At 58.8% G+C, this 55,941-nt stretch carries 55 protein-coding genes, 2 tRNA genes and 4 pseudogenes (1 of these 61 only partly in view); 26 read left to right on the top strand and 35 right to left on the bottom strand.

All coding sequences use genetic code 11. From position 1 onward, the window contains the following. The 7 genes from VNV36_RS15540 to recX all read left to right on the top strand — a co-directional run. Positions 1-369, top strand: the 3' portion of a protein-coding gene (locus VNV36_RS15540) for a carbohydrate-binding protein CenC (protein ID WP_325718528.1). Its footprint begins 834 nt before the window's first position; the window shows 369 of its 1,203 coding nt (coding positions 835-1,203); its start codon lies beyond the left edge, outside the window; the stop codon is at positions 367-369. A gap of 11 nt (positions 370-380) precedes the next feature. Beyond that, on the top strand, positions 381-599 hold the full coding sequence (locus VNV36_RS15535; protein ID WP_325718527.1) for a hypothetical protein: 219 nt from the start codon (positions 381-383) through the stop codon (positions 597-599). Between the two features lie 36 nt (positions 600-635). After that, positions 636-1,202 carry a glycoside hydrolase family 19 protein gene (locus VNV36_RS15530; protein ID WP_325718526.1) on the top strand — a complete coding sequence of 189 codons (567 nt, stop codon included), beginning with the start codon at positions 636-638 and terminating at the stop codon, positions 1,200-1,202. Continuing rightward, positions 1,181-1,699, top strand: coding sequence for a lysis system spanin subunit (locus VNV36_RS15525; RefSeq protein ID WP_325718525.1), 519 nt, complete (start codon positions 1,181-1,183; stop codon positions 1,697-1,699). Before VNV36_RS15530 ends, VNV36_RS15525 begins: the two co-directional genes overlap by 22 nt. Positions 1,700-1,766: 67 nt before the next feature. After that, positions 1,767-2,267, top strand: a complete 501-nt coding sequence (locus tag VNV36_RS15520; RefSeq protein ID WP_325718524.1) for a CinA family protein — start codon at positions 1,767-1,769, stop codon at positions 2,265-2,267. Between the two features lie 83 nt (positions 2,268-2,350). Next, entirely contained in the window at positions 2,351-3,409 is a 1,059-nt protein-coding gene (gene recA, locus VNV36_RS15515) for a recombinase RecA (protein WP_024011876.1), read from the top strand. An 8-nt stretch (positions 3,410-3,417) separates the two neighbouring features. Beyond that, the gene (gene recX, locus VNV36_RS15510) at positions 3,418-3,888 is read left to right on the top strand and encodes a recombination regulator RecX (protein ID WP_325718523.1); all 471 of its coding nucleotides are present in this window, start codon (positions 3,418-3,420) and stop codon (positions 3,886-3,888) included. Between the two features lie 56 nt (positions 3,889-3,944). On the opposite strand, the gene VNV36_RS15505 is transcribed toward recX, so the two are convergent. Then, positions 3,945-5,063 (bottom strand): LOG family protein, encoded by a 1,119-nt coding sequence (locus VNV36_RS15505; protein ID WP_325718522.1) that lies wholly within the window; start codon positions 5,061-5,063, stop codon positions 3,945-3,947. Positions 5,064-5,382: 319 nt separating this feature from the next. Between VNV36_RS15505 and VNV36_RS15500 the strand changes: the two genes are divergently transcribed. After that, entirely contained in the window at positions 5,383-5,580 is a 198-nt protein-coding gene (locus VNV36_RS15500; protein ID WP_325718521.1) for a hypothetical protein, read from the top strand. Here VNV36_RS15500 and VNV36_RS15495 read toward each other — a convergent pair whose 3' ends face one another. Next, the gene (locus tag VNV36_RS15495) at positions 5,581-6,006 is read right to left on the bottom strand and encodes a PA3611 family quorum-sensing-regulated virulence factor (protein ID WP_305441713.1); all 426 of its coding nucleotides are present in this window, start codon (positions 6,004-6,006) and stop codon (positions 5,581-5,583) included. 190 nt (positions 6,007-6,196) lie between these two features. Here VNV36_RS15495 and VNV36_RS15490 point away from each other — a divergent pair, with 190 nt between their 5' ends. From VNV36_RS15490 to VNV36_RS15480, 3 genes are all read left to right on the top strand, one after another. Further along, positions 6,197-6,943: a tRNA-uridine aminocarboxypropyltransferase gene (locus tag VNV36_RS15490; protein WP_325718520.1), complete on the top strand. Its 747-nt coding sequence runs from the start codon at positions 6,197-6,199 to the stop codon at positions 6,941-6,943. A 223-nt stretch (positions 6,944-7,166) separates the two neighbouring features. Further along, positions 7,167-7,817, top strand: a complete 651-nt coding sequence (erdR, locus tag VNV36_RS15485) for a response regulator transcription factor ErdR (protein ID WP_016771412.1) — start codon at positions 7,167-7,169, stop codon at positions 7,815-7,817. 74 nt (positions 7,818-7,891) lie between these two features. Next, positions 7,892-8,254, top strand: coding sequence for a diacylglycerol kinase (locus tag VNV36_RS15480; RefSeq protein WP_042607041.1), 363 nt, complete (start codon positions 7,892-7,894; stop codon positions 8,252-8,254). Here VNV36_RS15480 and VNV36_RS15475 read toward each other — a convergent pair. Further along, on the bottom strand, positions 8,251-9,177 hold the full coding sequence (locus tag VNV36_RS15475) for a LysR family transcriptional regulator (RefSeq protein ID WP_325718519.1): 927 nt from the start codon (positions 9,175-9,177) through the stop codon (positions 8,251-8,253). The two genes, VNV36_RS15480 and VNV36_RS15475, sit on opposite strands and share 4 nt — an antisense overlap. Positions 9,178-9,310: 133 nt before the next feature. Between VNV36_RS15475 and fpr the strand changes: the two genes are divergently transcribed. Beyond that, on the top strand, positions 9,311-10,090 hold the full coding sequence (fpr, locus tag VNV36_RS15470) for a ferredoxin-NADP reductase (protein WP_007908723.1): 780 nt from the start codon (positions 9,311-9,313) through the stop codon (positions 10,088-10,090). Positions 10,091-10,273: 183 nt separating this feature from the next. Here the strand turns inward: fpr and tsaA are convergent, their stop codons facing one another. From tsaA to rimO, 5 genes are all read right to left on the bottom strand, one after another. Beyond that, positions 10,274-10,972: a tRNA (N6-threonylcarbamoyladenosine(37)-N6)-methyltransferase TrmO gene (gene tsaA / locus VNV36_RS15465; protein WP_325718518.1), complete on the bottom strand. Its 699-nt coding sequence runs from the start codon at positions 10,970-10,972 to the stop codon at positions 10,274-10,276. 72 nt (positions 10,973-11,044) lie between these two features. Next, positions 11,045-11,512, bottom strand: a complete 468-nt coding sequence (locus VNV36_RS15460) for a YehS family protein (RefSeq protein WP_325718517.1) — start codon at positions 11,510-11,512, stop codon at positions 11,045-11,047. Between the two features lie 70 nt (positions 11,513-11,582). Further along, positions 11,583-12,293, bottom strand: a complete 711-nt coding sequence (locus tag VNV36_RS15455; RefSeq protein ID WP_325718516.1) for an rRNA pseudouridine synthase — start codon at positions 12,291-12,293, stop codon at positions 11,583-11,585. Between the two features lie 191 nt (positions 12,294-12,484). Further along, positions 12,485-12,958, bottom strand: coding sequence for a GNAT family N-acetyltransferase (locus VNV36_RS15450; protein ID WP_325718515.1), 474 nt, complete (start codon positions 12,956-12,958; stop codon positions 12,485-12,487). Between the two features lie 192 nt (positions 12,959-13,150). Continuing rightward, positions 13,151-14,488, bottom strand: coding sequence for a 30S ribosomal protein S12 methylthiotransferase RimO (gene rimO / locus VNV36_RS15445; RefSeq protein WP_325718514.1), 1,338 nt, complete (start codon positions 14,486-14,488; stop codon positions 13,151-13,153). A 349-nt stretch (positions 14,489-14,837) separates the two neighbouring features. On the opposite strand from rimO, the gene VNV36_RS15440 reads away from it, so the two are divergent. Continuing rightward, a complete protein-coding gene (locus tag VNV36_RS15440; protein WP_414705523.1) occupies positions 14,838-16,679 on the top strand; it encodes a potassium transporter Kup in 1,842 nt (613 codons plus the stop codon). 351 nt (positions 16,680-17,030) lie between these two features. Here VNV36_RS15440 and VNV36_RS15435 read toward each other — a convergent pair whose 3' ends face one another. The 4 genes from VNV36_RS15435 to VNV36_RS15420 form a co-directional block, all read right to left on the bottom strand. Next, positions 17,031-18,326: a virulence factor family protein gene (locus VNV36_RS15435; RefSeq protein WP_325718512.1), complete on the bottom strand. Its 1,296-nt coding sequence runs from the start codon at positions 18,324-18,326 to the stop codon at positions 17,031-17,033. After that, positions 18,326-20,965, bottom strand: a complete 2,640-nt coding sequence (mprF, locus tag VNV36_RS15430; protein WP_325718511.1) for a bifunctional lysylphosphatidylglycerol flippase/synthetase MprF — start codon at positions 20,963-20,965, stop codon at positions 18,326-18,328. Before mprF ends, VNV36_RS15435 begins: the two co-directional genes overlap by 1 nt. A 279-nt stretch (positions 20,966-21,244) precedes the next feature. Further along, positions 21,245-21,321 (bottom strand) — tRNA-Met (locus VNV36_RS15425). 218 nt (positions 21,322-21,539) lie between these two features. Then, positions 21,540-21,616: transfer RNA gene (locus VNV36_RS15420), tRNA-Met, on the bottom strand. Between the two features lie 278 nt (positions 21,617-21,894). Between VNV36_RS15420 and dinB the strand changes: the two genes are divergently transcribed. Further along, entirely contained in the window at positions 21,895-22,956 is a 1,062-nt protein-coding gene (gene dinB / locus VNV36_RS15415; RefSeq protein ID WP_325718510.1) for a DNA polymerase IV, read from the top strand. Positions 22,957-23,048: 92 nt separating this feature from the next. On the opposite strand, the gene VNV36_RS15410 is transcribed toward dinB, so the two are convergent. The 4 genes from VNV36_RS15410 to VNV36_RS15395 form a co-directional block, all read right to left on the bottom strand. Further along, positions 23,049-24,002 (bottom strand): hypothetical protein, encoded by a 954-nt coding sequence (locus VNV36_RS15410; protein WP_325718509.1) that lies wholly within the window; start codon positions 24,000-24,002, stop codon positions 23,049-23,051. A 17-nt stretch (positions 24,003-24,019) separates the two neighbouring features. Beyond that, a complete protein-coding gene (locus tag VNV36_RS15405; RefSeq protein ID WP_325718508.1) occupies positions 24,020-25,735 on the bottom strand; it encodes a proline--tRNA ligase in 1,716 nt (571 codons plus the stop codon). A gap of 129 nt (positions 25,736-25,864) precedes the next feature. Then, complete coding sequence (locus VNV36_RS15400) at positions 25,865-27,424, bottom strand: AmpG family muropeptide MFS transporter (protein ID WP_325718507.1); 1,560 nt, start codon at positions 27,422-27,424, stop codon at positions 25,865-25,867. A 43-nt stretch (positions 27,425-27,467) separates the two neighbouring features. Beyond that, positions 27,468-27,821: an MGMT family protein gene (locus tag VNV36_RS15395; protein ID WP_325718506.1), complete on the bottom strand. Its 354-nt coding sequence runs from the start codon at positions 27,819-27,821 to the stop codon at positions 27,468-27,470. A 164-nt stretch (positions 27,822-27,985) separates the two neighbouring features. Between VNV36_RS15395 and VNV36_RS15390 the strand changes: the two genes are divergently transcribed. Then, on the top strand, positions 27,986-28,993 hold the full coding sequence (locus VNV36_RS15390; RefSeq protein ID WP_325718505.1) for a DUF481 domain-containing protein: 1,008 nt from the start codon (positions 27,986-27,988) through the stop codon (positions 28,991-28,993). A 158-nt stretch (positions 28,994-29,151) separates the two neighbouring features. On the opposite strand, the gene VNV36_RS15385 is transcribed toward VNV36_RS15390, so the two are convergent. Then, entirely contained in the window at positions 29,152-29,361 is a 210-nt protein-coding gene (locus tag VNV36_RS15385) for a cold-shock protein (RefSeq protein ID WP_002554837.1), read from the bottom strand. Positions 29,362-29,716: 355 nt separating this feature from the next. Here VNV36_RS15385 and dcd point away from each other — a divergent pair, with 355 nt between their 5' ends. Continuing rightward, a complete protein-coding gene (gene dcd / locus VNV36_RS15380) occupies positions 29,717-30,283 on the top strand; it encodes a dCTP deaminase (protein ID WP_007940589.1) in 567 nt (188 codons plus the stop codon). Positions 30,284-30,389: 106 nt separating this feature from the next. Beyond that, positions 30,390-30,599 (top strand): hypothetical protein, encoded by a 210-nt coding sequence (locus tag VNV36_RS15375; RefSeq protein ID WP_325718504.1) that lies wholly within the window; start codon positions 30,390-30,392, stop codon positions 30,597-30,599. Positions 30,600-30,624: 25 nt separating this feature from the next. Here VNV36_RS15375 and pdeM read toward each other — a convergent pair whose 3' ends face one another. The 10 genes from pdeM to VNV36_RS15325 form a co-directional block, all read right to left on the bottom strand. Beyond that, positions 30,625-31,281, bottom strand: a complete 657-nt coding sequence (gene pdeM, locus VNV36_RS15370; RefSeq protein ID WP_325718503.1) for a ligase-associated DNA damage response endonuclease PdeM — start codon at positions 31,279-31,281, stop codon at positions 30,625-30,627. Further along, positions 31,278-33,767 (bottom strand): ligase-associated DNA damage response DEXH box helicase, encoded by a 2,490-nt coding sequence (locus tag VNV36_RS15365; protein WP_325718502.1) that lies wholly within the window; start codon positions 33,765-33,767, stop codon positions 31,278-31,280. The genes pdeM and VNV36_RS15365 overlap by 4 nt, the downstream gene beginning before the upstream one ends. 190 nt (positions 33,768-33,957) lie before the next feature. Then, positions 33,958-34,722, bottom strand: coding sequence for an ABC transporter ATP-binding protein (locus tag VNV36_RS15360; RefSeq protein WP_325718501.1), 765 nt, complete (start codon positions 34,720-34,722; stop codon positions 33,958-33,960). Between the two features lie 13 nt (positions 34,723-34,735). Continuing rightward, complete coding sequence (locus tag VNV36_RS15355) at positions 34,736-35,854, bottom strand: succinylglutamate desuccinylase/aspartoacylase family protein (protein WP_325718500.1); 1,119 nt, start codon at positions 35,852-35,854, stop codon at positions 34,736-34,738. 12 nt (positions 35,855-35,866) lie between these two features. Beyond that, the gene (locus tag VNV36_RS15350; protein WP_325718499.1) at positions 35,867-36,577 is read right to left on the bottom strand and encodes an ABC transporter permease; all 711 of its coding nucleotides are present in this window, start codon (positions 36,575-36,577) and stop codon (positions 35,867-35,869) included. After that, positions 36,574-37,302, bottom strand: coding sequence for an ABC transporter permease (locus VNV36_RS15345; RefSeq protein ID WP_325718498.1), 729 nt, complete (start codon positions 37,300-37,302; stop codon positions 36,574-36,576). The genes VNV36_RS15350 and VNV36_RS15345 overlap by 4 nt, the downstream gene beginning before the upstream one ends. 56 nt (positions 37,303-37,358) lie before the next feature. Next, entirely contained in the window at positions 37,359-38,141 is a 783-nt protein-coding gene (locus VNV36_RS15340; RefSeq protein ID WP_325718497.1) for a transporter substrate-binding domain-containing protein, read from the bottom strand. A gap of 342 nt (positions 38,142-38,483) precedes the next feature. After that, positions 38,484-40,172 (bottom strand): ATP-dependent DNA ligase, encoded by a 1,689-nt coding sequence (locus VNV36_RS15335; protein ID WP_325718496.1) that lies wholly within the window; start codon positions 40,170-40,172, stop codon positions 38,484-38,486. Next, the gene (locus VNV36_RS15330; RefSeq protein ID WP_325718495.1) at positions 40,169-41,203 is read right to left on the bottom strand and encodes a ligase-associated DNA damage response exonuclease; all 1,035 of its coding nucleotides are present in this window, start codon (positions 41,201-41,203) and stop codon (positions 40,169-40,171) included. The genes VNV36_RS15335 and VNV36_RS15330 overlap by 4 nt, the downstream gene beginning before the upstream one ends. A 190-nt stretch (positions 41,204-41,393) precedes the next feature. Continuing rightward, positions 41,394-43,844: a penicillin acylase family protein gene (locus tag VNV36_RS15325; protein WP_325718494.1), complete on the bottom strand. Its 2,451-nt coding sequence runs from the start codon at positions 43,842-43,844 to the stop codon at positions 41,394-41,396. Positions 43,845-44,122: 278 nt separating this feature from the next. On the opposite strand from VNV36_RS15325, the pseudogene VNV36_RS15320 reads away from it, so the two are divergent. Beyond that, positions 44,123-44,209: pseudogene (locus VNV36_RS15320) on the top strand (cysteine hydrolase); the annotation flags it as partial. Between the two features lie 133 nt (positions 44,210-44,342). Here the strand turns inward: VNV36_RS15320 and VNV36_RS15315 are convergent. The 3 genes from VNV36_RS15315 to VNV36_RS15305 all read right to left on the bottom strand — a co-directional run bounded on the left by VNV36_RS15315 (position 44,343) and on the right by VNV36_RS15305 (position 45,640). After that, complete coding sequence (locus tag VNV36_RS15315; RefSeq protein WP_018607772.1) at positions 44,343-44,552, bottom strand: SEC-C metal-binding domain-containing protein; 210 nt, start codon at positions 44,550-44,552, stop codon at positions 44,343-44,345. Between the two features lie 5 nt (positions 44,553-44,557). Further along, positions 44,558-45,043, bottom strand: a complete 486-nt coding sequence (locus VNV36_RS15310; RefSeq protein WP_325718493.1) for an LEA/WHy family protein — start codon at positions 45,041-45,043, stop codon at positions 44,558-44,560. A 120-nt stretch (positions 45,044-45,163) separates the two neighbouring features. Continuing rightward, positions 45,164-45,640: a YchJ family protein gene (locus tag VNV36_RS15305; protein ID WP_325718492.1), complete on the bottom strand. Its 477-nt coding sequence runs from the start codon at positions 45,638-45,640 to the stop codon at positions 45,164-45,166. 345 nt (positions 45,641-45,985) lie between these two features. On the opposite strand from VNV36_RS15305, the pseudogene VNV36_RS15300 reads away from it, so the two are divergent. Then, positions 45,986-46,147, top strand: a pseudogene (locus VNV36_RS15300) (IS66 family transposase); the annotation flags it as partial. Position 46,148: 1 nt separating this feature from the next. On the opposite strand, the pseudogene VNV36_RS15295 reads toward VNV36_RS15300, so the two are convergent. The 3 genes and pseudogenes from VNV36_RS15295 to VNV36_RS15285 all read right to left on the bottom strand — a co-directional run. Further along, positions 46,149-46,972, bottom strand: a pseudogene (locus VNV36_RS15295) (transposase); the annotation flags it as partial. 153 nt (positions 46,973-47,125) lie between these two features. Further along, a pseudogene (locus tag VNV36_RS15290) lies at positions 47,126-47,491 on the bottom strand (zinc-binding dehydrogenase); the annotation flags it as partial. A gap of 106 nt (positions 47,492-47,597) precedes the next feature. Then, positions 47,598-48,050 carry a hypothetical protein gene (locus VNV36_RS15285; RefSeq protein WP_325718491.1) on the bottom strand — a complete coding sequence of 151 codons (453 nt, stop codon included), beginning with the start codon at positions 48,048-48,050 and terminating at the stop codon, positions 47,598-47,600. 85 nt (positions 48,051-48,135) lie between these two features. Here VNV36_RS15285 and VNV36_RS15280 point away from each other — a divergent pair, with 85 nt between their 5' ends. From VNV36_RS15280 to VNV36_RS15260, 6 genes are all read left to right on the top strand, one after another. Beyond that, positions 48,136-48,420 carry a helix-turn-helix domain-containing protein gene (locus VNV36_RS15280; protein WP_325718490.1) on the top strand — a complete coding sequence of 95 codons (285 nt, stop codon included), beginning with the start codon at positions 48,136-48,138 and terminating at the stop codon, positions 48,418-48,420. Between the two features lie 276 nt (positions 48,421-48,696). Then, on the top strand, positions 48,697-48,963 hold the full coding sequence (locus VNV36_RS25825; protein WP_414705521.1) for an antitoxin Xre/MbcA/ParS toxin-binding domain-containing protein: 267 nt from the start codon (positions 48,697-48,699) through the stop codon (positions 48,961-48,963). 58 nt (positions 48,964-49,021) lie between these two features. Beyond that, positions 49,022-49,627 carry a DUF6088 family protein gene (locus tag VNV36_RS15275; protein ID WP_325718489.1) on the top strand — a complete coding sequence of 202 codons (606 nt, stop codon included), beginning with the start codon at positions 49,022-49,024 and terminating at the stop codon, positions 49,625-49,627. A gap of 319 nt (positions 49,628-49,946) precedes the next feature. Then, on the top strand, positions 49,947-50,204 hold the full coding sequence (locus VNV36_RS15270) for a PD-(D/E)XK nuclease family protein (protein ID WP_325718488.1): 258 nt from the start codon (positions 49,947-49,949) through the stop codon (positions 50,202-50,204). A 413-nt stretch (positions 50,205-50,617) separates the two neighbouring features. Further along, the gene (locus VNV36_RS15265) at positions 50,618-50,983 is read left to right on the top strand and encodes a helix-turn-helix transcriptional regulator (protein WP_325718487.1); all 366 of its coding nucleotides are present in this window, start codon (positions 50,618-50,620) and stop codon (positions 50,981-50,983) included. Then, complete coding sequence (locus VNV36_RS15260) at positions 50,977-52,299, top strand: type II toxin-antitoxin system HipA family toxin (protein WP_414705520.1); 1,323 nt, start codon at positions 50,977-50,979, stop codon at positions 52,297-52,299. Before VNV36_RS15265 ends, VNV36_RS15260 begins: the two co-directional genes overlap by 7 nt. A gap of 210 nt (positions 52,300-52,509) precedes the next feature. Here VNV36_RS15260 and VNV36_RS15255 read toward each other — a convergent pair whose 3' ends face one another. Further along, positions 52,510-53,052 (bottom strand): SOS response-associated peptidase family protein, encoded by a 543-nt coding sequence (locus tag VNV36_RS15255; protein WP_325718486.1) that lies wholly within the window; start codon positions 53,050-53,052, stop codon positions 52,510-52,512. Between the two features lie 137 nt (positions 53,053-53,189). Continuing rightward, entirely contained in the window at positions 53,190-53,684 is a 495-nt protein-coding gene (locus tag VNV36_RS15250) for a hypothetical protein (RefSeq protein ID WP_325718485.1), read from the bottom strand. A 2,051-nt stretch (positions 53,685-55,735) separates the two neighbouring features. On the opposite strand from VNV36_RS15250, the gene VNV36_RS15245 reads away from it, so the two are divergent. Then, a partial coding sequence (locus VNV36_RS15245) for a hypothetical protein (RefSeq protein ID WP_325718484.1) occupies positions 55,736-55,941 on the top strand: 206 nt, incomplete at its 3' end.

Genomic DNA, 55,941 nt, shown 5'->3' with positions numbered 1-55,941 from the left:
CTCGCCGAAGAACTGATGCTGTGTCAGCGCTACTACGAAAAGTCTTTTGCGAGCGGAATACCGGTCAAGGCAAACAACGGAACCAACACCTGTATTTCGACATTCACCCAAGTACCGGCAGGCAACACGGGCCAATACGGTATGACCATCGGTTTGTTGGTGCAGAAAAGGGTTCAGCCCACCGTGACCGCGTATTGCCCGGCCGACAGCAGTAATCAAGTCTGGAATCAAACAATCGGCAAGGCCTGTACGGGTACTACTTTGCAGGGTGTAACCGATCGCAGTATCTCGTTTGCAACTGTCACGCCCGTAGGAAGTGCTCCTGGGCAGACCTTGCAGTTGGAATGGACTGCAGACGCGGAAATTTAGGAGCGACGTTAATGACATATCAACTGACCGCTTGCGGTGTACTGCGCACGGGCGATTCAGCGTTCATTCCAGCTGATCCGACCAATCGCGACTGGCTTGAATATCAGCAGTGGCTTTTATCGGGCGGTCAAGTGCAATCCCTCGAAGGAGCCCTTGGAGAAGCCCTAGCGCAGAGCCCCCTGAAAACTCTGGCAAATAAATGGCTGGCAAGCATCAGCCGTCAGCCGTGATTCAATCGGGGCAACATCCAGGGAGGATCAAGCAGCATGCAAATAACTGAAAAACACCTTAACGACATCATGCCCAACGCCCGCTCCCAAGCGGGCGTTTTTGTTTCGGTACTCAACGCCGCCATGTCGAGGCATCGGATCGATACGCCTAAACGTATCGCTGCTTTTCTGGCACAGGTCGGTCACGAGTCGGGCCAATTGCGTTACGTGCGCGAATTGGGCGACAACCAGTACCTGAGCAAATACGACACCGGCACTCTGGCGCTACGTTTGGGCAATACGCCCGAGGCGGACGGCGACGGGCAAAAATATCGGGGGCGAGGACTTATACAAATCACCGGTCGCGCCAACTACCGCCAATGCAGCCTCGGCCTGTTTGGCGATGAGCGTTTGCTGTCGTTGCCTGAATTGCTCGAGCAACCGCAATGGGCGGCCGAATCGGCGGCGTGGTTCTGGGCGCAGAAGGTCCTGAATGAGCTGGCCGACGCGGACCAGTTCAACACCATCACCCGTCGAATCAACGGCGGGTTGAACGGCTTGCAGGATCGCCTGGATATCTGGGCGCGGGCGAGGGCGGTGCTATGTCCGGCTCCTGGCGAGTGATTGGCCTGTTACTGCTGGTCGCCGGGGCTTTTGCCGCGGCGTGGCAGTTGCAGGACTGGCGCTACGGCCGGCAACTGGCCGAGCAGGCCCGGTTAAACGCCGAGACGCAAAATCAAATCACGCAGAGCGCCGCCAGCGCACAACAGGCCGAGCAGGATAAACGCCTGGCGCTGGAGCAGCGGCTTGCGGCCAGTGAACAAACCCATTACCGAGCGCTCAGCGATGCCCAACGTGATCAGGATCGCCTGCGCGATCGTCTTGCTACTGCCGATGTGCGCCTGTCAGTCCTTCTCGACGCCGGCGACCTTGCCCACGGCTGTGCGGTGCCAGCCCCCGCCAGCACCGGCGGCGTGGATTCTGCAACCGTACGCGCCCGACTTGACCCGGCGCATGCTCAACGAATTATCGCCATCACCGACACCGGCGACCGTGGACTGATTGCTTTGCAGGCCTGTCAGGCCTATGTCAGAGCACTGGCGCCCGAACATTTTGAATGATTCTGTGTATTGAAAGCGCGTCCGGCTCGTGTACGGTGAAGGCATTCCACACGATCCGGAGCCCGCCGTGAAAGAGACCACCCAACTGGCCGCAGACCTGGGCCGACGTCTGCAAGTGCTAAATGCCCACGTCACTACCGCCGAATCCTGCACCGGCGGCGGGATTGCTGAGGCGATCACGCGTATTCCGGGCAGTTCGGCCTGGTTCGAGGCCGGTTATGTGACTTACTCCAACCGACAGAAAACCCGGCAGCTGAATGTGCCGGGCGATTTGTTCGAGACGGTGGGCGCGGTCAGTCGCGAAGTGGTCGAGGCCATGGTGCGCGGCGCGCAGCAGCACAGCCTGGCGCATTTTGCCGTGGCAGTCAGTGGTGTAGCGGGTCCGGACGGTGGCACGCCGAACAAACCGGTGGGTACTGTGTGGCTGGCCTGGGGCGTAGGCGACGACGTTTACAGCGAGGTTCAACACTTCCCTGGCAACCGCGATGAAGTCCGCCGACAAACGGTGAAGGCCGCGCTAGAGGGGCTTGTGCGACTAGCGGCAAGAGAAATCGAAAATCAGGGGTAGGCGATCTTCGAACGCTGTGGAATAATACTGGCTACTTATACAGGTGTTGGCCGTCAGGCCTTATTGATTACGTGAGGACTTTAATGGACGACAACAAGAAGAAAGCCTTGGCTGCGGCCCTGGGTCAGATCGAACGTCAATTCGGCAAGGGTGCCGTAATGCGTATGGGCGATCAGGACCGTCAGGCGATCCCCGCCATTTCCACTGGCTCTCTGGGTCTGGACATCGCACTCGGCATCGGCGGTCTGCCAAAAGGCCGTATTGTTGAAATCTACGGTCCTGAATCCTCCGGTAAAACCACACTGACCTTGTCCGTGATCGCCCAGGCGCAAAAAGCCGGCGCGACCTGCGCGTTCGTCGACGCCGAGCACGCGCTTGATCCAGAGTACGCCGGCAAGCTGGGCGTCAACGTCGATGACCTGCTGGTCTCCCAGCCGGACACTGGCGAACAGGCACTGGAAATCACCGATATGCTGGTGCGCTCCAACGCTGTTGACGTGATCATCGTCGACTCCGTGGCAGCTCTGGTACCGAAGGCGGAAATCGAAGGTGAAATGGGCGACATGCACGTCGGCCTGCAAGCACGTCTGATGTCTCAGGCGCTGCGTAAAATCACCGGTAACATCAAGAATGCCAACTGCCTGGTGATCTTCATCAACCAGATCCGTATGAAGATCGGCGTGATGTTCGGCAGCCCGGAAACCACCACTGGTGGTAACGCGCTGAAGTTCTACGCCTCGGTTCGTCTCGACATCCGCCGTACCGGCGCGGTGAAGGAAGGCGACGAAGTGGTCGGCAGCGAAACCCGCGTCAAGGTTGTGAAGAACAAGGTGGCTTCGCCGTTCCGTCAGGCCGAGTTCCAGATTCTTTACGGCAAGGGCATCTACCTCAACGGCGAGATGATCGACCTGGGTGTGCTGCACGGTTTCGTCGAGAAGTCCGGTGCCTGGTATGCCTACGAAGGCACCAAAATCGGTCAGGGCAAGGCCAACTCGGCCAAGTTCCTGGCGGACAACCCGGAAATCGCCGCGAAGCTTGAGAAGCAACTGCGTGACAAGCTGCTGTCGCCAGCGGTGATCGCGGACTCCAAGGCCTCTGCGGTCAAAGAGACCGAAGATGACCTGGCCGACGCTGACCTCTGATTGCAGCGATGACCATCGCCGTACTGGATACCCTCGTCGCGGTGCGGCGAACTGCCATGGACCTGCTCGCACGCCGCGAGCATGGTCGAGTCGAGCTGACGCGTAAACTGCGTCAGCGCGGCGCCGAGGCGGAGCTGATCGAAACAGCTCTCGACCGTCTGACGGAAGAAGGCCTGCTTTCCGAAGCCCGTTACCTTGAAAGCTTTGTCTCCTATCGCGCCCGCTCCGGCTATGGGCCTCTGCGAATTCGCGAGGAACTCAGCCAGCGGGGCTTGCAACGCAGCGACATCGAAATCGCCCTGCGCGAAAGCGGTATCAATTGGCAGGCGCAACTTCAGGACACATGGCAGCGCAAGTTCTCCGGGCATTTACCGATTGATGCCAAAGAGCGGGCCAGGCAAGGCCGGTTTCTGGCGTATCGGGGTTTCTCGATGGAGATGATCAACCGCTTGTTCAGCGGTCGGAATATGGACGATTAAACCGACTCAATAAAACGGCCCGCTATTGTGAAAATAGCGGGCCGTTTTTTTTGCCTTCAAATCACGTTTGAAGGCGCTCGCGAGCGTTGTGCGGTAGGCGGTTTCGAATCGGACCAGTTTTCAGGAAGGTTGATGTAGTCCACCAACTCTCTCAGGCGACCATGAGTGCGGCCATTGAAGGCAAACGCCAAGCGCGCCAGATGGCTGAACTGGGGATCGTCCTGTTCCTCGCCACCGTAGGCGTGTTGATGAAACCCGTCGCTCAGGCACAGATCAGCGAACGCTTCCTGCATCTGCGCCAGCGCCTGCTCACTGAGTTTGTGGTGCATGCGGATCACGAACTGCCGTTTGAGCCAGCGGCTGGAGTGGAAATTGCGGTAGAACTGGTTGATCTGATCCACCGCTTCTTCAACGCTGTAGACCAGTCGCATCAGCTTCATATCGGTCGGCAGGATGTAACGGTTGTCTTCCAGCTGATTGCGAATGAAATCCAGCGCGCCTTGCCAGAAGGTGCCGCCCGGAACATCCAGCAGTACCACGGGCACCAATGGACTTTTACCGGTCTGAATCAGCGTCAGCACTTCCAGAGCTTCATCCAGGGTGCCAAACCCGCCCGGGCACAGCACCAGCGCGTCGGCTTCCTTGACGAAAAACAGTTTGCGGGTGAAGAAAAAGTGAAACGGCAACAGATTGCCAGTGCCATCGACGGTGGGGTTGGCGTGTTGCTCGAAGGGCAGGGTGATGTTGAAGCCCAGGCTATGGTCACGCCCGGCCCCTTCATGGGCGGCGGCCATGATGCCGCCACCGGCACCGGTGATGACCATCATGTCCGCACGCGTGAGGGCGGCGCCGAGTTCACGGGCCATCGCGTACAACGGATGCTCCATGGGCGTACGCGCCGAGCCGAAAACGGTGACTTTGCGGCGACCCCTGAATTGCTCAAGCACGCGGAACGCCTGCTCCAGCTCACGCAGGGCTTGCAAGGTAATCTTGGCGTTCCAGCGGTTGTGGTCTTCCTGGGCCATGCGCAGCACGGTCAGGATCATGTCGCGGTAGATGGGGAGGTTCGGGCTGTTGGGGGACACCCGGTGGAGCTGGGCTTCGACCTGGCTGATGAGGTCGGGGCCGCTCTCCTGAAAATGACGGCTCAAGAGGTCATTCGGTTGGTAAGGCATTCAACGTCTCCTTCTGCACAGAGCGGGTGGCCCTGATGAACGACGTCAGGGCCGCGCTGCAAGAACACACACAGGCGGCAGTTCCATTTCTGCCGTTACGAGTGATCGGAATATTCTGAATCTAGACCCTCGCACGCATTCGCGCTGACTTGAACAGTGCGCTGGAACGTTTTGCCTGGCAACCGCTTGTTGATTTGCTACCCATGCGTCGCCGCTCGTCTGAACGCGCTCCGAAGCGCATGCCCTCTGATTTACTGAAAGACAGATGTCGCAAGACAAGGCAATTCAAGGATTCGCAGGTGGCAAGGAGGCGGGATGCATGGCCAGATTGATTCTGGAGATCGATACGCAGCTGTATCGAATGTTGCAAGAGTCAGCCGAGGCGAACCAATTGAGTCTCGAAGAGGAGTGCTGCCGACGATTGGCCGGCGGCGAGCGTCGCTCGCGCTATCTCCAGGCTCTGGTGGCAGAATTGCGCGCCGAGGATGAACAGCGGCGCGCTAACACTTCGCGCTGATTACTTCTTCTTCGCTGGTGCGGCTTTCGGGCAATCGGATTCCTGATAGCTGGCCGAGCCGATCGCTTTATTGGTTTTAACTTCGGTGAAGTCGTAACGCATGACCGCGCCCTTGGCCATCAGCTTGCGGTACGACGGGTTGTTGCACACCGAGGCGCCCAGCTGGAAATACACGGCTTTCGGATCAGCGCGCATTTTGTCGGCGTGGCTCTTCTGCACGCTCAGATGGTTGATCAGTTGCGTGCCTTCGACGGTGTAGCCTTGATCAAGAATGTCTTCATTGATCGCCCGTGGCGTGCCGACGCTGCTTTGGGCGGCGACGTTGCGCAGCTCTCTGTTCAGATTCTGCTCACTCAGGGAGGCAGCCTGAGCGGTAAAGGACGACGCCAGCAGAATGGCAGCGGTGGGAACGATAAGGCGCAGCATGAAACTCTCCTGATTCGGTGACTGGTTGGTTCGACCCGTCACGGGGCGGTGCGTTCAGTGGCGGCGAATTATAGGGGAGCGGGTCTGGACGGTACAGGCTTGTAGTCGCCGCTCTGGTAAACTGCCGGCCTTTATTGCCCTGCCGAGTGTTATTCGTGTCGAATTTCCCTGTCTGCCGGCGTTGCCTGCGATGAATCATGCCCCCAACGCCGTGGCCCGCTTGCGCGATCAGCGCGAGGACGAAGGCATCAAGCCGATTCAGGCGCGTGGCTTTCGTTCCGAGCGTTGCCGCGATTGCCGGGTAATCATCAGCCACTGCCTGTGCGCTTGGCGGCCAAGCGTGGAAACCCGTTCCGGCGTGTGCCTGATCATGACCGGCAAGGAAGTGTTCAAGCCGAGCAACACCGGTTGGCTGATCGCTGATGTGGTGCGGGACAACCATGCCTTCATCTGGTCACGAACCGAGCCCGATCCAAAGATGCTGGCGCTGCTCAACGATCCGCAATGGCAGCCATATCTGGTATTTCCGGGCGAATATGTCGAGCCCTCGCGCGTGACCAATACAGTGACCGTCGATAGCAGCAAGCGCCCGCTGTTCATCCTGCTCGATGCCACCTGGACCGAAGCGCGCAAGATCTTCCGCAAGAGCCCGTATTTCGACAGGTTGCCGATTCTCAGCCTGCTGCCCGACAAACTCTCGCGTTATCGCTTGCGCCGTTCGACCCGCAGCGAGCATTTGTGCACGGCTGAAGTCGCCGCGTTGTGTCTGGAACAGGCCGGCGATAGCGATGCCGCTTCGGCGCTGGATGCTTACTTCGACGTGTTCAGCCAGCATTACCTCGGCGCCAAGCAGCAACTGGACATGAATGAATCGACCCAGGCTCATGCAGAGTTGTTGCCCTATATACGAAAGCCGCAGCCGGAGTTGGCCCAATAGTGGCCCATACTGTCGACAGCGCTGGCCGTGTCGCTTGACCACCCCGGCTTCGCTGGGCATGCTTGGCGCCGTTCAGGGTGCGGCCAAGGTTTGAAACGCCGGGTTTGCTGTTGATTGGCGTTGAACGTGCCCCTGTGGATAGCGCTTCGAGGCGCTGTCTCGAGTTGCTTTGGCCAGACCGGAATGCACCGAGTCTGCCATCAAAAACAGGATCATTTGAAAAATGGCCACATACGACATCCTGATTGCCGATGATCACCCCCTGTTTCGCAGCGCCCTGCATCAAGCGGTGACGCTCGGACTTGGCCCGGATGTGCGGCTGGTGGAAGTGGCGAGCATTGCCGAACTGGAAGCCCGCCTGACCGAAAAGGCCGACTGGGATCTGGTTCTGCTCGATCTGAACATGCCCGGCGCCTACGGGTTTTCCGGGCTGGTGCTGTTGCGCGGGCAATACCCGCAGATTCCGGTGGTGATGGTCTCGGCCCAGGAAGAAGCCTCGGTGATGGTCAAGTCCCGCGAGTTCGGCGCCAGCGGGTTCATACCCAAATCCAGCGATCTGAGCGTGATTCAGGAAGCCGTGCGCAAAGTGCTCGATGGCGATGTGTTCTGGCCACCGCAGGCGTTCGAGGCGGTGAGCGTGTCGGATGAGGCCAAAGCGGCCAGCGATGGGCTGGCCAGCCTGACGCCGCAACAGTTCCGCGTGTTGACCATGGTCTGCGAAGGCCTGCTGAACAAACAGATCGCCTATGAGTTGAGCGTGTCCGAAGCGACCATCAAGGCCCACGTCACGGCAATCTTTCGCAAATTGAATGTGCGCACCCGTACGCAAGCGGCATTGCTGCTGCAACAACTTGAGTCAATTCCGAGCCAGTAATGGCTGGCTGTTTCACGCTTTTTTGACTTTCGTTGATCTAGCTTCCCCACTCCTTTTTGGTTGGTTTTCTCCTTATGTCACCTTTCAAGGGCCAGACCGGCCTGAAACGCATCCTCAACGCATCCGGCTATTCGCTCGATGGTCTGCGCGCCGCCTTCACCGGCGAAGCAGCGTTCCGCCAATTGGTGCTGCTCAATGTCGTACTGATTCCGCTGACATTCTTCCTCAATGTCAGCCGTGTCGAACAGGCCGTATTGATTGCTGTGTGTCTGCTGGCGCTGATCGTCGAGCTGCTGAACTCGGCGGTGGAAGCGGCCATCGACCGTATCTCGCTGGAACTGCACCCGCTGTCGAAAAACGCCAAGGACATGGGCAGCGCCGCGCAGTTCGTGGCGCTGAGCATGATCGCCCTGGTGTGGGCAGTGATTCTGCTTTAAGCGATGCTCGGCAGGACGATCTCGTCGCTGCGCTGCACCCCGGCGGTGAACGCGCGGCACAGATCGAGAAACTCGCGCATGGCCGAGGTCTGGTACTTCTGTTTGTGCCAGATGAAATAGAACTGCCGGGCCAGGTCCAGATCCGGCGTCTCCACCGGCACCAGGCTACCGCGGCGGAAGGCATCGCGCAGTGCCAGCCGCGAAATGCAGCCAATCCCCAAGCCTGATTCCACCGCGCGTTTGATCGCTTCGGTGTGTTCCAGCTCCAGCCGAATGTTCAGCGCACTGCGATGGTGGCGCATGGCTTGATCGAAGGTCAGGCGCGTCCCGGAACCCTGTTCGCGCAGAATCCACGCTTCGTGAGTCAACTCTTCCATCGTGGCGCTGCCGCGCTTTGCCAACGGATGCTGCGGCGCGCAGAACACCACCAGCTCGTCTTCGACCCAGCTCTGCACTTCGATGTCGGGGTGGCTGCAATCGCCTTCAATCAGACCCAGATCAATTTCGTAGTGGGCGACTTGTTGCACGATATTGGCAGTGTTCTGCACGTGCAGCTTCACCTGGCTTTCCGGGTGGCGCTGCATGAAGCTGCCGATCAGCAGGGTCGCCAGATAATTGCCGATGGTCAGCGTTGCACCGACCGACAATGAGCCGAAACCGGATTTGCCGTTGAGCAGGTCTTCGATCTCCTTGGCCTGATCGAGCAGGGCCACCGCTTGAGGCAACAGTTGTTTGCCAAGGGCGTTGAGGCTAAGGCGTTTGCCGGCGCGGTCGAACAGCTGACAGCTGGACTGGCGCTCAAGCTCGGTGATCGAAGTGCTCGCCGCCGATTGCGAGAGGTTGAGCAGACCCGCAGCACGGGATACGCTTTCCTGCTGGGCGACGGCGACGAATACTTGCAGCTGACGGAGAGTAAATCGCATATCGATATAACCGATAACCCTTATCTTAATAATCCAGTTAACAGATATTGTCGTCGCTATTAGAATGCGATGCAATTGCGCACGTTAAGCCTCGACGGGCCGCGCAGACCCAATCTCCAGGAGTCAAACGTACATGAGCAACATGAACCACGAGCGTGTCCTCAGTGTTCATCACTGGAACGACACTCTGTTCAGCTTCAAGTGCACCCGCGATCCGGGTCTGCGCTTCGAGAACGGTCAGTTCGTGATGATCGGCCTGCAACAGCCCAACGGCCGCCCGCTTATGCGCGCTTACTCGATCGCCAGCCCGAACTGGGAAGAGCATCTCGAGTTCTTCAGCATCAAGGTGCAGGACGGTCCGCTGACCTCCCAGCTGCAGCACTTGAAGGAAGGCGACGAGATCATCATCTCGAAAAAGCCTACCGGCACCCTGGTGCTGGATGACCTGAATCCGGGTAAACATTTGTACCTGCTGAGCACCGGCACCGGTCTGGCGCCGTTCATGAGCGTCATTCAGGACCCGGAAACCTACGAGCGCTTTGAAAAAGTGATCCTGGTTCACGGTGTGCGTTACGTCAACGAAGTCGCCTACCGCGAATTCATCACCGAGCACCTGCCGCAGAACGAGTTCTTTGGCGAGGCGCTGCGTGACAAGCTGATCTACTACCCGACCGTGACCCGTGAGCCGTTCGAGAATCAGGGACGTCTGACCGACCTGATGCGCAGCGGCAAGCTGTTCAGCGACATCGGCCTGCCACCGATCAACCCGCAGGATGACCGCGCGATGATCTGCGGCAGCCCGAGCATGCTCGATGAGACCAGCGAAGTGCTCGACAGCTTCGGTCTGAAGATCTCGGCGCGGATGCGCGAGCCGGGTGACTACCTGATCGAGCGAGCGTTCGTCGAGAAATAACCCCCACTGAAAAGCCCCCATTGCCTTGGCAGGCAATGGGGGCTTTTTTATGCCCGACACATTTTCTTCATGCCTGCCACGATCCATGTAGGAGCTGCCGAAGGCTGCGATCTTTTGATCCTGCTTTTAAGATCAAGATCAAAAGATCGCAGCCTTCGGCAGCTCCTACATTGACCGCGAGCATTAAGCCCCAGCCGGGATGACTTCCAGCACACAAATCCGCTCTGGCGTCGGGTAATGCCAGCGCACGTCCAGATCCCAGAACTGTGCGCCGTACTCTCGCTCAGGCGCGGGCGTTTGATACGCCGGGCGCGGATCCTGGCCCAGACACTGCTCAATCAATTCAACCAACGGCTCATCGAGGCGCAGCGCGTGCCCGTGCGCCTGTTGCAGCGCTGAATCCGTCCACTGCACATCGATCAGACACGGCGCTGCGCTGGCAATGTCATTGGTCGCATCCGGGATGATGTCGGCGTACGGCACATACGGTTTGATATCCAGCATCGGCGTACCGTCGAGCAAATCGATCCCGGAAATGAACAGGCGATGGCCTTCGACCTTGTCCAGTTTCACCACCGAATGGCCGATGCCGTTGGGGCGGTGCGTGGCGCGAGTGGCGAACACGCCCATCGACTTGTTACCACCCAGACGAGGCGGGCGCACCTTCAGGCGCGGCTTGTCTTCCAGGGCCTGATGGAACAGGAACAACAGCCACACGTGACTGACCTGTTCCAGCCCCTGCACGGCGTCGCCCTGATCGAAAGGCGCCACCAGCTCCAGCACGCCACGGGCGGCAGGGGCCAGTTGCGGCTGACGTGGAATGGCGAACTTCTCCTTGAAGCAAGAGCGTACGAAGCCGATGGGGGAGACGCTGTAAGTCATGGTCTGCATTCGAAGCGGGGCGGGTATGGGCTGCAAAGCATTAAGCTAGAAGCTAGAAGCTTGTAGCTGCTTTCAGGCTCTTACGCGGAGCGTGAGGCCCTTGAGGAAATTACGCAGCAACTGGTCGCCACACGGACGATAGTTGGTGTGGCCGACCTTGCGGAACAGCGCGCTCAGCTCAGGTTTGGACACCGGAAATTCGGCGGCTTTGAGGATAGCGTGCATGTCGTCTTCTTTGAGTTCGAAGGCCACGCGCAGCTTCTTCAGGATGATGTTGTTGGTCACCGGCACTTCGATCGGCTGCGGCGGACGGCTTTCGTCTTTGCCGCGCTTGAAGATCACCAGGCCGTCGAGGAAGTGTGCGATGACCTCGTCCGGGCAGCGTACGAAACCTTCTTCGTCTTCTTCTTTCTTGTCCAGCCAGCTCACCACGTCGGCGAGGGTCACGTCCATGCCGCCGAATTTGATGATCTCGACGACTTTCTTGTCGCTGATGTCGAGCATGTAGCGCACGCTGCGCAGTACGTCGTTATGAACCATGTCGGTATTCCTGATGCGTTGTAAGCAGCGCTCGCGGGCGCTGCCGAAATGTGGGGCGGCAGTGAAAGTGTCAGAACTTCTCTTTGCCGGACAGGTAGCGCCATTGGCCAACCGGAACCTTGCCGATCGACACGCCGCCGATGCGGATGCGGCGGATGCCGATGACCTTCAGGCCGACCGCTTCACAGAACTGCGCGATGATTCCCGGCTGCGGGTTTTTCATGGCGAAGCGCAGGCGGTTTTCGTTCTGCCAGCTGGCCTTGACCGGCGGCAGCTCCTTGCCCTTGTGCGTCAAGCCGTGCTGCAAGCGATTGAGGCCATGGGCGGCCATCTCGCCTTCGACTTCGACGATGTACTCCTGCTCGATCTTCGCCGCGTCGGCGGTAAGCTTGCGCAGGATTTTCCAGTCCTGGGTGAACACCAGCAGGCCGCTGGCCTTGGGCTGCAGGTCGGCACTGGCGGTCAGGCGCAGGAAGTGCCCGCGCAACGGGCGCTTGCCGTAGCGGTGCTCTTCGCTGAGGGTTTCGGCGGTCAGCGATTGCATGGCTGCTTCGACGCCCATGCCGGCGGGCGCGTTGAGCAGGATGGTCACCGGCTCCGGCGCAGTGGCTTTGGCGTCCTTGTCGAGCTCGACCTTCTGGTCGCCGACCTTGAATTGCGGCTCATCGATGACTTCGCCGTCCACGGTGACCCAGCCGCCCTCGATGAACAGTTCGGCCTCCCGGCGGGAGCAACCGACCAGTTCGATGAGGCGTTTGGAGAGGCGAATCGGGTCAGTCATGACAGGGCCGTAACAAAAAAGGGGTGGGCATTGTACCTGTGTGGAAGCGGTTAAGCCCGGTTCCATTTGCAGGCGCTGTACTCACTGTGGGAGCGAGCCTGCTCGCGAAGGCGTCCTGCCAGTCTATGTGTGCAGTGACTGGTACACCGCATTCGCGAGCAGGCTCGCTCCCACAGGGGTTCCATGGTGTGTCAGCCGTTGCTTGAGCGCTGTTGGGACTGGCGCAAGCGCATATGCAGCAACGGATACGGTTGGCCCATGCCATCGACCTCGGAGCGGCCGATCACCTCGAAGCCCTGTTTCTCATAAAACCCCAGCGCCTGCGGGTTCTGTTCGTTGACGTCGAGCTCGTCGGCGTTCAGCCGTTCGATCGCATATCTGAGTAACTGCCTGCCCAGCCCCTGACCGCGATGCTGGGGATCGATGAACAGCATTTCAATCTTGCCCGCCGCCACGCCGGCAAACCCGGTGATGCGTTGCTGGCGGTCCTTGGTGCAGATCAGCATCACCGCATCGAGATAGCGGGTCAGCACCAGATTGCGCAGCAGTTCGATGTAGCTGTCCGGCAGAAATTCATGGGTGGCACGGACCGAGGCCTCCCAGACCCGGGTCAATTCTTCGTAATCGCTGATTTTCGGTGTGTGGATGACCGAATGCTGACGCATGTGCCTGTGCCTCTTGTGCGTTTCAAGGGAGTCCGTCCCCCGCTAAACGATAGCCGCAAAAAAGCCCCGCATCGAGCGAGGCTTTTCAATTCAGCGATCCCTGCAGGAGCTGACGAGTGAAACGAGGCTGCGATCTTTTGACTTTCAAGATCAAGAGATCGCAGCCTTCGGCAGCTCCACAGGGTGCCGGGTTTAGATCTGCTCAGCCCACAGATCATATTCGTCGGCGTCAGTCACCTTGCACCAGACCTTGTCGCCCGGCTTCAGGTTGCTGCCATTGTCGATAAACACGTTGCCATCAATCTCCGGCGCATCGAAGAAGCAACGGCCCACTGCGCCTTGTTCGTCCACTTCATCCACCAGCACTTCAATCTCACGGCCGATGCGCATTTGCAGGCGTGCCGAGCTGATCGCCTGCTGGTGCGCCATGAAGCGCTCCCAGCGATCCTGCTTGACGTCGTCCGGTACAACCTCCAGATCCAGATCATTGGCCGGCGCACCGTCCACTGGCGAGTACTGGAAGCAGCCGACGCGATCGAGCTGGGCTTCGGTCAGCCAGTTGAGCAGGTACTTGAAGTCTTCTTCGGTCTCGCCCGGGAAGCCGACGATGAAGGTCGAACGGATGATCAGGTCCGGGCAGATTTCGCGCCAGTTCTTGATCCGCGCCAGGGTCTTGTCTTCGAACGCCGGGCGTTTCATCGACTTCAGGACTTTCGGGCTGGCGTGCTGGAACGGGATGTCCAGATACGGCAGGATTTTTCCGGCGGCCATCAGCGGGATCAATTCGTCGACGTGCGGGTACGGGTAAACGTAGTGCAAGCGGACCCAGACGCCCAGCGTGCTCAGCGCTTCGCAGAGTTCGGTCATGCGGGTTTTCACCGGCGCGCCGTTCCAGAAACCGGTGCGATATTTCACGTCGACGCCGTAGGCGCTGGTGTCCTGGGAAATCACCAGCAGCTCTTTGACGCCGGATTTGACCAGACGCTGGGCCTCGTCGAGCACATCGCCCACCGGGCGGCTGACCAGTTTGCCGCGCATCGACGGGATGATGCAGAACGAGCAGCTGTGGTTGCAGCCTTCGGAAATCTTCAGGTAAGCGTAGTGGCGCGGGGTCAGCTTGATGCCTTGCGGCGGCACCAGGTCGATCAGCGGGTTGTGATCCTGACGCGGCGGCACCACTTCGTGCACGGCGTTGACCACTTGCTCGTACTGCTGCGGGCCGGTTACTGCCAGCACGCTCGGGTGCACGTCGCGGATGTTGCCTTCTTCCACACCCATGCAACCGGTGACGATCACCTTGCCGTTTTCCTTGATCGCTTCGCCGATCACTTCCAGCGACTCGGCCTTCGCCGAATCGATGAAGCCACAGGTATTGACCACCACGACGTCCGCGTCCTGATAAGTGGACACCACGTCATAGCCTTCCATGCGCAGCTGGGTCAGGATGCGCTCGGAGTCGACCAGTGCTTTCGGGCAACCCAGAGATACAAAGCCAACCTTTGGATTGGCCGGCGCAGGAGTGGTGGACATGTCTAACCTCGGTGTTTTGTGACGTCGCCAACCGTGAAGGAAGCCGACGGACGGGCGCTCAGGGTGCGCCTCTGATCAAAAAGTGCGCAATTCTAGCGGCGGGCAACGCACTTGACCAGCTTTATGCAGGGAAATACGACGAGTGCTGCGCTATGCTTCGCGCCGTTGAGCTTTACCGATTTTGTGCAGTCAACAAATGGTCTGTAACAACAGGTAAAACAGCGCATGCTGCACCACAAAGCATAGTGCTTCATTCAAAGAAGCCGGTTCTGAGAAGTAGGAGTGTTGGATGGGTCAGGCAAGTAGTCACGTGGCAGGCGCCGAGGGTTCGGCAAGCAGGCCGCTGAGTATGCTGGTCGCAGCGGTCGGGGTGGTTTATGGCGATATCGGCACGAGCCCGTTGTACACCCTCAAGGAAGTGTTTTCCGGCGGTTACGGCGTAGCGGTCAATCACGACGGCGTGCTCGGTATTCTGTCGTTGATCTTCTGGTCGCTGATCTGGGTGGTCTCGATCAAGTACATGATGTTCGTCCTGCGCGCCGACAACCAGGGCGAGGGCGGGATCATGGCGCTCACCGCACTGGCACGGCGGGCAGCGGCGGGGCGCAAACGCCTGCGCACGCTGCTGGTGGTCTGCGGACTGATCGGCGCGGCGCTGTTTTACGGCGACAGCATGATCACCCCGGCGATTTCCGTGCTGTCGGCGATCGAAGGCCTGGGCCTGGCGTTTGACGGCATCGACCACTGGGTGGTGCCGCTGTCGCTGGTCGTGCTGGTCGCGCTGTTTCTGATCCAGCGCCACGGTACCGCGCGGATCGGCATTCTGTTCGGGCCGATCATGGTCACCTGGTTCCTCGTCCTTGGCGCGCTTGGCGTGTACGGGATCAGCCACACGCCGGAAGTGCTGCACGCCATCAACCCGATGTGGGCGGTGAATTTTTTCATCGTGCATCCGGGCATGGGCGTGGCGATTCTCGGCGCCGTGGTGCTGGCGCTGACAGGTGCCGAAGCGCTGTACGCCGATATGGGCCACTTCGGCCGCAAACCGATCGCCCGTGCGTGGTTCCTGCTCGTGCTGCCGGCGCTGGTACTCAACTACTTCGGTCAGGGCGCATTGCTGCTGGAAAACCCGGACGCCGCGCGTAACCCGTTCTACCTGCTGGCCCCGAGCTGGGCGCTGATTCCGCTGGTCGGTCTGTCGACCCTGGCCACGGTGATCGCCTCGCAGGCGGTGATTTCCGGCGCGTTCTCCCTGACCCGTCAGGCGATCCAGCTCGGCTATATTCCGCGCATGTACATCCAGCACACCTCCAGCGACGAGCAGGGCCAGATCTATATCGGCGCGGTGAACTGGGCGCTGATGGTCGGCGTGGTGTTGCTGGTGATCGGCTTCGAATCCTCCGGCGCACTGGCCTCGGCCTACGGCGTGGCGGTGACCGGCACCATGCTGATGACCACCATTCTGGTGTCGGCGGTGATGCTGCTGCTGTGGAAATGGCCGCCTGTGCTGGCGGTGCCCGTGTTGCTCGGTTTCTTGCTGGTGGATGGCCTGTACTTCGCCGCCAACGTGCCGAAGATCGTTCAGGGCGGCGCCTTCCCGGTGATCGCCGGCATTGCGCTATTCGTGCTGATGACCACCTGGAAGCGCGGCAAACAATTGCTGGTCGAACGCCTCGACGAAGGCGCGCTGCCACTGCCGATCTTCATCAGCAGCATCCGCGTGCAACCGCCGCATCGTGTGCAGGGCACCGCCGTGTTCCTCACCGCTCGCTCCGACGCGGTGCCGCATGCGCTGTTGCACAACCTGCTGCACAACCAGGTCTTGCATGAGCAGGTGGTGCTGCTGACGGTGGTCTACGAAGACATCCCGCGCGTCCCTCCGTCACGCCGCTTTGAAGTCGAAGCGCACGGGGAGGGTTTCTTCCGGGTGATCCTGCACTTCGGCTTCACCGACGAGCCGGACGTGCCCCAGGCGTTGAAGCTGTGCCACCTCGAAGACCTCGACTTCAGCCCGATGCGTACTACTTACTTCCTCAGCCGAGAGACGGTGATTGCCTCGAAGCTCGAGGGAATGGCGCGTTGGCGCGAAGCGTTGTTTGCGTTCATGTTGAAGAATGCCAATGGCAATTTGCGGTTTTTCAATTTGCCGCTGAATCGGGTGATTGAGTTGGGGACGCAGGTCGAAATGTAACCTTCACTTCAACTGAAAAGCCCCCGTTAGCTTTGTGCTGGTGGGGGCTTTTTTGTTTCTGGGTTAATCCACAAGTCCAGATCAAAAGATCGCAGCCTTCGGCAGCTCCTACAGGTTGTGCATTCTATGTAGGAGCTGCCGAAGGCTGCGATCTTTTGATCTTCAAGCCTCTCAGTGTCCACGTTTTATGGAATGTGGACACATGGCGTTTTTAGCTTCCTGAAGAGTCAAGAGATTTACGGGCGTCGGCACAAAACCTTCAAAATCAGGGCGATTCCCCTATGGGAGCTGGAATGTAAAAAGCCCCCGCAACTGCGAAGTTGCGGGGGCTTTTTGTGGGAGTGGCTCAGATCACTCTTCGGCGACCGAATCCTTGCTCTGGCGCTTCTGAATCAGCTCCACCAAGCGCTTGGCCAGCGCGGGGTAGTTCTCGTCGAAGTGATGACCGCCGGGCAGTTTCACCGGTTCGCCGACGGCGGTCTTGTCGGTGCAGCCGCTTTCGTCGGTTTCTTCTTCACCATAGATGCACACAACCTTGGCCGCTGGCAGCTTGGCCATTTCCGGGCCGGTGGCGGCTTCTTTGCCGGCATTACCCAACCAGCCTTCGACTTCGATTTCGAAGCTGCCGGTACGGGCGAAGGCGAGCAGGATGATTGCGTCGACGCGCTGCTGTTCGTTCTCTGGCAGGCGATTGTAGATCGCTGGCAGGACGTCGGCGCCGAACGAGTAGCCGGTGAGGATGAAGCGCTTGGTGCCCCATTTCTGCCGGTAGTGCTGCATCAGTTCGGTGAGGTCGAGGGCGCTTTGTTCCGGGCTCTTGTGCTGCCAGTAATAACGCAAGGTGTCGATGCCGACCACCGGGTAGCCGATCTTGGCCATTTCACCGGCGACATCGCGGTCGAGGTCGCGCCAGCCGCCGTCGCCGGAGAGGAACAGAGTCACGGTGTCGTTGGCCTGGCCGGCCGGCACTTCGACCACCGGGATCGCCAAACCACCGTTGGGCTTTTCGCCGCCGACGAGGATTTTGCGCAGCTCATTGTTCAGCACTTGCGGCAGGTTGATGTCGTAGTCGCTGATGCTGGTTTCGGCGTTTGGCTGGTCGCGCACGAAACCGGCGCTGGTGTCGTCCGGGTTGTCGTTCCAGGCCACCAGCCAGTGGCCATGGGCGGCGGATTTCGGCAGCAGATGGGTGCAGCCGGGTTTTTCCAGCGCCAGATCGACGGAAATGGCCTGGGCCTTGTCGTCTTTCTGTTCCGCCAGCCAGCGCCACGCCAATACAGCGCCCGGGCCGATGCCGCTGACCAGCGTGGCAGGGCCGTTCAGCTCGCGCAGGCCGGATTGCAGAGCGCGGCTTTGCAGCAGGCAGTCCTTGGGCAGAATCACCTGAACGATCTGCGCCGAAGCGCTGCGGCTGAGGGTGGTCAGTTGTTTTTCGGAAAGCTTTTGTTCGTCTGTGACCGCGACCAGCACTTGGGCTTTCGGCTTGGTGCCCGGGATAACTCGGGTCATGGCCGCGCCATCGGCGGGGTTGAGCTGTTCGACGGTCGGTTCCGGTGCCGGGCGTTTGAGGTACCAGTAACCGCCGCCGGCAATCACGGCCAGCACCAGCAGGGCGGCCAGGATGTACTTCAGGGAGCGTTGAATCATCAGCGTTTCACCAATCCAGTCAAGCCGCCCGCGATCAGGGCGGCAGTGTCGGCCAGCGCCACGAGCGGATCGAGTCCGGCGGGCACGGCCATATAACGGGGTTCCCAGTCAGGCTGGAACTTGTCTTTGAAGCGGCGCAAGCCTTGGAAGTTGTACAGCTGCTCACCACGGCGGAAGACCATCGAGCCCAGTCGCTGGGTCAGCGGGGCGCCGCGCCGGGGTTGCAACCCCGACAACGGCACCATGCCCAGACTGAAGCGCGCGTATCCGTGACTCTTATAGTGTTGAATCAGGCCGACCATCATGAATTCCATGGTCAGCTTCGGCGCTTGCGGGTGCGCGCGCATCAGGTCGAGGCTGGCCAGATCGTGGCTGTAGGTCTCGAGCAAATTGGCAAACGCCACCGGGCGGCCTTCGAAGCGAATCACCGCAATACGGAAATGCTTGAGGTAATCGTCGCTGAAGCGGCCGAGGGAAAAGCCTTTCTCCCGCACGTTTTTGCCGGTCAGCCATGCATCGGAGATCACTTTCAGCTCATCCATCGGTGCCTGGCCCGGATCAAAGATTTCCAGCGACAGGCCGTCGCGGGTACCACGGTTCCAGGTGTAGCGCAGGTCCTTCATCTCCTTGCCCTTGGCCTCCAGATCGAAGCGCTTGAGGTCGACCCTGGCTTCTTCGCCAAGCTTGATCGCGGTCAGGCCGATGTCCATGTAGTACGGCAGATTCTCCGCACGAACCTGATAGAACACCGGGCGCGTGTGATGGATGTCGCAGAGATCACGGAACTGCCAGATCATTTCCGCGCGTTGCTGACTCGGCCCGATCGGGTCGTACAGCGCCACCAGACTGCGGCCACGGCGGGCGTACATCAGGAACGCTTCGTCGTTGGGATGAAACAGCAACGCCTTGTCACCGGTCAGCGCGAGGCCGCCGTCGGGTTGCGACGAGGCCATGAGAATCTTTGCCGCGCGATCCAGTTCGTCCGGCGTCGGCAAATGAATTACCGGGCGCGCGGTGCGCAACAGCCAGGTCAGAGAAATCACCACCAACAACACGGCAGCGCCGAGCAGCGAGCGCAGGCCACGCGGCGCGTCAGCGTCGAGGGTGAACTGCCACCACAGTTGATGGCTGTACGGCACGTCCTGATAGGCGAACAGCAGCAACCAGGCCGAAGCGCCCAGCACACAAAGGCTGGCCACCAGATACAGCGGTGAAAACGGCAGTTCGGTCAGACGGCTCGGACGATAGAAGGAGCGGCGGAACACGCCCAGCAACGCGGCCGTCAGGGTCATCAGCGTGGCTTCTTCCCAGTCGAAGCCTTTGAGCAGCGACAGCAGGGCGCCGACCAGCAGCAGAATGGTGGTCAGCATCCATGCCGCTGACAGCCGACGGCGCAGGCCTTGCGCCAGCAACAGGCAGAGCACGCCGATCAGGCTGGCGCCGAAGTGCGATGCGTCGACCAGACGATGGGGGATCAGAAAACCGATGTGCTCCAGGCGCGTGTCGATCTCCGGGGTAGCACCGGAAAACAGCAGCACTACGCCAGACAGGAACACCAGTACCGCGAGAATCGGGGCGGCCAGACCAGATGCCGCGCGCATGGTCTGGGTTTGAAACAGGCGCTGACCTTCATTGATCAGCAACAGCACGCAGGCCACCAGCAGCGGCAGTACCACATAGATCAGACGGTAGAGCAGCAGGGCCGCGGCCAGTGGGGCGGCACCGAGCTTATCGGCAAACGCGGCCAGCAGAATTGCTTCGAAGACTCCGACGCCGCCTGGCACATGACTGAGCACACCGGCGGCCAGGGCCAGCAGGTACACCAGCAGGAACGGCGCAAACGGCGGCGCTTCCGGCAGCAGCAAATAGAGAACGGTGGCGGCCGCCGCGACGTCGAGGGCGGTGATCACCAGTTGCAGGAAGGTCAGGCGTCGACCCGGCAGGCGCAGGGTGCGGCGCCCGGCCTTGACCAGTAGATTGTCGGGGTAGGGTTGATCCGGCAGACGACGGCGGTAAATGCCGATAGCCAGCACCGCGCCAAGTATCAGCACGGCGCCGGAGACGCCGCCCAACAATGCTTCGGACAGTCCCAGCGCTTGCGAGGCGGCGGGCAGATTGCTCAAGGTTGCCAGCGCAGCCAGCGGCGGCAACGCGCAGCCCAGCGAGAGACTGGCGAACAGGGTCATGTGTGCGACTTCCGACGCACCGACGCCCAATCGCGCATATAAACGATAACGAACCGAGCCACCGGAAAGCAGCGACAGGCCAATCGCATTGCCGATCGCAAACGCGGTGAAGCCGCCGAGGGCGAGCGTGCGCGGCGGCAGTTTCACACCGGCATAGCGGCTGGCCGACCATTCATAGCCGAGCAGAATGATGAAACCCACCACGGTCGCCCCGATCGCGCCGAGCAGGGCCGGTTTCGGCACGTCGAGAATCGAGTCGTGCAACGCGTCGAGATCGAGCTCGGCGAGCAGATGGCGGCAGGCAATCAGGGCAATGGCAAACAGCAGCAAAGTGACGGCCAGGCCGATCGGCTGCCGGTATTTGCTTAACCGATCCAGCAAGCGCAAACGCTCAGGTTTGATCGGTTGATCTGCTGTGACGGTGTCTTGTGGATCAGACGAGTTGGCGCGCATCAATCACCTCTTGGATTGTGCGCGACAGGATGGAGGTATCCAGCCAAGTTACCAATCCCTGTAGAAAAAAATAATCACAAAATACTACGCCTCTCGTCGGGCATCGGCGAGGGCAGTTCCTGGATTGCAGAAGCCCTGTCTGCGACTCATGCATAGTCGCAAGTCAGCGCTAATGATGATCCCCAACGGTTCACTGCACAGTGACAGATCATTGTTGCGAAAGGACTTTTTCGACAGATACAAAAAAGGCCACTCTTTCGAGTAGCCTTTTTTGATGTTTGGTTGCGGGAGCCGGATTTGAACCGACGACCTTCGGGTTATGAGCCCGACGAGCTACCAGACTGCTCCATCCCGCGTCTGTGTGGCGGCATTCTACAGGCGAACGCCGGGGTGTCAACCGCTAATCCTGTAATGGGTCAAATAACTGCGCAATCGCGGCAAACGGTCGCAGGTGTGCGTTAAGTTTCGGAAATGCAAAGAAATCCTGTTTGCGGTTGCTCGGATCGTCCAGCACTGGCCGCAAAACAGGCGCGCACAAAAAAGGCTACTCTTTCGAGTAGCCTTTTCTGATGTTTGGTTGCGGGAGCCGGATTTGAACCGACGACCTTCGGGTTATGAGCCCGACGAGCTACCAGACTGCTCCATCCCGCGTCTGTGTGGCGGCATTCTACAGAGGAATGCGAGTGTGTCAACCTTAAGTTGAGATAAAACTGTTGAGGTTCAAGCGCTTAGCGCATTTTCGACGAGGTCGTCCGGCGTGCAGGCCATGCCATGTAAGGCTTTCAGCTCTATTGGTCGTTTGTCGGTGATTGAAAAAACAAATTTATCGGATAGTTCCTGCAGCCGGAAAAGAACGTTCCACCACTGGTGCTATATACAGGTGTGAATGAGATACTGCCGCTCCGGCTTGCCACGTTTCCTTTTCCGACATGACTCAGCGAAAAATCATCCACATCGACTGTGACTGTTTCTACGCCGCCATCGAGATGCGCGATGATCCGCGGCTGGCGGGCAAGCCGTTGGCGGTCGGTGGTTCGGCGGATCGACGCGGAGTGATCGCGACCTGCAACTATGAAGCGCGAGCCTATGGCGTGCGCTCGGCGATGGCTTCCGGGCATGCATTGAAGCTGTGCCCGGACCTGACCATCGTCAAGCCGCGCCTGGACGCATACCGCGAGGCCTCCAAGGAAATTCATACGATCTTTGCCGATTACACCGACCTGATCGAGCCGCTGTCGCTGGACGAGGCTTACCTGGATGTGTCCGACAGCGCGCATTTCGGCGGCAGTGCCACGCGGATCGCTCAGGACATTCGCCGCCGGGTCTCCAATCAACTGCATATCACCGTTTCTGCTGGCGTCGCGCCGAACAAGTTTCTCGCGAAGATCGCCAGTGACTGGAAGAAGCCCAATGGCCTGTTTGTCATCACCCCGGATCAGGTCGAGGAGTTCGTCAGCGGTTTGCCGGTGAGCAAACTGCACGGCGTCGGCAAGGTCACCGCCGACAAACTCGGCAAGCTCGGCATCGTCGACTGTCAGCACCTGCGCGAATGGGGCAGGCTGGCGCTGGTGCGCGAATTCGGCAGTTTCGGCGAACGATTGTGGAACCTCGCCCGTGGGATCGATGACCGGCCGGTGCACAACGACAGTCGACGTCAGTCGATCAGTGTGGAAAACACCTACGACGTTGATCTGCCGGATTTGCGCGCGTGCCTCGACAAATTGCCCGAGCTGCTCGATACCCTGAAAACCCGCATGTCACGTATCGACAGCAGTTATCGACCGGGCAAGCCGTTCGTCAAAGTGAAGTTTCATGACTTTACTCAGACCACGCTGGAGCAAGCCGGGGCAGGGCGCGATCTGGGCAGTTATCAGTTGATGCTGACGCAGGCGTTCAATCGCGGCGGCAAGCCGGTGCGGTTGTTGGGGGTGGGGGTAAGGCTGGAGGATTTGCGCGGCGGGTTTGAGCAGATGGAGTTGTTTGAGCGGTAGATCGTTAAAGCAAAAGATCGCAGCCTTCGGCACCTCCTGCATTGGAATGCAATCTCCTGTAGGAGTTGCCGAAGGCTGCGATCTTTCAGGGCTTAATTCGGTCCCGGATCAGCCACCAGACGCCCGGCATCCCTGGTCAATGCCTTGAGAAACTCAGCCTGCAACTCAGGATCGTTGCGCGTCAGTTCGATCAGGCTTTGCTCCAGTTCGCTGGCTTCCTCTTCCAGACCCAGTTCCGACAGGCGTTTGACCCGGTGCACCCACTGGCTCACTTCGTCGTCTTCCAGATCGTCATAAATCAGCCCGTGGGCTTCCAGCAACTTGCCGCGCAGGTGGCCGCTGAGCATCAGGGTCGAGTCGGAATGCACGTCGTCCTTGCCGTCTTCGACACTGATTTGCAAGCGACCGACATGATTAAGGTCGTGTTCGGCGAACGGGCTGTCGAGCAAGTTCAAGCGCAGCACGCCGTTGCGATCGGTAGTCATGTCGAAGGTCTGTTTGCCGGCCTTGACCTGCACCGGGCGCTCGCTCCACGGCAGGCTCGAATACTCCGTGCGCTTGTCGCGCTGCACCTCATCGATGCCCGCGAGGTTCTGCTGCGCGCGACCGTTGGACTGCACGTTCATGAACGGGTTGAGCCCGGCGAAACCGTAGCTCAGCCAATCCCTGGTGACGCTGTCCGGCAGGTTGCCGAGGGCGAACACGTTGACCACGTTCGCACCGACACCGCCGACCACGGCGACCGCGCCCAGCGGAATCTCGTAGACTTCGCGCCAGGGTTGATAGGGCGTGTAGCGGTCGTAGCGACGGGTGACCTCGAACTCGGTGACTTCGAAGGTCTTCTGCTCGTTGATCTTCACGCGTCGCTGCGGCAGCTCAAGCACCTTGGGCTCGCCGACATCGATCTGCAGGCTGTGATCGAGCAACTTTCGCTCGACCCGCTCTTCGTGCTCGCTGCGTTGCGACATGTGATTGGCGCAGCCGCTGACCAGCAGGGCGCCGCACAGGGCGGCGCCACCGAGGCCTAAGGTGTTTCGCTTGAACATGACGTCTCTATCTGGTTTCAGCGGCGGATACGGGCCTGAAGGAAGGACACAACATCGGCCACCGGCAGCGCTTGCGCCTCTGCTTCGGAACGACTCTTGTATTCCAGGTTGCCTTCGGCGAGGCCGCGGTCGCTGACCACGATGCGGTGTGGAATGCCGATCAGCTCCATGTCCGCGAACTTGATGCCGGGGCTGGTTTTCTTGTCGCGATCGTCCAGCAGCACTTCGAAACCTGCCGCTGTCAGTTCCGCGTACAGCTTGTCGGTGGCTTCGCGCACTTGCTCGGTTTCATAACGCAGTGGTACCAGGGCGATCTGGAAGGGCGCCAGGGTGTCGCTCCAGATGATGCCATTGGCGTCGTTATTCTGCTCGATGGCGGCAGCCACCACGCGGGAAACGCCGATGCCGTAGCAGCCCATTTCCAGAGTCACCGGCTTGCCGTTCTCGCCCAGCACTTCGCACTTCATCGCCTTGCTGTACTTGTTGCCCAGCTGGAAGATGTGTCCGACTTCGATGCCGCGCTTGATTTCCAGCGTGCCTTTGCCGTCCGGGCTTGGGTCGCCCGCAACGACATTACGCAGGTCGGCAACGGTCGGAACCGGCAGATCACGCTCCCAGTTCACGCCGAAGTAGTGCTTGTCGTCGATGTTCGCGCCGATGGCGAAGTCGCTCATCATCGCGACCGAACGGTCGATGATGATCGGCAGTGGCAAATTCAGCGGGCCGAGCGAACCGGCGCCGGCGCCAATCCCGTCACGCAGTTCGGCATCGGAAGCCATGACCAGCGGGCTGGCCACGCCAGGCTGGTTGGCAGCCTTGATCTCGTTCAGTTCGTGGTCGCCACGAATCACCAGCGCGATCAGCTTGCCTTCTTCTTCGGCGCGCACGATCAGGGTCTTGATGGTCTTTTCAATCGGCAGATTGAATTTTTCCACCAGCGCCGCGATGGTTTTGGTGTCCGGCGTGTCGACCAGGCGCAGCTCTTCGGTTGGCGCAGGGCGCGAGGTTTCCCGTGGCACCGCTTCGGCTTTTTCGATGTTCGCTGCGTAGTCGGAACCGTTACTGAAAACGATGTCGTCTTCACCGGACTCGGCCAGCACGTGGAATTCGTGGGAGCCGGCACCGCCGATCGAACCGTTGTCGGCTTCAACCGGACGGAATTTCAGCCCCAGACGGGTGAACACGTTGCAGTACGCCTCGTGCATGCGGTCGTAGGTGACCTGCAGCGAGGCCTGGTCGGCGTGGAACGAGTACGCGTCCTTCATGATGAATTCGCGGCCACGCATCAAACCGAAGCGTGGGCGGATTTCGTCACGGAATTTGGTCTGGATCTGGTAAAGGTTGATCGGCAGCTGTTTATAGCTGCTCAACTCGTTGCGCATCAGATCGGTGATCACTTCTTCGTGGGTCGGGCCGGCGCAGAAATCACGACCGTGGCGGTCTTTGATGCGCAGCAGCTCAGGGCCGTATTCTTCCCAGCGCCCGGATTCCTGCCACAGCTCGGCCGGTTGGGTGCTCGGCATCAACACTTCCAGAGAACCGGCAGCGTTCATTTCTTCGCGAACGATGGCTTCGACCTTGCGCATGACTCGCAGGCCCATCGGCAGCCAGGTGTACAGGCCCGAGGCAAGCTTGCGGATCATGCCGGCGCGCAGCATCAGCTGGTGGCTGATCACGACCGCGTCGGAAGGCGTTTCTTTCTGTGTGGCGAGCAAAAATTGACTGGTGCGCATGGTTGGCCGTTGTCGGTTGCTATGACTGGAAATGACGGAGCAGTGTACCGGCGAGTTTTGCTGACGTACAGAAGTGTGGCCGGCGCAGAGGTCCTGCGGCGGGATTCCTCCCGCCATTGGCGACGCGTCCTACGATTCTTCGGTAACGGGTGTCGGCGCGGGTTCAGCCGTCGGTGTCGGTCCTTCGCGGCGGCGCTCCTGAAACCAGTGCAGCGCGATCAGCACCAGCGTCGGCACGCCGAGCAGGGCGGTAATGAGGAAGAAGCTGTGATAGCCGAACTTCTCCACCAATACGCCGGAGTAACCGCCCATCAGGCGCGGCAGCAGCAACATGATCGAGCTGAGCAGGGCGTATTGCGTGGCCGAGAACTTCAGGTTGGTCAGGCTCGACAGGTAGGCGACGAAAGCCGAGGTGGCCAGACCGGAGCTGAAGTTGTCGAGAGAAATGGTCACCACCAGCATCTGCAGGTTCGGGCCCATGTCGGCGAGCATCACGAACAGCAGGTTGGTCGCTGCCGAAGCCACGCCGCCGATAAACAGGATCGGCAGAATGCCGAAACGCACGATCAACAGGCCGCCCATGCCGGCGCCGACGAGGGTCATGATCAGGCCGAAAATCTTGCTGACACTGGCGATCTGATCCTTGGTGAAGCCCTGGTCGATGTAGAACACATTGGCCATCACGCCCATCACCGTGTCCGACATCCGATAGGTGGCGATCAGGCCCAGCAGCAATAGCGCCTGCCAGCGGTAACGCAGAATAAAATCGTTGACCGGCGTGAGTACCGGAGCCAATCCGCGCCGGCCCATGGCCGACAGACACATCCCCGTGAGCAGCGTATAGAGGATGGCGCGCAGGAAGGCGCGGTCTTCGAGCAGCAGGTCGAGCGGGCTCATGTCGCCGAACAGCACGCCAGCGAAATCGGTGTTGTACAGCTGGGTAAACATCGCCGGTACCGAGACCAGCAAGATGATCAACACGAACACCGACATCAATTGATGCATGAACGTGTAGCGCCCGGCCTGCAACTGCGTGCGCAGCGGCACCGGCGGCTCACGCATGAACAAGGTGGTCAGCAGCGCGGGCACCATCAATGCGCCGAACAGCACATAGGTGCCGGTCCACGCCGCATGCTTATAGTTGAAACCGGTGGAGCCGAAACCTTCGGCGAAAAACAGCGCGCCGGCGGTGGCGAGCAGGGCGGCGACGCGATAACCGGACATGTAACTGGCGGCGAGGGCAGCCTGGCGGCTGTCATCGGCGATTTCCAGGCGATAGGCATCGACCGCAATATCTTGCGTGGCAGAGGCGAAGGCGACAACGACGGCAATGGCGATCAGCCAGGACAAGTGCTTCTGCGGGTCACAGAAACCCATGCCGATCAGCCCGAGAATCACCAGTGCCTGGGAAAGCACCAGCCAGGAACGGCGACGGCCGAGCTTGCCCAGCAAGGGCAGGCGCCATTGGTCGAGCAGCGGTGACCAGACCCATTTGAACGCGTAGGCCAGGCCGATCAGGCTGGCATAGCCGATGGTTTCACGGGCCACGCCTGCTTCACGCAACCACACGGAGAGCGTCGAGAACACCAGCATGTACGGCAGGCCGGCGGCAAAACCGAGCAACAACAGCACGAGCGTCGAAGGACTGGCATAGGCGGCGAGCGCGGCGCGCCAGGTTTTACGGGGCATGGGCTGAAGTCTGCCTCAAAATTGCGAAAACAAAGCGCGCACTCTAACCGCTGTGCTCTACCGGACGCCAGCCATGGCGCCGAATATCCACACGATTGTTCTGGACGGTGATGCCTTCCATGCGCAATCGCGCGCGTTGTTCATCTCCCGAGGGGCTGCCGACCGGCAGGCTGATCCGTCCGCCGGCGCCGAGTACACGGTGCCAGGGCAGCCTGGTGTCGCTGGGCAACTGGCTCAGGGTACGGCCGACCCAGCGCGCGGCGCGGCCCAGTCCAGCGAGTTCGGCCAACTGGCCATAACTGACGACTTTACCTTCGGGCACTTGGGCAAGTGTCGAGTAGAGCGCCGTGCGTCGGATTTGCGCATCGTTTTCGACGCTGTCGAGTGGGTCTTTCACGTACGCGGTTCCTGAGCATGGGCGTGTCGATGGCAATAAGGGTAATCGCTGGCGGCGCAGTTGAGAAATGAACTCAATTGAAATAGTCCGGTCAGTCCTTGTCATGGGCAGAATCCCACGGATAATGCCGAACTTTTCGCCAACTCTGAGCCCTTGATCTGCTTATGTTCTCCAGAACCTTGTTGTGCCTTGCTGTTTGCAGCACGTCCACGCCCCTGCTTGCCGACACCGTCTGGTTGAAAAACGGCGACAAGCTGAGCGGCACTATCACGGTATTCGATGGCGGCAAGTTGTTGATCCAGACCAAATACGCCGGCGCGGTGGCGATTGACTGGAAAGAGGTCAAGACTCTGGACAGCGATCAGCACCTGCTGGTCAAACAGGACGCCTACGCCGGCGAGGTGTCGAAATCACTCACCGCAGCGGACGACGGCAAAGTCACCCTGGCCAACGGCGAGGCGCCGAAAACGGTCGAGCTGGCGAGCATTCAGCAGATTCTCAAACCCAAGCCAATCGTCACCGACCTGGTGTGGAAGGGCAACGTCGATCTGGCGCTGGATTATCAGCGCGCCGAAAAAGATACCGACGATTATGACGTTGGCTTCAAGACCTCGGCGCGGCATGGTCGCTGGCGGCATATCGCCGAGGGCGAGTACAACCGTGAAGTGCAGGACGCCGAAACCACGACCAACAACTGGCGCGCCGAATACTCGCTCGACCGCTTCCTGACTGATCAGTGGTTCTGGCAGGGGCGCCTTAACTATAAGCGCGACCATATTGAAGAGCTGGCGCGTCAGCGTGTGGTCGGTACCGGCCCCGGCTACCAGTTCTGGGATGATGAACTGGGCGCGTTCTCGCTGGGTTCGTTGCTCAACCGCACCGATTACGAGTACCGCGATGGCAGCAAGGACAACTTCTATTCCGTCGCCATGAAGTGGGACTACAACCGCTACCTTATCGGCAAGAAGGTCGAGTTCTTCACCAATGGCGAAGTCGGCAAGCCGCTGTCGGGCGTAGCCGATTACGCACTGGATGCGGAAATGGGCCTGCGCTACAAGGTCACCGACTGGGCCTCGCTCAACCTCAAGGCCGAGCGCGACATCATCAGCGGCACCAACGATGCCGATTTGAACAAGACGCGCTACACCGCAGGATTTGGCGTGGCCTGGTAAAGAAGAAAAAGATCGCAGCCTTCGGCAGCTCCCACAGGATGTACACCAATCCTCTGTAGGAGCTGCCGAAGGCTGCGATCTTTTTACGCTCATAAAACAAGCGCCCACAAAAAAGCCCCGCTTTTAAGGGCGGGGCTCTTTTCTAAAGAAGCTACAAGTTAGATAACTTGTACTTCTTCAGCTTGCATGCCTTTCTGACCGCGGGTAGCGATGAAAGAAACCTGTTGGCCTTCTTTCAGGCTTTTGAAGCCGTCGGATTGGATAGCTTTGAAGTGAACGAACAGGTCGTCACCGGATTGTGGAGTGATGAAGCCGAAGCCTTTTTCATCGTTGAACCACTTAACGGTACCGGTTTGGCGATTAGACATGGTGTAACTCCTTGAACAAAGATAACTGCGACTCAGGAAGAACCCTGGCCGAGACTGAGTGCAAAGAGCAGGAAAAATTCTTGTAGATGGTTGGATCGAAATTCAACATATCGTGTAGAGATTCTCAGTGACACAAGCAGCACAGTGACGCCACCTTAACCCTTTTTCCGGAACGTGCCAATGCTTCTTGCAAAGGTTTCTCTGTTTTCGGGATCGACGGTGCGACGGTTCGTCGCCAGATCGCGTAAATACGGGGCGTTCGCCGAGAATTGCGTTGTGCACTTTGAACGAAGCGGCGCGCCCGGTAAGATGCCGGTCAGAATTTTTCCACCTCGCTATTCAGGACAACCCCGCCATGAGCATCAAATCGGACAAGTGGATTCGCCGCATGGCGCAGGAACACGGAATGATCGAACCATTCGTCGAGCGGCAGATGCGCGGCAGCGACGACAGTCGGGTGATTTCCTACGGTGTGTCGAGCTACGGCTACGACGTGCGGTGCACCAACCACTTCAAGGTGTTCACCAACATCAATTCGGCCATCGTCGACCCGAAGAACTTCGACGCCGGCAGCTTCGTCGACATCCACAGCGACGTTTGCATCATCCCGCCGAACTCCTTCGCCCTGGCCAGCACCGTCGAGTACTTCCGCATCCCGCGCAACGTCCTGACCATCTGCCTGGGTAAAAGCACCTACGCGCGCTGCGGCATCATCGTCAACGTCACCCCGCTCGAGCCTGAGTGGGAAGGTCACGTGACGCTGGAATTCTCCAACACCACCAACCTGCCGGCGAAGATCTACGCCAACGAAGGCGTGGCGCAGATGCTCTTTCTGGAATCCGATGAGGAATGTGAAGTTTCCTACAAGGATCGCGGCGGCAAGTATCAGGGGCAGCGTGGCGTGACATTGCCGCGCACCTGATCGCCATCCGACGGATGTCGGGAATTCTTTGGCGGGCAGACACTCTATGGGGTGTACTGCCCGTTTTTGTTACAGACAAATACGGGCCTTCACTAAGGAGTGCCCTATGAAGATCGACCCGCGAATCAGCGCTGAACTGGCAAGGCTTGAGCCCAATCAGATAGGCGTCCTGGCCTGGTCGTTATTGGCGAATCCGTCTTTGAGCCTGGCCGGTGGCGTACCCGGACAGCCCGACCCCGATACTCCCAACGAACAACCGACCGAACCCGGCGAACCGACGCTACCGGACGAGCCGCCTCCGGCACCTGTCGCCTGATCACTGAAAAATCATGGCCCGTCAGCTAACTGACGGGCCATATTTCGTTGTCACCGATCACGAAGACTCTGCAGCTGTCGTCGCGCTCGACCTGAAAGCCACCGGTAAACGCACCGAACGCCGGCATCAGGCTGATACGCTCGCCCAACCTGAAACACGCCAGGCGCAAGCTCTGGCGTCCTCTGCCGTGCAATCGATAGACCGGGTGCACATGGCCGGCGAGCACATGCCGTTCGGCATGCGGATCGGGCTCATGCTGCAGAGCGAACGGCCCGAGCAATAGCGGCTCGGGCACGACGCGGATATTAAGCGAGGCTGGTGGGTCGCCTGCGCGTTTGTCATGGTTGCCGCGAATCAGCGTCATAGGCAGATCGGCGTGCCGCGCGCGCCATTCTGCCAGGGCATTCAGCGTGTTCTCAGCATGGGAGCCGGGCCCGTGGAGGAAATCTCCGAGGAAGATCAACTGACGGCACGGCAGCCTCGCCAGCAGCGCGTCGATGACTGCGATGTTGCTTGCCGTGGTGCCACAGGGCACGGGCTGGCCGAGGCTGCGATAGGCTGCCGCTTTGCCGAAGTGGACGTCGGCAATCAACAGCGCTTCCTGCGCTGGCCAGTACAGCGCTTTTTCCGGTAGCAACCACAATTCTTCGCCGGCCAAACGTACCGGGTACGCCGCACTCACGATGATTTTCCGTTATCAGCGGTTTTTTCCAGGTCTCCGACCATTCTTCTGATCCTGTCAGCCAGTTTTTCCGAACTCATGCTTTCGCGCATCCGCTCCACCAGCAGGGGAAACCCCAGCGGTGTCGGACGTTTGACTTGATGCACATCCATCTTCATCTGATTGATGCGCTCCAAAGTCTGTTCCAGGCGCCGAATATCCAGTTCTTCCCGTAGGACTTCTTCCCCCGCTTGGGCCAGCAGCAGGTTGTCGGCGTCATATTGTTTGAACACCTGGAAAAACAAGCCGCTCGAGGCCTGCACCTGGCGAGTGCTTTTCGGTGCGCCCGGATACCCGGCGAACACCAGCCCGGCGATCCGCGCGATTTCCCGGAAGCGGCGCAACGCCAGTTCACCGGCATTCAGGCTGGCGAGGACATCCAGCAACAGGTCATCAGCGTTGAACAGGTGTGCATCCAGATGCGCCGCCCAGTCCAACGGCGTGGCGCTGAGCAATTCCAGACCATAATCGTTGACTGCGATCGAGAAGGTCACCGGCTGGCGTTGACTGACGCGCCACGCCAGCAGACTCGCCAACCCCAGATGCACCTGACGCCCGGCAAACGGATAGAGGAAAAGATGCCAGCCCTCGCGGGATTTCAGCACTTCGGCCAGCAGATTCTCGGTGGTGGGCAAGCCGGACCAGCGTATCTGCGTCTCCAGCAGCGGCCGCAGCGCCTGCATTTCCGGACCATTGAACTGACCTTGGGCGGCGGCGCTGAAACGCGTGACCACGGCCGCGGCCAGCTCGTTGGATAGCGGCATGCGTCCGCCATTCCAGCGCGGCACGGCGGCTTTTTTCGCGGTGCTGCGTTTGACGTAGGCGGTCATGTTTTCCACGCGCACCAGCTCCAGCAGGCGGCCGGCAAAGAGGAAACCATCGCCGGGTTTCAGTCGTGCAATAAAGCCTTCCTCGACACTGCCCAGTTGCTTGCCGCCGCCACCCTTGCTCCAGAATTTCAGGTTGATGCTGGCATCGCTGACGATGGTGCCGATGCTCATGCGGTGGCGCCGCGCCAGACGTGCATCCGGCACACGCCAGACGCCGTACTCGTCGGGCTCGACCCGGCGGTAATCCGGATAGGCTGTCAGAGACATTCCGCCATGACGTACGAAAGCCAGTGCCCACGCCCAGTCTGCCGCCGTCAGGTCGCGATAAGCCCAAGCGCCACGGACTTCTTCATACAAGTCTTCAGGAATAAACCCACCGCCAAGGGCCATGCTCACCAAATGCTGCACCAGAACGTCCAGCGGCTTGTGCGGCGACAGACGCGGCTCGATGCGACGCTGTTCGACGGCATCGCGCGCGGCCACTGCTTCGATCAGTTCAAGGCTGTGGGTCGGCACCAGCGTCACCCGGGAGGTGCGCCCCGGTGCGTGGCCGGATCGGCCGGCACGTTGCATCAACCGCGCGACACCTTTGGCAGAGCCGATCTGCAGTACGCGCTCGACCGGCAGAAAATCCACGCCCAGGTCCAGGCTCGAGGTACACACCACGGCTTTCAACTGGCCATTCTTCAACGCCTGTTCGACCCAGTCGCGGGTGTCGCGGGACAGTGAGCTGTGATGCAAGGCGATCAACCCGGCCCAGTCCGGTCGCGCCTCCAACAACGCCTGATACCAGATTTCCGATTGCGCCCGGGTGTTGGTAAATACCAGGCTGCTGGCGCAGGCGTCGAGTTCGGCAACCACCTGCGGCAGCATCTTCAGGCCGATGTGCCCGGCCCACGGAAAACGCTCGATGGCCGGTGGGAGCAGGGTGTCGACTTGCAGGGTTTTTTCGCTTTTACCCTGAACGCTGATGCCGCCGCCCTGTGGGATCAGCACTTCTTCGGCGTGGGATTGATTACCGAGAGTGGCGGAAACGCCCCAGACGATCAGTTCTGGCTGCCAGTGACGCAAGCGGGCGAGGGCCAGTTGCAGTTGCACGCCACGTTTGTTGCCGAGCAATTCGTGCCATTCATCAACGACGATCATGCGCAGGGTCGATAACGCGGTACGCGCATCGGCGCGGGCGAGCAGCAGGGTCAAGCTTTCCGGGGTGGTGATCAGCGTGGTCGGCAGGCGCCGGCCCTGGCGCGCGCGTTCGCTGCTGCTGGTGTCGCCGGTGCGCAGGCCGATGCTCCACGAAATGTGCAAATCATCGACCGGGCTTTGCAGCGCGCGCGCCGTGTCGGCGGCGAGGGCGCGCATTGGCGTGATCCACAGCACCGTCAGCGGTTCGGCCGGCGGCTTGCGTTTGCGCGGCGTGGCCACGGGCGGTAGTACGCGAGCGAAGCGATTGAGCGCGGCGAACCACACCGCATAGGTTTTGCCGGCGCCGGTGCTGGCGTGGAGCAAACCGGAGTCGCCGTTTTTCACTGCAGCCCACACTTGTTTCTGAAAGGCGAACGGCTTCCAGTCGCGGGCGCTGAACCAGGTTTTTGCAAAGTCGGGGGATTTCGCCATGCCGGCTGCGTGCGCTCTGGAGGTGTTGTTTTCAGAGACCACACCAACAGACCAAAGGTTTAAAACGACGCGATTCCCGTGTAGGAGCTGACGAGTGAAACGAGGCTGCGATCTTTTGACTCTGCTTGAAAGATCAAAAGATCGCAGCCTCGTTTCACTCGTCAGCTCCTACAGGGGAGTGTGTACGGTGTTATTTCAGGTTGCCGCTGAGAAACTGTTTCAGCCGTTCGCTCTTCGGGTTGCCCAGCACCTCTTCGGGCGCGCCTTCTTCTTCCACCAAGCCCTGATGGAGAAACAGCACCTGATTCGACACCTTGCGCGCAAAGCTCATTTCGTGGGTGACCATGATCATCGTCCGGCCTTCCTCGGCCAGTCCCTGAATCACTTTCAACACTTCGCCGACCAGTTCCGGATCGAGCGCCGAGGTCGGCTCATCGAACAGCATTACCTCCGGTTCCATCGCCAGCGCCCGGGCGATCGCCACGCGTTGCTGCTGACCGCCCGAGAGAAACGCCGGGTACTGATCGGCGACCCGCGCCGGCAAACCGACCTTGTCCAGATAGCGCCGCGCGCGATCGTCGGCTTCCTGTTTGCTGCAACCGAGCACCCGGCGCGGGGCCATGGTGATGTTTTCCAGCACGGTCATGTGGCTCCACAGGTTGAAATGCTGGAACACCATCGCCAGCCGCGTGCGCAGGCGCTGCAGTTCATCGGCGTCGGCAACGTGCATGCCGTGACGGTCGGTAACCATACGGATAGCCTGGCCATCGAGGCTCATGGCGCCGTCGTTGGGTTGTTCGAGAAAGTTGATGCAGCGCAAAAACGTGCTTTTGCCCGAGCCGCTGGCGCCGATCAGACTGATCACGTCGCCGGTTTTGGCCTTGAGCGAAACGCCTTTGAGCACCTGATGATCGCCATAGCTTTTATGCAGGCCTTCAACGGTCAGTTTGTACATGGACGAGCATCCTTCAAGGCGAAAGTAGGTAGCCGCTGCGATAGGCTTCGGCGCCCGCGACGTGGGCGATGACCATGCCGGCAGTGGCCATGCGTCGCAGCGAGCGCGCGTACAGCAGGCCGGCGGCGGTGCAATGAATGGGGGTGACCCGGTCGTGGATCGGGTCGATGATTTCCGCGATCTGCTGGCCGGCTTCCAGATACTGACCGGGCGTGGCGCAGTACACCAACAGGCCGCCGACCGGCGTGGTCACCGGCTCGACACCGGCCAACGGTGTGGCCGGGTATGGCAGCGGCGGTTGCTGCCTGGTCTCGCCGACGATGGCGTCGAACTGCACCAGATAATCGATCAGCGCCTGACAATCGCGACTGGCCAGCGGGTGATTGACGTCGCCTTGGCCGCGCAACTCGACGGTTACCGAGAAACTGCCAAGCGGAATCTCGAAATGCTCGCCGAAGCGCTCGCGCAATTGCCACCAGAGCAGGGTGAAACATTCGTCGAACGACTGCCCGCCGGAGTCGGTGGCCAGCAGGCAGGCCTGGGCTTCGATATAGCGCGCCAGCGGTTCGACCTGCGGCCAGGCTTCGGGCGTGGTGTACAGGTGCACCACCGACTCAAAGTCGCAGTGCAAGTCGAGCACCATGTCGGCATCGCAGGCAAGGCGTTGCAGGGTCAGGCGCTGGGATTGCAGTTGTGTCGTTGGCGTCTGGCGGGCGAGGGCGTTGCGCAGACTGCTGCGGATCAGCTTGAGGTTGTGCTGCGCATCGTCGTTGAGCTGGCCTTCGATGGCGTTGCCGATTTCTTCGCTGAGGTCGACGAACCAGCGGTTGAAGTTCTGTCCGCTTTCGAGCTCGTAACGGCCCAGCGGGACGTCCATCAACACTTGTTCGAGGCCGACCGGGTTGGCCACCGGCACCAGCACGATCTCGCTGCGCAGGCGGCCGGCGGCTTCCAGCTCGGCCAGACGTTGCTTGAGGTGCCAGGCGACGAGCATGCCGGGCAGTTCGTCGGCATGCAGTGAAGCCTGAATGTAAACCTTGCCCTGGGCCTGCTGCGGGCCGAAGTGGAAGCTGTGAATCTGCCGTGCGGTCCCCGGCAGCGGGGCCAGCAAATCGTGTATCTGATGACGCATTTCAAAAGGGTCCTAGTGAGTCGGCCCGAGGAAGGCCAGCCAGCGGCGTTCGGCGAGGCGGAACAGGCCGACCAGCGCAAAGGTGATGGTCAGGTAGATCAGCGCGGCGATGCCGAACGACTGAAAAGTCAGGAAGGTCGCCGAGTTGGCGTCCCGTGCGACTTTGAGGATGTCGGGAATGGTCGCGGTGAATGCCACTGTGGTCGAGTGCAGCATCAGGATCACTTCGTTGCTGTAGTAGGGCAACGAACGGCGCAGCGCCGACGGCATGATCACGTACGCATACAACTTCCAGCCGGTTAGCCCGTACGCCTTGGCCGCTTCCACTTCGCCGTGGTTCATGCTGCGAATCGCCCCGGCGAAGATCTCCGTGGTGTAGGCGCAAGTGTTGAGGGCGAAGGCAAGGATCGTGCAGTTCATCGCATCGCGAAAGAAGCTGTCGAGCAGCGGTTGCTCGCGCACGGCGGCGAGGCTGTAGATGCCGGTGTAGCAGATCAGCAACTGGATATACAGCGGCGTGCCACGGAACAGGTAGGTGTAGAACTGCACTGGCCAGCGAATATAGAAGTGCGGCGAAACCCGGGCGATCGACAGCGGAATCGAGACAATGAAGCCGATGCAGATTGAGGCAGTCAGCAGCCACATCGTCATCGCCAGCCCGGTGATGTTCTGGCCGTCGGTATAAAGGAAGGCTTTCCAGTATTCCTGCAGGAGTTCGATCATCGTACGGCCTCCCGGGCACCGGCGGCGTAGCGGCGTTCGAGCCAGCGCAGGATGAAGTTCGAAGCACTGGTGATCAGCAGATAGATCAAGGCGGCGAGAACCAGGAAGTAGAACAGTTGATAGGTGCTTTTACCGGCGTCCTGGGCAGCCTTGACCAGATCGGCGAGGCCGATGATCGACACCAGTGCGGTGGCCTTGAGCATAACCATCCAGTTGTTGCCGATGCCCGGCAGGGCGAAGCGCATCATCTGCGGGAACACCACGAAGCGAAACCGCTGGCCGCGTTTGAGGCCGTAAGCGGTGGCGGCTTCGACCTGACCCCGCGGCACCGCGAGGATCGCACCCCGGAAGGTCTCGGTGAAATATGCGCCATAAATGAAGCCCAGCGTCAGGACGCCGGCGCTGAACGGGTCGATCTCGATGTACTCCCATTCCATGTAGTCGGTCAGGGTCGTCAGCCAGGTTTGCAGGCTGTAGAAGATCAGCAGCATCAGTACCAGATCCGGCACGCCGCGAATCAGCGTGGTGTAGAGCTGCGCGGGCAGGCGCAGCAGTTTGACTTTCGACAGTTTGGCACTGGCGCCGAGCAGGCCGAGCAACACGGCCACCAGCAGCGACATCGCCGATAATTTGATGGTCATCCAGGTGCCTTGCAGCAGCAACGGGCCGAAGCCGTGCAGACTGAACGAGGCCAGTCCCAGATTTTGCAGGAGGGTTTCAAACATAAATCAGCAACCTGAGCGGATGGAAAAGGCGCCCATCGAGGATGGGCGCCGGGGCATTATTTGCCGCTGTACAGATTCAGGTCGCCAAAGTGTTTCTTTTGAATCTCGGCGTATTTGCCGTCGTCGTGTAACGCTTTGATACCTTTATCCAAAAGTGCTTTCAGCTCAGTGTTACCTTTCTTGATACCGATGGCGGTTTTGGCGGGCAGCAATTCGCTGTCGACCGGCTTGCTGATTTCGTAGCCTTCGCCTTTTGGCGACTTGAGAAAGCCCAGCTCGGCTTGCAGCATGTCCTGAATCGCAGCGTCGAGACGCCCGGACGTCAGGTCGGAATACACCTGATCCTGGTTCTGGTAGGCCTGGGTTTTCACGCCAGCCTTGTCCAGTACGGCTTTGGCGTAGGCTTCCTGAATGGTGCCTTGCTCATAGCCCACGGTTTTACCCTTGAGCGAGGCAACGTCTTCGCTCAGGCCGGAACCCTTCTTGAACACGTAAGCGGTAGGCCCGGAAAACAGTTCGCTGGAGAAGTCGATGACCTTCTCGCGGGCCGGGGTCACGGTCATCGACGAAATCACGCCGTCGAACTTGTTGGCCTTGAGGCCCGGGATCATGCCGTCGAAGTCGCTCTCGACCCATTTGCACTTGACCTTCAGTTCGGCGCAGATCGCGTTGCCCAGGTCGATATCGAACCCGACCAGGCTGCCGTCGGCCGCTTTCGACTCGAACGGTGCGTACGAAGGGTCAACGCCAAAGCGCAGCTCTTTGTATTCCTTGGCCAGCGCGGAGCCGGCGGCCATGCACAACGCCAGTGCAGAAAGGGTCAGCAATGCTTTTTTCATTATTCAATCCCTAAGAACCAATATGAGCGCTTGTGGCGCAGAATTATTGTTACTGCAACGCTTACGACCTATAGAAAGTAGCAATTTCCGAACCAGAGTCCCGAACAGGTGTTTTAAAAGGTTGAGCGGGGAGGGGCAAGACTGGTTGAATGCCCGGAATCGGGCGTTGCGTTTTTGTCGCACCGTTTCGGAACGCCCGCTGAGTTGACGGCAGCACTTACCTGTGGCGAGGGAGCTTGCTCCCGCTGGAGGGCGAAGCCCTCCCGGTATTTTCCCGAAAAACCTGGGGTGCGACTGCTGGGCAGCCGAGCGGGAGCAAGCTTCCTCGCCAAAGGGTTTCGCTCAGGCCAGCAGGTCCTGCAGGGTAGCGAGGCTGTCGGCTTCTTCGACGGTTTTATCCTTGCGCCAGCGCAGCATCCGCGGGAAGCGCACGGCGATGCCGCTCTTGTGCCGGCGCGACAGGGCGATGCCTTCGAAGCCCAATTCAAAGACCAGGCTGGGCTTCACGCTGCTCACCGGGCCGAATTTTTCCACCGTGGTCTTGCGCACGATGCTGTCGACCTGGCGCATTTCCTCATCGGTCAGCCCCGAATAGGCTTTGGCGAACGGCACCAGCGAGCGCTGGCTGGATTCCGGCGGGCCGTCCCACACCGCGAAGGTGTAATCGCTGTACAGACTGGCGCGGCGGCCGTGCCCGCGCTGGGCATAAATCAGCACGGCATCGACGCTGAACGGATCGACCTTCCATTTCCACCACACGCCCATGTCCTTGGTCCGGCCGACGCCATACAGCGAATCGCGCGCCTTGAGCATCATCCCTTCGACGCCGAGTTTGCGTGAGGCTTCGCGCTGGCGGCCGAGGTCGAGCCAGTCTTCACCGGTCAGCACGGGCGAGGGCAGCAGCACCGGGCTGTTGCAGCGGGCGATCACCTCCTCGAGTTGCGCACGCCGTTTGACCTGGGGCTGGTTGCGCCAGTCCTCGCCCTGCCATTCCAGCAAGTCATAGGCGAGCACCACCACCGGCACTTCTTCGAGAATTTTCTTGTCGAGGGTCTTGCGGCCGATGCGTTGCTGCAGCAGGGCGAACGGTTGCACCGCCGGTGGCTCGCTGGACTGCGGATCGAAAGCATCTTCGGTGCTCGGATGGGTGCTCTTCCATACGACGATTTCGCCGTCGATGACCGTGCCGTCGGGCAAGCCATGCACCAGCACATCGAATTCCGGGAAGCGCTCGGTCACCAGTTCCTCGCCGCGCGACCACACCCATATTTTACCGTCGCGCTTGACCACTTGGGCGCGGATGCCGTCCCACTTCCATTCCACCTGCCAGTCACTGGCCGGGCCGAGCAACGTCTCGAACTCCTCGACCGGTTGCGACAAGGCGTGGGCGAGGAAGAACGGGTAAGGCTGGCCGCCACGCTGGGCATGTTCGTCGGCCGATTCGGCGGCGATCAGTTTCAGGTAACTGGCAGCATTCGGCCGGTTCGACAGATCGGTGTAACCGACCAGACGCTGCGCTACGCGTTTGCTGTCCAGGCCGGCCATCGAGGCCAGTGCGCGGGTCACCAGTAATTTCGATACGCCGACGCGGAAACTGCCGGTGATCAACTTGATACACAGCATCAGGCTCGGTCGATCCAGTTGCGCCCACAACATCGGCAGTTGCCGTCCGAGGAATTCCGGGGTTTCGCCGCGCAGTGACAGCAGTTTGTCCTCGATCCATTCAGCCAGACCGGCCTCGGAGCTGTGGGCGTTTTCTGGAAGTACGAGGGAAATGGTCTCGGCGAGATCGCCGACGGCTTGATAACTTTCCTCGAACAACCACGGCTCCAGTCCCGAGACTTCTACCGCCAGCTCACGGAGGATGCGCACCGGCACCAATTGCCGGGGCCGGCCGCCGGAGAGAAAGTACACCGCCCACGCGGCATCTTCCGGCGCCGCTTGAGCGAAGTAGGCCTGCATCGCCGCCAGTTTGGCGTTGCTCGATGTGGTGGCGTCGAGTTCGGCATATAACTCGGCGAAGGCTTTCATGCTGATGTCTCGGCAACGGTGGGTTCGGCGGCGATGTTGTCTTCTTCGTCATCGCCGTATTCAGTGGTGAAGCCTTGGGCATCCAGACCTTGTTCGCGCAGATGACGCACCAGCACGCCAATCGATCCGTGGGTGACCATCACCCGTTCCGCGCCGGTCTGGTTGATCGCCCATAGCAGGCCGGGCCAGTCGGCGTGGTCGGACAGGACGAAACCACGATCCACACCACGCCGACGCCGAGTGCCGCGCAAACGCATCCAGCCGCTGGCGAAGGCATCGCTGAAGTCACCGAAACGGCGCATCCATGTGCTGCCACCCGCCGACGGCGGAGCAATGACCAGCGCCTGACGCATGATCGGATCACTCTTTTTCACGTCACCGGCGTAGATCGTCGGCGGCAGGTACACGCCAGCGTCGCGATACACGCGGTTCAACGGCTCGACTGCGCCGTGGCTGAGGATCGGCCCCAGGGTTTCGTCGATGCCGTGGAGAATCCGCTGGGCCTTGCCGAACGAGTAGCAGAACAACACGCTGGCCTTGCCGGCGGCGATATTTGCCGCCCACCATTGATTGATCTCGTCAAAGATCTGCGCCTGAGGCTGCCAGCGGTAGATCGGCAGGCCGAAGGTCGATTCGGTGATGAAGGTGTGGCAGCGCACCGGTTCGAACGGTGTACAGGTGCCATCCGGCTCGACCTTGTAATCGCCGGACGCCACCCAGACTTCGCCGCCGTACTCCAGCCGCACCTGCGCGGAGCCGAGGACATGGCCGGCCGGGTGAAAACTCAAGGTCACACCGTGATGGGTCAGGCGCTGGCCATAATCGAGGGTTTGCAACTGGATGTCCTGACCAAGGCGCGCACGCAGGATGCCTGCACTGGCGCTGCTCGACAGGTAATGCTGATTACCGGTGCGTGCGTGATCGCCATGGGCATGGGTAATCACCGAACGCTCGACCGGGCGCCACGGATCGATATAGAAATCCCCGGCGGGGCAGTAGAGACCTTCAGGTCGGGCGATAACAAGATCCATGTCATGACCGCAATGGGGGGCTTGTTAACTATGAGGCGGGCGTGAAGCTGGAAGTTCTATCGACTTTTAAGGGGGATGCAAAGCCAATGTGGGAGCGAGCCTGCTCGCGAAAGCGGTTTACCTGACACATCAATTCTGACTGTGCCTCCGTCTTCGCGAGCAGGCTCGCTCCCACAGGGAAAAACTGCGTTTACTTGCCAGGGGTGAGGGTCAACCGGGCCTTGCCATACACCCGATCAAAGTTCTGCGGCTGCATCGGCAAGCCGATGTACTGCCCCTTGAGCCACGCATCGATCCCGTTGAGGTAATTCGGACTCAACGGATTGCCCGACTGCCCGGTGCCGTTCTGCGCCATCAGCGGCTCGCTCTGGCCGAAGTCGACGATAAAACGCATCGACGGCGCGCGCGTTGTGGCGAAGTCCTGACCCCAGGCAAACGCCGAGGTATTGAGCGTGGTGTGATCACCACCCGCTGCCAGTGGCCCGCGGATGCTCTGGCCTGCTGCGTTCTTCCACTGATAACTGTGCAATTTGCCCCACTGCCAGGCACGGTGGTCGCCGCTCAGTTGACTGTCACCTGCAGTGATTGCCGCCGCGAGGCTACGGGCGAGAATCACGGCTTTGTCTTCCTTCTGCGGCGTGCGCAGGTCATCCCAGAAAGGACTGTCCTCACGGCCGAGCAGATGATCGGCTTGCGCCGCGTAGGACAGATCGCCATCGGCCACAAGGGCTTTCCACGCCGGGCTGGACTCGGGGCCGAGTTCGTCGAGGAAGATCTGCTTCATGCTTTCCTGCAGAAACAGTTGGTAAATCGCCGCGTCCGCCGAGGTAGGGCTGAGCTTGCCGTCGAACGCCATCAAACGCGTGAAGGCTTCGCGAGCCTTGCTGCGCTCGGCTTCCGGCAAGGTGTCGATCGCCTGTTTCAGCGGTTGCTTCATGCCCGGCGCTTCGAAAACTTTTTTCAGCTTGGCGGCGAAGGTGGTGGTCTGGTCGTACTGCATGGCGATCACGCTGCGACTGTCGTGCTTGCCGCTGCCGGCCAGTTCGGCCAGGCGTTCGCCGCGCTCCGGTGCCGCCCAGGATTTCGACAACTGCATGCCGTAACCATCCGGGATGACGCGCTGGTTGGCGGTGCCGAGCCAGCCTTGGGTCGGGTCTTGATCGTAGGGGTGCAGCATCGGGTCGGCGTAACCGTCCCAGTCGTAGCGCCCGTCCCAGCCCGGCGAGGGCAGCAGGCCTTCGCCTTCGCGACGGTTGGGGAAACGCCCGGTGACTTGCCAGCCGATATTGCTCGCGTCGGCGAATACCAGATTCAGGGTGATGGCGCGGATTTCGCGACTGGCGTCCGAAGCGCGCTCAACGTTCTGGGCGCGGGTCAGATCGAAGAACGCATCCAGGGTTTTGTCGTCGGTGAAGCTCGGCGTCTGCAGAGCCAGGCCGAAACCACTGCCTTGCGCCGCTGTCTGGGCACTGTTGAGCAGCGCGCCATGACGGGTTTCGTAAACGACTTCGCGAATCGGCCGCTGGCCTTTGACGAAGTAGGTTTCGTTGCGCACGCCCAGCGGCTGCCATTTGCCATTGACCTCATAGGTCAGGCTGCTGCCCTGGCGGCGGATTTTTTCCAGGAACAGATCCTGGTTATCGCCGAGCACGCTGGTCATGCTCCACGCCACTTTGCCGTTGAAACCACCGAGGATCATTGGCAGACCGGCGACGGTGACACCGGCGGCCTGGTATTTCGGCGCGCGGATCTGCACGAAGCTCCACAACGACGGCGCCCCCAGCGGCCCGTGCGCGTCGCTGGCCAGCAGGCTTTTGCCGCTGCGGCTGCGTTGCGGGGCGATCGCCCAGTTGTTCGAAGTCGGCGTGCCGAGCAGGTTCAGCGCCGACAGTTGCTGGCTGGCGTTGCTCAGTTCCGTCAGCCCCGGAATCTGGCCGTTGAGCTTGAGGCCTTGCAGCTTGTCGGCTTCGGCCACGGGCAGATTCTCATCAGGGGCCGACGGGCTCAGCCAGGCGAGTTTGTCAGTGGTTACGGTTTGCGCCAGCACCAGCGAGGCAATCTCCTCGGGCAGGTTGGCCGACTGGCTGAAATTCAACAGTGCGAAGATCAATGCCGAATCTTCCGGTTTCCAGTATTCCGGCCTGTAACCGCTGGCGGCGAGGTCGCCCGGCAATTTGTCGGCATAGCGAAACAGGTAGGCGTTGACGCCCCGTGCGTAGACTTCGAAGAAGCGTTTGAGCCGTGGCGACGAGGCCTTGTACAGCTCGCCGGCGCTCTTTTTCAGATTGACCGCACGCATGTAGCGGTCGGCATCGAGCATCGACGCGCCGGACATTTCCGCCAGCCGGCCCTGGGCCAACAGGCGCAGGGTGACCATCTGATTGACGCGGTCGCTGGCGTGAACATAGCCGAGGCTGAACAGCGCGTCATGGAAACTGTTGCTTTCGATCAACGGCATGCCCATCCCATTGCGCCGCACCGACACGTTCTGCGCCAGCCCCTTGAGCGGTTGCACGCCGGAGGTCGGCGGCAGGCTGTCCTGGGCGTTCCAGGTCTGGCACCCGGACAGGCCGAGGACAGCGGCCACTGCTGCGGCAACGCCGAACCGGGGAAGAAAGTGTGTAAGGGCTGGCGAGGCCATGGCGAAGCTCCTGCGGGGGATAAGGCTGGGGGGCGCAATAAAGCCGCTACGTTAGTGAGCAGGAGGATGCCGCGCAAGCGGGCGACACAGTTATTTCTGTATTAATCCGCAACCTGTGGCGAGGGAGCTTGCTCCCGCCCGGCTGCGCGGCAGTCGTCATCCAGACAGCGCATTTCGTCTGATAAATCGCGGTGTTCGGGATGGGAGTGCTGCGCACTCCAGCGGGAGCAAGCTCCCTCGCCACAAAAGCGCTGCTTCAGGTCCGGAGCATTAATTTTGAAGAGGTGCACGGGATGTCGCTGGGGAATCTGGATGGGGAGTATGCGAGGGTTGTCAGTGTTGCGCAGGTTTTGGCGGCGGGCTGAAGTTTTCTGGTGAGTCTGCCACCGCTTTCGCGAGCAGGCTCGCTCCCACAGGGGATCGGAACGCGGTCGAATGTGGGAGCGAGCCTGCTCGCGAAGACGGTGTTTCAGGCGAAAATGATCTCCGCCGAGAGCATCAAGCGCCGTGGCACTTCTTGAATTTCTTGCCGTTGCCGCACGGGCAAGGGTCGTTGCGGCCGACGTCTTTCAGGGCGTTGCGCACCGGTTCCTGGTGGGCATGGCCGCAGTTCGGGCCGTGGACATGGCCATGGTCGTGATCGTGATCGTGATGGTGGTCATGATCGTGGTTGCAGTCTGGGCCATGGACATGGGGTTGCTGGGTCATCGAGGTCACTCCGGAGTTAGATCGGCGGGGATTATCACGCCATTGCGCTCAAGGTGCACGTAGTGGGCGATGAATAAACCGGTTTCCATTTCCCCCTGCAATCGATAGGGAATCTGCTGGTTAGGATTTTTCAGCAGTTTCACCACCTGTTTGACCTTCGGCCACAGGTTGGTGCGGATCGGCACCTTGAAGTAGGCGCTGCGGTTCGGCCCGACGGTGAACCAGTGTTCATGCTCGCCCTCGGTCAGCAGCATGTCGGCCAGATGAATGCGATATTCGAGACCGCGCACGGTCAGGTCGCTGTCGTTGGGATTGTCGACGCGAAAATGCAGGATGAATTTCTGTTCAAGCAGCTTGGCCCGCACCACTTCGACTTTCACCAAGTGCACGGCCGGCTCGACGCTGTCATCGCTGAACCATGAGGCGCAGCCGCCGAGGTTTACGATCAGCATCAACAGCAGAAAATGTAATGTGCGCCGGCGACCGAGCATGGTTGTACTCCCTTTATTGCCAGTCTAGACGCTAAAGATCGCAGCCTTCGGCAGCTCCTACTGAATGAACGCAAATCCCGCGTAGGAGCTGCCGAAGGCTGCGATCTTTTGATCTTCAGCTCAAGCGCCGAAATAACCCGCACAACACTTCTTGAACTTCTGCCCGCTGCCGCAAAGGCAATTGTCATTGCGCCCCAATTTCGTCTGCACCGTGGGGTCGATGAAATACCAGCGTCCGGCGTTCTGCACGAACGAGGAACGCTCGCGGTGGCTGTGCTCACCCTGGCTGTCATGCCAGCGTGCGGTGAAGGTGACGAAGGCGTGCTCCGGCTGGCCACCGAAGACTTCCGAGCTTTCGACCTCAAGGCCAAGCCAGGTGCTCTGCGCACTCCAGTCGCTGATCGACTGTCGGTTCAAGCGCGCTTGTTGCGCGGGCAGGGTAGTCGTCACCAGATAATCGATCAGGCCCAGCACATAGGCGCTGTAGCGCGAGCGCATCAAGGCTTCGGCGCACGGCGCCGGATGGCCCTGGTGATAAGGGCCGCAGCAGGCATCCAGCAGATTGCCGCTGCCGCAGGGGCAAATGGCTGTACTCATTTGTTCTGGAGCCTTGCTAACAGTTATATGTGTTTTATCTCTCATAAATCAGTCACTTACCTAAATTAACTTTTTTCACTTATTTCAAGCGCGTGTAGCAAATGAGCGATCGCCATCTGCCTCATTGCAGCTTCACGGCAAGCCTCATCGGGCGTTCATCAGAGGTGAAGGTTAGTCGATGAGGGTCATGCTATATGGAATCGCCGATGGCATGACATTCAAACTTAATTGGCTTTATACGCTTACCATAGCGGTTGCTGACGGATCTAACAGGTCGCCCTTACTACTATCCCTATTTTTGATTTTCGCTTCCACTCAACTCAGGAGCGTTCTCATTCATCGGTTGGTGCTGTGTCCATCGACAACAACCAGATCGAGAACTTGATCGGGCCTTGAGCGTTTGGGCGGTCGAACTGGTTGTTTGCCGGGTCGCTGCGCAGCGGCAAGCGGGCAGCTGCGATCGTGAGCCTAAGCCGGTCCGCGCGCATCCATGGGCATGAGCCCCACCACGCGCGGCTTCATGAACGCTGCGAGCAATCTTGCGAAACGATGTGTTCGGGCAGCACTGGGCTTTCATCTGACACGTCGCGCAGTCGGCCTGCCGGGATCGGAAGATGAGGGGTTGGCTTTCGTGCCGTGCGAACGCTCATTTTTGAAGGCTCGCCATTCGTTGCGCAATGCATTGCCAGCAGGGCAGCGGTATTCCTCAGCCTCTTCATTTCAGTGAAAATCTTTGCTCAAAAAACTGTAGTTCTTGCGTTCGGTTTTGTCCCACTGCCACATGCGACACGATGTTTTTTTGTTCCACCATCCAGGCTAGCATCGGTGCGGTACCGTAAGCGGTATCGCCAATGAGGCGCTCCGGCTTGATGTCGAACTGCGCTTCGACCCGATCGATCATCGTTTTGGTGCTCTCAACCTTCGCCGTTCGATGAGCCGGTGTGGGTTCCACATCCATGATAACGCCGTGCTCGGTATCGATCAGATAATTCGCGGAGTAAGCGAAGAACGCTGGCCCACCTGGAGCTGCGGTCCAGCGGGCTTGAAGATCAGTCAGCGACAGGCGCTTCGGTAGCGTTTCGGCCAGCGTCTTGATCGAGGGCTTCAAGTTACCCAGGCACGGCGCGGGTGCTCAGGGCCGGATCGCTCCAATTGACCTGTCCATCACCCGGTACGCCGCGCTGCAGACTCGCATCAGCTTTGATGATGCTGGCGTCTACGGCAAATCCTTCACCCTTGACCAGAACTGCCTCCATGCAGCGACGCAGCACTTCATTGAGCAGCCAGCGAAACAGATCACTGTCCCCGAAGGCGGCCGTGTCGGTTCCCGGAAGCTGAACCTGCGATGAGAACTAATGGTCGGTTGGTCATTGGTTCGTGCGTATCAGCCGAAATCTGCGACCTAGAAAATCGTCTACCGCTCGATGCGTGATTTGCGTCTTTAGACCCGATTGTCGGGAGCAACAACCTGCACACGACTTTGCCCCTGGCACGTCCTGCTTCGACATACGCCAGGGCACTATCTGTTTCCTCGAATGGAAAGACTTTATCGATGATCGGCCGTATGACGCCGCTATCGATCAGTTCACCTAGCGTTGACAGTTGCTCGCCACTGCCGCGCATGAACAAGAATGAGTAGCCGACCTGGCGTTGCCCAGCCTTCTTGCGGATTTTGCAATTTAGCAGCCCCACGATCGGTTGCAGCAGCTTGGGCATGCCTTCGTTTCTGGCGAACTCCGGGTCGGGTGGGCCGGAAAGCGTGATGAGTCGACCACCGGGCTTAAGTACAACCACGGATTTCTCCAGTTCTTCGGCGCCCAGGCTATGACGGTGACGGATCCAGGCACACATGCCTCAACGAGGTATTGCTTGAGGACATGGGCTAAGGTGACACCAAAGTTGTTGATTTAGCTTCAGGGAAGCCGCGAGGTAACGCGAAAGATTTAACATCACTAGCTCACCCTCGCACGCGCAAATCGCGCTCAGCCGAAAAAATAATTTCTGTGACTTTGAGCCTATCGATCTGAGGCGAGTGATGAGTGCTGTAACATGCGCCACCTTCCACCTTGTACAAGTAGGCTTCCAACGCCCCCGCACCGCCTTCCGCAACACTTACCTCAATTAGGGGCTCCATCACCCAATTGCGCCTTCCTCTCATGTATCCAGGAGACATTAGGTGTGCCTGCGCGAACCATGAGTGGTCATCCAGCTCCGAGAGCATTTGTTGAAAGATCGGTACCGTAGGGATCATCAGCATGCTACCGACAATGTCATCACCATGATCGCGTACTAGCTCCACGTAAAACCATGGGTGGTGCAGCTCCAGCTCAATAAATTGCCAATGACGAATGTAAGGCTCTCCGAAAATGGCGGCAGGGCTCAGTTCGGCATGTCTGTAGGTCTTGAACATCAAAAAACCCTCAAAATATTAACAATAGTTAATGGATGTCTGACGTTCAAGACGGCTTCATCATTCCTTTTGTAGGAATGAAAAAATGGAGCTGAAACAGGCATTTGGTAAAGCAATGAGGCTGCTGAGAAAATCTCGTAGCCTTAGCCAGGAAGATTTCGGCGGCCGAAGTAGCCAAACCTACCTTAGTCAGCTGGAAGCCGGTGGAAAGGGCCCTACCCTCGAAATGGTGCATGGGCTCGCCTCAGTCATGAATGTTCATCCTTTGACGATCTTGACCCAGTGCTACCTTTTTATGGACAAGGATGCCACGCTGGACTCGATCATTGAGCGCATTCGCGAGGAACTCAGCGTGACCCCATTGGACTGATGCGGATGGACGCCTGCACCCCGCACACGGGCTGATATCTGCGGTCGGATAAAACCAAAGACTGCGTGGCTGAGTTGATCCTCGGCCCTATTTCCGAGGAAAAGAAGAGGCAATGAAGGGCCGGCGGGAGGTAAAGACCAGGAAGTGGCATGTAAAGAAGCTCGAGAGCTTTTGCGAGGGCTGGTAAATGCGCAAGGAAGGTTCCTCGACATAGCAGCACAGCCCGTTGGCCGACTGGCCGGTCGAGAGATACGCTTTCACCTTTGAGGTGTGCAAATGAACGACACAAAGATACTAGCGCTTTGCCCCAACTCGCCGCTGGGGTGCTGGAGCATCGCCCACCGATGCTTAGAGGGGCGGTGCGAGCACATCTTGCATCTGGCAACGCGAGTGCTTGGCACTCGAGCGCTTGCCGGGCAATGGCTATGCAAACCGGCGATCGGGCTAAGATATCAAGTGCCTTGCAACATCTTGATAACTCGATCGGGCTACCAGCAAGTGGTTACACTTCTAGGACGAATTGAACACGGTGTCTACGTTTAACGCCGTTAGGTTCTATGCCATAGGACCTGTCTACTACTTGTCGGTCATAGGATTAGCTGTGTCTGTCACAGAGTCTATCTCGAAACGTATCAAGCGAATGCCCAAGGGAAGACCCTTTGTTCAGACGGTATTTGAGCAAGCGGGCTCCCGCTCCGCTGTTAACAAAGCTCTGTCTCGGATGGTGCTCAAGGGCACCTTGGAGCGCGTTGTCCGCGGCGTTTACATGCGTCCCAAGTTCAGCCAATACACGGGTAAACGGGTTCGAGCCAACCCGATTTCTGTGTTGGAAGCGGTTGCAAGAGCAAGAAGCGAGACTATCCAGATCCATGGTGTAGAAGCTGTTCGCCGACTGGGTCTAAGTGTTCAAGTGCAGGTCTTGCCCACTTTCTACACTAGCGGATCGACACGAGAAATCAGAATCGGTAACGCGGTTGTTCGGCTGCGCCATGCGTCACTGCAACGACTCCAACAAGCTGGAACGCGAATAGGGACGGCCTTGACTGCTTTTCTGTATCTCGGGAAAAACGAGATGAATGAGCAGGTCGTGAGGAAGATTACCAACTCGCTCAGCGATGGAGAGCTCAACAGGCTCATGGAATGCAAAATGCCTAAGTGGCTGCGCTCAGCACTGGTCGACTGTGCTGGAAATGCGCGCAAAAAATAGCGGATAGGCAGGTGAATGGGCGCCCTCGACCCAAAGCGGACGTTGAAAATAAGTTCTGAGCATAAGTGAAAAGGGGACAGTTTATTTTTCCTTCCCTTTTTGGACTGAAATGAAAATAAATCCGTCCTTTTACTCGATTTGTCCCATTTATTCTGTCGAGCGGGAGCGTTTGCAGGCGCGGATTGGAGAATGGAGGCGGTGTTGGAGCAGGGGGCTTTATGCTTGCGTGATTTAAGTGGCGTCAAATCGCCATTACCTTTGAGTGCGATTTTGCTGATACTGCATGCTGTCACTCCCCCTTAATCAGGGTCCTACTCTCATGGACGATTTTCTGCAAACCGTGGCGCTCTTGCGCGCGAGATATCAGCGCCCGCCAGCTTTCAATCTCTTCTCCGGATTACGTGGCTCAAGTGACGAGGTTCGGCTTCACTCGCGCTTCCTTGCGTTCCTGCTCGATCCCAAAGCTACCCACCATCAGGGAACAGGCCTGCTGAATCTCCTGTTGAAGCGACTAGGCATCGAGAACTTCGACTCAGAGAGTGCGACTGTCGAGGTCGAGTACGCGTTACAACCGTGACAGCAAGCTTCCAGCACTAGAAGAAAATGCTCGGCGGAGACATGTAGGGTTGGGGAGAGACTCTAAACCAATCGCACCTCGGGAATACCGCCGCTCAAAATGACATCTCGCGCAGCAGTAACGCCTAGGAAACTATTCGCTAGCGTCGATTTGGTCACGTTGCGTAGAGAAATCTAGGCGCTATGATGAGTTTCGAGCGGTCACGCCCTTTGATTTCGCATTGAGGTTTGCACATAATGTCTAGAAAAGTAGGCGCAAAGCTCAATATTAACGGATTTCGTCTAGAAAAGTAGGCGCTACTGGCGTAAATTGTCGATTCCGTTGGGTATAAAGACAACGCCTAAAATCCTAGACGAAAAGGCATGTTAAGGCGGTTTCCGCCAAGGAATGTAGACATTATGCGGCTTCAAGCAATGACTGACGAGGCAGTGGCAGCTGCAATTGGCGGGCGCATTCAAGCGCTACGACTTAAGAAGAATATCAGCCAGGAAGAGGTGGCAAAGGAGGCTGGTATCAGTCGCCAGACGCTCCTCAATCTCCTGCATGGAAAATGCACATTAGTGAACCTGATTGCGGTGCTACGCGTTCTCAGTGAGTTGGAGCGAGTCAGCTCATTGGTTGAGGACGTACGACCAAGCCCGTTACAGGTCATGAAATTGGCAGGGAACAAGCGTGTACGTGCGACGGGTACTCGCGCCGCACGAACATCTACCGGGAAGATTGCGAGTGCAAAAGTCACCTCAGCACCGGGCAAAGCTAAGAAGGATACCGCGTGGTGATTACTGCTCGAATTTATTTGTGGGAGGTCTTTGTCGGGGCGTTGATCTGGGATGAACAGGCTAAGCTAGGGCTGTTCGAATATGACCCTGACTTCGTGAAAACCGGTCTTGAGATCGCGCCGATCACAATGCCCCTGCAGGCAGAACATACGTACGCATTCCCCAGCCTGAATCGAGATACTTACAAAGGCCTCCCCGCAGTTCTTGCTGACTCGCTACCGGATGATTTCGGTAATGCTTTGATTGACGCCTGGTTAGCGAAAGAGGGGCGCGACAAAGCATCATTCACTGCTGTTGAACGCTTGCTCTATCAGGGTTCGAGAGGGATGGGAGCTCTTGAATATCGACCTGCTATAGATGGCGAAGCTGCAGGTGGAGAAAGCATCCAGATCGAAGCTTTGGTGCAATTAGCGAGCGAGGTCCTATCCAATCGAGAGAGTCTTGCTGAGCGACTGTCAGCGGGTGATCCAAGCATTGAAGATGATGCTCTTCAACGATTGATTCATGTGGGGACCAGCGCTGGTGGAGCGCGGGCGAAAGCGTTGATCGCATTAAATGATAAAGGCGAGATCAGGAGCGGCCAAGTAAAGGCGCCCAAGGGTTACAGCTACTGGCTTTTGAAGTTCGACGTAGCAAAAAACTCACACGTTTTAGCTGATTCGCAAGGGTATGGGCGTATCGAGTATGCATACCACCTCATGGCGCAAGAATGCGGCATCGAAATGAGTGAGTGCAGGTTGATGGAGGAGGGGAGGCGTGCCCATTTTCTTACGAAGCGCTTCGACCGAGGCGATGACGGTGAGAAGGTACATATGTCTACCTTGTGTGCCATGACGCATGCCGACTTCAAGCAGCCCGGTGGCTACTCATATGAAGAGGCTTTCGGGGTTTTCCGTCTGCTAGGCCTTTCGCGCGATGAAGCAACGCAGTTTTACAGGCGCATGGTCTTCAATGTCATCGCTCGAAACCAGGACGATCATACGAAGAACATCAGCTTCCTTTTGGATCGAGACGGGACCTGGAATCTGTCTCCCGCCTACGACGTGTCTTGGTCATATCTTCCAGGCAATTTCTGGGTGGATAGTCATCAAATGACGATAAACGGCAAGAGAGACAGGTTTGAAGTTGCGGATTTGGAAGCGGTGGCGAATCAGGTTCGTGGTCTTGACGCGAAGAAGATCATTTCTGAGGTTTACGGGGCTGTGAAGCGCTGGCCGGAAATAGCTGAGTCAGTGGGCGTAAATCCCAAGATGATTTCAGAAATCTCGAAATCTCATCGCCTGTACCTCGGCGAGACAGACACTGGTAGCTCGTAGGCGAAGACGGTCCTATTGATCGACCAGCCGTGCACTTTGAAAAATCTCGAGCTCGTTATCCTGGTTGGGAAAGGAGCCTGAACAGTGTATGGCGCTTTAAAAGCTGTAAGTCGCAAACCGGTGCGTAAAGCACCGGTTTTTATCTGTCGTTTATGCTTGTTCCGACCGGTGACTGTATGTCGCATCGGCAAGTTCGCGCAGATCATGGGCCTACAGCGCATCTATTGAACCACTCGCTTTTAGATCATCGATAGTTCGTCGCAATGCAGCGTGCCAGCCGTCGATCTCTTTCACGTCCACAACGTCGTTCAACTGCTCGTGCCAGTCGGCCAACAAAATAGCCAATTGTTCGTCAATCATTGACATTCTCCTGTGCGACTGCGAGCCGATCAGCCGGATATTGGCGCATAAACTCCGCGCTATCGCGGGCCGGAGCGTCAAGCAGTCGTTGTAGAGGCCTTGAGGCAGAATGACGGCCATGCGTTTTTCATCGTCCGGCTTGTAGTAGTTGCGCATAAAGGCGTGGTCATCGGCGTTGACTGTCAGCATCGTATAGCTGTACAGGACCTGGCCGGTGGCCGGGTTGTGCCAGCGCTCCCACAAACCGGCGATGCCCATGGGTATCCCGTCCGCCCGAATGATTCGGGCCGGAAACGGTTTGCTCTTGCGGTCTGGCTCGTAGATGGCAACTGCCGGAATGATGCAATGACGAGCGTGGGTCACCACAGTCACCGAGTAGACTGAGGCTTGCATGAAGGGCGACTTTGGTGAACTGAGTTTTGGTGATCGCGTATGCGGTCAGCACGCGGTAAGTAGAAAATCCATTGGTTGGTCGGTTAATGTTGCTCATTTATTTAGGATGTTTAGTTGGATGGAGGCATCAGCTGCGTCTAAGGGCGCTCACTGAAAACGATCGTTTCCCTGACGTATTTGTTATGTTGGGATTTTATTTCGGTGATCATTGCTTCCAGTCTTTTGATGATTTCCAATGGTTTGAGTGGGGCGCTCCCAGTGGAGGTCAAATCCATGGAATGGGTGGTGATTTTGAAATTGCCCTCACTGCCGGTCCACTGCATCCCCGCATCGCCTTGCACTCTCACACCTTGTTTCCATGAAACATCGCCTGGGTTTTTTTCCCCATCGAGTGATTTCTCGATCTCTGTTACTACGGTTTGTATGTCGCCAGCATAAATTTCCTTGCCATGTATCAATACTCTAAAATTCGAAACTATGCGCTGCTCTGTGATTTCACCTATTGCTTTAAAGCCTCCCTCAAAGTGAGCAGTCGCATAGCTTGGCTGGCGCTTTTCAAATGCCCCGAATCCATAAAGAGCTGTGCTGGAAAACATCGCCGCAATGGCTATATTAGAAATTTGCTGTTTCATGTTTTTCCTCTTTTTTAAAAAGGTTGACGTATTGGGTGAGCATTTATCTCGCAAGCGATACCGGAGGGAAGTCAAAAAGCATCAAATTGATTGAGGGTAAGGCGCGGGCTGAAAAATTACTTGAGGCTACTGAGCAGTCCCCCTCCCTGGCCTTGGAGAGCGCCGCCGCCTCCTCTAGATTTGTTAATTAGAAGGGTAAAAGTCATATTGATGCTGATATTCGCCGGTGTGACTTAGTGTGTGGGCAAGCATGTGGACGATAGATGTGTTAATTGTCATTGCCATTCACAGCGAACGCCAAAAAAAGATCGTTTGACGCAAGATTGATTGATTATTTTTGATTATGTAGATGCCGGTGGCTCGGCGACAGGCTCTGAGTTGAGGGTTGATCAGGGCCCCCGGGTAGTAAAGTGTAGCTGAGCTCCTGCATCAGGCTGTGTCAGCCGTGACTGGCAAATACTGCTGCGCAACCAGCTCAAACGCCGGGTCTGCAGCTCGTAATTGTACTCGCTGCGCACCCCGTTGCCGCCGGTCTCGTGCAGGGCTTGCCGTCGGGTCTGTAACGGCTGGCCGTTCAGGGCGTAGGCCGCCATCTCCTGCAGACCGGCGGTGTCATTGTGCTGGAGCAGCCGAGCTGCGTTGTCCAGCACCCAGACCTTTGGGAGCGGCGCACAGCGTGGCGATCATCGTTGGGCGGCGGAGTTCATTTTTAGGCTCGTGCTTGAGAAAAGGGTGCGGTCCCTGAAAGCGGAGTCGGATTAACCAATTCGCTGCCGGAGGGGGACAGGAGGATTGGATCCTTGGGCTGCAAGCTGATCATGAGAGAGCTATGCCTCACAGCTCTGGACTGCTGGTTGAGCACTGGAGCCTGGAAGGCAACGGTAAAACGCCCGGGAGATCAAAGGCCATTATCCCCGACCAATTGCGATGTGGCTTACGTCTGGGCTGGTACTTACTTGGGTGTATCTGGCTACGGTATTTGAGTTGCAGACCCGACGCATCGGGCGCAGAGCGATGTACGCTGGCCGCATTGGGCTCTGGCTTGTCGAGCACTGAGGATGGCTTTCGAGCCGCGAGGACACCCTTAAAACTTAACGTTCCATCCGAATCCGGTCTGTCACGACAGCAGTAAAATGTCCACGAAACGCTGGCAGATATGCGCATAAAACATAGCAGGAATCGACGAGGAAACTGCTGGTATTACGATCCGATGGTGCGTTTCTTTGCGGTTTGAAAACTGAAGCCTACCTAGGCGGTACCTATGTGCTGCGCTACCTCACCCCGTTGCTACAATCGGACCAGGCTGCACAGCTAGAATTTGTCCGATTTCTGGCAGCCATTGACGCCTTGGTGGCATGAGAATTGATCTCAACCAATAGCTGTGTCCAGTATCCTTGACCAGATCTCGCGTAGAGGCAGGTTGGGGCAGGAATGCCTCTTTGAACATGCGCGCGTTTGCTCCCTAACACACTTGTTACTTGTTACTTGTTAATCGCAGTGATTTACAGTGCAATAGTTAGGCCATAAAGTCCTGGCATTTCCCTTCAGCCGCCGTATAGCACCTAGCCCTGTATCGATTCATGCGCCGGCGAAGCGATATATAGATCGTTTTAGGATATAAATCGAGTGGAAATCCACTATCCCTGATTACTCGATTTTGCATAACGCTGGCGCAGTTTCGAAACAACCTCAAGTCGCTCGGTCTCTGCAGTAACGTCCTCAATAACTTTTGCGACAGAGCGATTGTCTCTCAGGGCATAGGCACCGACCATCATATCGACGGAAGGCTTGGGTTAATGGGACAGATTGGCAGCTGCTCATCCATATCCTAGGGGAAAAGTTTGATTAGGTTCTCTGCAGGGAGCGCGCGGGGCTTTTTTTATGCACCTTGAAAGGGAATATGGGCTCGAAGTTAGTGAAAGCGGTGCCAATTTTCTCAGTTTTTTTGCGGCGGTACCTTTCAAGCCATTGGCCCATCCGAGTAGGATAATTTTTCGAGCCCTCTGTGCTTTTAAGGGCGACTTATATCTCGCATTACCCTGGGGCTGACGATGACTACCACCGCTCAGACGACAATCCCCACGCTGTGTGCCGCGACCCCTACGGTCTCGGTGCGGGACAACCGCGGCCTGAGCGTGCGCAGTCTGCAGTTCAACCGCACCCTGGCCGACACTCCGGCGCAGTTGCTGATCACCCAGCAGCGTTATACCGACAGCGGCCAGTTGCACAGCCAGCTTGATCCGCGGCTGTTCGCCGC

The organism is Pseudomonas sp., from assembly GCF_035554175.1.
Classification (GTDB): domain Bacteria; phylum Pseudomonadota; class Gammaproteobacteria; order Pseudomonadales; family Pseudomonadaceae; genus Aquipseudomonas.
Note: the sequence above shows the minus strand (reverse complement) of the source record. Positions and strands in the feature narration are given on the sequence as shown.

Coding starts and splice junctions, on each gene's coding strand:
- VNV36_RS15365 (WP_325718502.1), bottom strand. CDS start 33,767: ATGGCGAAATCCCCCGACTTTGCAAAAACCTGGTTCAGCGCCCGCGAC.
- VNV36_RS15525 (WP_325718525.1), top strand. CDS start 1,181: ATGTCCGGCTCCTGGCGAGTGATTGGCCTGTTACTGCTGGTCGCCGGG.
- VNV36_RS15435 (WP_325718512.1), bottom strand. CDS start 18,326: ATGATTCAACGCTCCCTGAAGTACATCCTGGCCGCCCTGCTGGTGCTG.
- VNV36_RS15340 (WP_325718497.1), bottom strand. CDS start 38,141: ATGAAAAAAGCATTGCTGACCCTTTCTGCACTGGCGTTGTGCATGGCC.
- VNV36_RS15265 (WP_325718487.1), top strand. CDS start 50,618: ATGACTGACGAGGCAGTGGCAGCTGCAATTGGCGGGCGCATTCAAGCG.
- VNV36_RS15330 (WP_325718495.1), bottom strand. CDS start 41,203: ATGGATCTTGTTATCGCCCGACCTGAAGGTCTCTACTGCCCCGCCGGG.
- VNV36_RS15475 (WP_325718519.1), bottom strand. CDS start 9,177: ATGCGATTTACTCTCCGTCAGCTGCAAGTATTCGTCGCCGTCGCCCAG.
- VNV36_RS15535 (WP_325718527.1), top strand. CDS start 381: ATGACATATCAACTGACCGCTTGCGGTGTACTGCGCACGGGCGATTCA.
- VNV36_RS15500 (WP_325718521.1), top strand. CDS start 5,383: ATGGCCAGATTGATTCTGGAGATCGATACGCAGCTGTATCGAATGTTG.
- VNV36_RS15450 (WP_325718515.1), bottom strand. CDS start 12,958: ATGCGTCAGCATTCGGTCATCCACACACCGAAAATCAGCGATTACGAA.
- VNV36_RS15490 (WP_325718520.1), top strand. CDS start 6,197: ATGAATCATGCCCCCAACGCCGTGGCCCGCTTGCGCGATCAGCGCGAG.
- VNV36_RS15250 (WP_325718485.1), bottom strand. CDS start 53,684: ATGAAACAGCAAATTTCTAATATAGCCATTGCGGCGATGTTTTCCAGC.
- VNV36_RS15530 (WP_325718526.1), top strand. CDS start 636: ATGCAAATAACTGAAAAACACCTTAACGACATCATGCCCAACGCCCGC.
- VNV36_RS15310 (WP_325718493.1), bottom strand. CDS start 45,043: ATGCTCGGTCGCCGGCGCACATTACATTTTCTGCTGTTGATGCTGATC.
- VNV36_RS15345 (WP_325718498.1), bottom strand. CDS start 37,302: ATGTTTGAAACCCTCCTGCAAAATCTGGGACTGGCCTCGTTCAGTCTG.
- VNV36_RS15390 (WP_325718505.1), top strand. CDS start 27,986: ATGTTCTCCAGAACCTTGTTGTGCCTTGCTGTTTGCAGCACGTCCACG.
- VNV36_RS15480 (WP_042607041.1), top strand. CDS start 7,892: ATGTCACCTTTCAAGGGCCAGACCGGCCTGAAACGCATCCTCAACGCA.
- mprF (WP_325718511.1), bottom strand. CDS start 20,965: ATGCGCGCCAACTCGTCTGATCCACAAGACACCGTCACAGCAGATCAA.
- VNV36_RS15285 (WP_325718491.1), bottom strand. CDS start 48,050: ATGTTCAAGACCTACAGACATGCCGAACTGAGCCCTGCCGCCATTTTC.
- VNV36_RS15505 (WP_325718522.1), bottom strand. CDS start 5,063: ATGCCTTACCAACCGAATGACCTCTTGAGCCGTCATTTTCAGGAGAGC.
- VNV36_RS15375 (WP_325718504.1), top strand. CDS start 30,390: ATGAAGATCGACCCGCGAATCAGCGCTGAACTGGCAAGGCTTGAGCCC.
- VNV36_RS15460 (WP_325718517.1), bottom strand. CDS start 11,512: ATGGTTCATAACGACGTACTGCGCAGCGTGCGCTACATGCTCGACATC.
- VNV36_RS15385 (WP_002554837.1), bottom strand. CDS start 29,361: ATGTCTAATCGCCAAACCGGTACCGTTAAGTGGTTCAACGATGAAAAA.
- VNV36_RS15495 (WP_305441713.1), bottom strand. CDS start 6,006: ATGCTGCGCCTTATCGTTCCCACCGCTGCCATTCTGCTGGCGTCGTCC.
- VNV36_RS15305 (WP_325718492.1), bottom strand. CDS start 45,640: ATGAGTACAGCCATTTGCCCCTGCGGCAGCGGCAATCTGCTGGATGCC.
- VNV36_RS15405 (WP_325718508.1), bottom strand. CDS start 25,735: ATGCGCACCAGTCAATTTTTGCTCGCCACACAGAAAGAAACGCCTTCC.
- VNV36_RS15455 (WP_325718516.1), bottom strand. CDS start 12,293: ATGACTGACCCGATTCGCCTCTCCAAACGCCTCATCGAACTGGTCGGT.
- VNV36_RS15315 (WP_018607772.1), bottom strand. CDS start 44,552: ATGACCCAGCAACCCCATGTCCATGGCCCAGACTGCAACCACGATCAT.
- VNV36_RS15335 (WP_325718496.1), bottom strand. CDS start 40,172: ATGAAAGCCTTCGCCGAGTTATATGCCGAACTCGACGCCACCACATCG.
- erdR (WP_016771412.1), top strand. CDS start 7,167: ATGGCCACATACGACATCCTGATTGCCGATGATCACCCCCTGTTTCGC.
- VNV36_RS15325 (WP_325718494.1), bottom strand. CDS start 43,844: ATGGCCTCGCCAGCCCTTACACACTTTCTTCCCCGGTTCGGCGTTGCC.
- VNV36_RS15410 (WP_325718509.1), bottom strand. CDS start 24,002: ATGTTCAAGCGAAACACCTTAGGCCTCGGTGGCGCCGCCCTGTGCGGC.
- VNV36_RS15440 (WP_414705523.1), top strand. CDS start 14,838: ATGCTGGTCGCAGCGGTCGGGGTGGTTTATGGCGATATCGGCACGAGC.
- fpr (WP_007908723.1), top strand. CDS start 9,311: ATGAGCAACATGAACCACGAGCGTGTCCTCAGTGTTCATCACTGGAAC.
- VNV36_RS15270 (WP_325718488.1), top strand. CDS start 49,947: ATGGACGATTTTCTGCAAACCGTGGCGCTCTTGCGCGCGAGATATCAG.
- VNV36_RS25825 (WP_414705521.1), top strand. CDS start 48,697: ATGAACGACACAAAGATACTAGCGCTTTGCCCCAACTCGCCGCTGGGG.
- rimO (WP_325718514.1), bottom strand. CDS start 14,488: ATGTCCACCACTCCTGCGCCGGCCAATCCAAAGGTTGGCTTTGTATCT.
- recX (WP_325718523.1), top strand. CDS start 3,418: ATGACCATCGCCGTACTGGATACCCTCGTCGCGGTGCGGCGAACTGCC.
- VNV36_RS15350 (WP_325718499.1), bottom strand. CDS start 36,577: ATGATCGAACTCCTGCAGGAATACTGGAAAGCCTTCCTTTATACCGAC.
- VNV36_RS15360 (WP_325718501.1), bottom strand. CDS start 34,722: ATGTACAAACTGACCGTTGAAGGCCTGCATAAAAGCTATGGCGATCAT.
- VNV36_RS15400 (WP_325718507.1), bottom strand. CDS start 27,424: ATGCCCCGTAAAACCTGGCGCGCCGCGCTCGCCGCCTATGCCAGTCCT.
- VNV36_RS15280 (WP_325718490.1), top strand. CDS start 48,136: ATGGAGCTGAAACAGGCATTTGGTAAAGCAATGAGGCTGCTGAGAAAA.
- VNV36_RS15355 (WP_325718500.1), bottom strand. CDS start 35,854: ATGCGTCATCAGATACACGATTTGCTGGCCCCGCTGCCGGGGACCGCA.
- dinB (WP_325718510.1), top strand. CDS start 21,895: ATGACTCAGCGAAAAATCATCCACATCGACTGTGACTGTTTCTACGCC.
- dcd (WP_007940589.1), top strand. CDS start 29,717: ATGAGCATCAAATCGGACAAGTGGATTCGCCGCATGGCGCAGGAACAC.
- tsaA (WP_325718518.1), bottom strand. CDS start 10,972: ATGACTTACAGCGTCTCCCCCATCGGCTTCGTACGCTCTTGCTTCAAG.
- recA (WP_024011876.1), top strand. CDS start 2,351: ATGGACGACAACAAGAAGAAAGCCTTGGCTGCGGCCCTGGGTCAGATC.
- VNV36_RS15255 (WP_325718486.1), bottom strand. CDS start 53,052: ATGCAAGCCTCAGTCTACTCGGTGACTGTGGTGACCCACGCTCGTCAT.